At 67.7% G+C, this 53,642-nt stretch carries 61 protein-coding genes, 1 tRNA gene and 1 riboswitch (1 of these 63 running past the window's edge); of the genes, 41 read left to right on the top strand and 21 right to left on the bottom strand.

Annotation, left to right across the window (positions count from 1 at the left end; all coding sequences use genetic code 11):
- The 3 genes in view from rsmG to FE811_RS00880 are tightly spaced (at most 9 nt apart) and all read left to right on the top strand, a layout consistent with a single transcriptional unit that may run on beyond the window.
- Positions 1–21 carry the 3' end of a 16S rRNA (guanine(527)-N(7))-methyltransferase RsmG gene (gene rsmG, locus FE811_RS00890; protein WP_116223237.1) on the top strand. Its footprint begins 561 nt before the window's first position, so only the last 21 of its 582 coding nucleotides appear in the window; the start codon falls outside the window, past its left edge; it ends in the stop codon at positions 19–21.
- Complete coding sequence (locus FE811_RS00885) at positions 14–790, top strand: ParA family protein (RefSeq protein WP_116223238.1); 777 nt, start codon at positions 14–16, stop codon at positions 788–790. Before rsmG ends, FE811_RS00885 begins: the two co-directional genes overlap by 8 nt.
- A gap of 9 nt (positions 791–799) precedes the next feature.
- Positions 800–1,678 carry a ParB/RepB/Spo0J family partition protein gene (locus tag FE811_RS00880; RefSeq protein ID WP_116223239.1) on the top strand — a complete coding sequence of 293 codons (879 nt, stop codon included), beginning with the start codon at positions 800–802 and terminating at the stop codon, positions 1,676–1,678.
- 108 nt (positions 1,679–1,786) lie between these two features.
- Here FE811_RS00880 and FE811_RS00875 read toward each other — a convergent pair whose 3' ends face one another.
- Positions 1,787–2,329, bottom strand: a complete 543-nt coding sequence (locus FE811_RS00875) for a nucleotide exchange factor GrpE (RefSeq protein WP_114536069.1) — start codon at positions 2,327–2,329, stop codon at positions 1,787–1,789.
- Between the two features lie 7 nt (positions 2,330–2,336).
- On the bottom strand, positions 2,337–3,392 hold the full coding sequence (gene hrcA, locus FE811_RS00870; RefSeq protein ID WP_116223240.1) for a heat-inducible transcriptional repressor HrcA: 1,056 nt from the start codon (positions 3,390–3,392) through the stop codon (positions 2,337–2,339).
- Between the two features lie 85 nt (positions 3,393–3,477).
- Between hrcA and rph the strand changes: the two genes are divergently transcribed.
- From rph to FE811_RS00800, 13 genes are all read left to right on the top strand, one after another.
- Positions 3,478–4,200 (top strand): ribonuclease PH, encoded by a 723-nt coding sequence (rph, locus tag FE811_RS00865; protein ID WP_036753672.1) that lies wholly within the window; start codon positions 3,478–3,480, stop codon positions 4,198–4,200.
- A complete protein-coding gene (rdgB, locus tag FE811_RS00860; RefSeq protein ID WP_036753669.1) occupies positions 4,188–4,793 on the top strand; it encodes an RdgB/HAM1 family non-canonical purine NTP pyrophosphatase in 606 nt (201 codons plus the stop codon). Before rph ends, rdgB begins: the two co-directional genes overlap by 13 nt.
- Positions 4,786–5,160 (top strand): RidA family protein, encoded by a 375-nt coding sequence (locus FE811_RS00855; RefSeq protein WP_116223241.1) that lies wholly within the window; start codon positions 4,786–4,788, stop codon positions 5,158–5,160. The genes rdgB and FE811_RS00855 overlap by 8 nt, the downstream gene beginning before the upstream one ends.
- 8 nt (positions 5,161–5,168) lie before the next feature.
- Positions 5,169–6,362: a radical SAM family heme chaperone HemW gene (gene hemW / locus FE811_RS00850; RefSeq protein WP_116223242.1), complete on the top strand. Its 1,194-nt coding sequence runs from the start codon at positions 5,169–5,171 to the stop codon at positions 6,360–6,362.
- Position 6,363: 1 nt separating this feature from the next.
- A complete protein-coding gene (locus tag FE811_RS00845) occupies positions 6,364–6,717 on the top strand; it encodes a YbaN family protein (RefSeq protein ID WP_036753660.1) in 354 nt (117 codons plus the stop codon).
- 90 nt (positions 6,718–6,807) lie between these two features.
- Positions 6,808–7,392 (top strand): S-(hydroxymethyl)glutathione synthase, encoded by a 585-nt coding sequence (gene gfa, locus FE811_RS00840; RefSeq protein WP_116223243.1) that lies wholly within the window; start codon positions 6,808–6,810, stop codon positions 7,390–7,392.
- A 99-nt stretch (positions 7,393–7,491) separates the two neighbouring features.
- Positions 7,492–8,619 carry an S-(hydroxymethyl)glutathione dehydrogenase/class III alcohol dehydrogenase gene (locus FE811_RS00835; protein WP_116223244.1) on the top strand — a complete coding sequence of 376 codons (1,128 nt, stop codon included), beginning with the start codon at positions 7,492–7,494 and terminating at the stop codon, positions 8,617–8,619.
- Between the two features lie 75 nt (positions 8,620–8,694).
- Positions 8,695–9,330, top strand: a complete 636-nt coding sequence (locus FE811_RS00830) for an ATP-dependent Clp protease proteolytic subunit (RefSeq protein ID WP_116223245.1) — start codon at positions 8,695–8,697, stop codon at positions 9,328–9,330.
- Positions 9,331–9,737: 407 nt separating this feature from the next.
- Complete coding sequence (gene fghA, locus FE811_RS00820; protein WP_036753647.1) at positions 9,738–10,577, top strand: S-formylglutathione hydrolase; 840 nt, start codon at positions 9,738–9,740, stop codon at positions 10,575–10,577.
- A gap of 176 nt (positions 10,578–10,753) precedes the next feature.
- The gene (locus FE811_RS00815) at positions 10,754–12,556 is read left to right on the top strand and encodes a methanol/ethanol family PQQ-dependent dehydrogenase (protein WP_116223246.1); all 1,803 of its coding nucleotides are present in this window, start codon (positions 10,754–10,756) and stop codon (positions 12,554–12,556) included.
- 101 nt (positions 12,557–12,657) lie between these two features.
- Positions 12,658–13,320, top strand: coding sequence for a c-type cytochrome, methanol metabolism-related (locus FE811_RS28090; RefSeq protein WP_036753643.1), 663 nt, complete (start codon positions 12,658–12,660; stop codon positions 13,318–13,320).
- A complete protein-coding gene (locus FE811_RS00805) occupies positions 13,317–14,129 on the top strand; it encodes a substrate-binding domain-containing protein (protein WP_036753642.1) in 813 nt (270 codons plus the stop codon). The genes FE811_RS28090 and FE811_RS00805 overlap by 4 nt, the downstream gene beginning before the upstream one ends.
- Entirely contained in the window at positions 14,126–14,662 is a 537-nt protein-coding gene (locus tag FE811_RS00800) for a PQQ-dependent catabolism-associated CXXCW motif protein (RefSeq protein ID WP_116223247.1), read from the top strand. The genes FE811_RS00805 and FE811_RS00800 overlap by 4 nt, the downstream gene beginning before the upstream one ends.
- Before the next feature lie 9 nt (positions 14,663–14,671).
- Here the strand turns inward: FE811_RS00800 and FE811_RS00795 are convergent, their stop codons facing one another.
- Together FE811_RS00795 and FE811_RS00790 are read right to left on the bottom strand one after the other, a co-directional pair.
- Entirely contained in the window at positions 14,672–15,223 is a 552-nt protein-coding gene (locus FE811_RS00795) for an SRPBCC family protein (RefSeq protein ID WP_036753635.1), read from the bottom strand.
- Between the two features lie 3 nt (positions 15,224–15,226).
- A complete protein-coding gene (locus FE811_RS00790) occupies positions 15,227–15,748 on the bottom strand; it encodes a DUF3280 domain-containing protein (protein ID WP_114536092.1) in 522 nt (173 codons plus the stop codon).
- A 191-nt stretch (positions 15,749–15,939) separates the two neighbouring features.
- Here FE811_RS00790 and FE811_RS00785 point away from each other — a divergent pair, with 191 nt between their 5' ends.
- The 7 genes from FE811_RS00785 (at position 15,940) to mobA (ending at position 21,439) form a co-directional block, all read left to right on the top strand.
- Positions 15,940–17,088 carry an ABC transporter substrate-binding protein gene (locus FE811_RS00785; protein WP_244295382.1) on the top strand — a complete coding sequence of 383 codons (1,149 nt, stop codon included), beginning with the start codon at positions 15,940–15,942 and terminating at the stop codon, positions 17,086–17,088.
- Between the two features lie 8 nt (positions 17,089–17,096).
- Positions 17,097–18,068, top strand: a complete 972-nt coding sequence (locus FE811_RS00780) for a YVTN family beta-propeller repeat protein (RefSeq protein WP_116223249.1) — start codon at positions 17,097–17,099, stop codon at positions 18,066–18,068.
- Positions 18,069–18,277: 209 nt separating this feature from the next.
- On the top strand, positions 18,278–18,670 hold the full coding sequence (locus FE811_RS00775; RefSeq protein WP_052095847.1) for a hypothetical protein: 393 nt from the start codon (positions 18,278–18,280) through the stop codon (positions 18,668–18,670).
- Positions 18,671–18,712: 42 nt separating this feature from the next.
- The gene (locus FE811_RS00770; RefSeq protein ID WP_036753804.1) at positions 18,713–19,432 is read left to right on the top strand and encodes an ABC transporter ATP-binding protein; all 720 of its coding nucleotides are present in this window, start codon (positions 18,713–18,715) and stop codon (positions 19,430–19,432) included.
- Positions 19,429–20,247 carry an ABC transporter permease gene (locus FE811_RS00765; protein WP_116223250.1) on the top strand — a complete coding sequence of 273 codons (819 nt, stop codon included), beginning with the start codon at positions 19,429–19,431 and terminating at the stop codon, positions 20,245–20,247. The genes FE811_RS00770 and FE811_RS00765 overlap by 4 nt, the downstream gene beginning before the upstream one ends.
- The gene (locus tag FE811_RS00760) at positions 20,244–20,840 is read left to right on the top strand and encodes a hypothetical protein (RefSeq protein WP_116223251.1); all 597 of its coding nucleotides are present in this window, start codon (positions 20,244–20,246) and stop codon (positions 20,838–20,840) included. The genes FE811_RS00765 and FE811_RS00760 overlap by 4 nt, the downstream gene beginning before the upstream one ends.
- Complete coding sequence (mobA, locus tag FE811_RS00755; protein ID WP_116223252.1) at positions 20,837–21,439, top strand: molybdenum cofactor guanylyltransferase MobA; 603 nt, start codon at positions 20,837–20,839, stop codon at positions 21,437–21,439. The genes FE811_RS00760 and mobA overlap by 4 nt, the downstream gene beginning before the upstream one ends.
- Positions 21,440–21,598: 159 nt before the next feature.
- Here the strand turns inward: mobA and FE811_RS00750 are convergent, their stop codons facing one another.
- From FE811_RS00750 to thiD, 10 genes are read right to left on the bottom strand one after another with little or no spacing between them, the layout of a single operon-like run.
- Positions 21,599–22,330, bottom strand: coding sequence for an ABC transporter permease (locus FE811_RS00750; protein WP_116223253.1), 732 nt, complete (start codon positions 22,328–22,330; stop codon positions 21,599–21,601).
- Positions 22,327–23,118 carry an ABC transporter ATP-binding protein gene (locus FE811_RS00745; RefSeq protein ID WP_116223254.1) on the bottom strand — a complete coding sequence of 264 codons (792 nt, stop codon included), beginning with the start codon at positions 23,116–23,118 and terminating at the stop codon, positions 22,327–22,329. Before FE811_RS00745 ends, FE811_RS00750 begins: the two co-directional genes overlap by 4 nt.
- The gene (gene tenA / locus FE811_RS00740; protein ID WP_036753605.1) at positions 23,115–23,789 is read right to left on the bottom strand and encodes a thiaminase II; all 675 of its coding nucleotides are present in this window, start codon (positions 23,787–23,789) and stop codon (positions 23,115–23,117) included. Before tenA ends, FE811_RS00745 begins: the two co-directional genes overlap by 4 nt.
- Positions 23,786–24,727 (bottom strand): ABC transporter substrate-binding protein, encoded by a 942-nt coding sequence (locus FE811_RS00735; protein ID WP_116223255.1) that lies wholly within the window; start codon positions 24,725–24,727, stop codon positions 23,786–23,788. The genes tenA and FE811_RS00735 overlap by 4 nt, the downstream gene beginning before the upstream one ends.
- On the bottom strand, positions 24,724–25,686 hold the full coding sequence (locus FE811_RS00730; RefSeq protein WP_181180796.1) for a HesA/MoeB/ThiF family protein: 963 nt from the start codon (positions 25,684–25,686) through the stop codon (positions 24,724–24,726). Before FE811_RS00730 ends, FE811_RS00735 begins: the two co-directional genes overlap by 4 nt.
- On the bottom strand, positions 25,683–26,279 hold the full coding sequence (locus FE811_RS00725) for a thiamine phosphate synthase (protein WP_114536084.1): 597 nt from the start codon (positions 26,277–26,279) through the stop codon (positions 25,683–25,685). The genes FE811_RS00730 and FE811_RS00725 overlap by 4 nt, the downstream gene beginning before the upstream one ends.
- Positions 26,276–27,040 carry a thiazole synthase gene (locus FE811_RS00720; protein ID WP_116223257.1) on the bottom strand — a complete coding sequence of 255 codons (765 nt, stop codon included), beginning with the start codon at positions 27,038–27,040 and terminating at the stop codon, positions 26,276–26,278. The genes FE811_RS00725 and FE811_RS00720 overlap by 4 nt, the downstream gene beginning before the upstream one ends.
- A gap of 1 nt (position 27,041) precedes the next feature.
- Positions 27,042–27,239: a sulfur carrier protein ThiS gene (gene thiS / locus FE811_RS00715; protein ID WP_036753591.1), complete on the bottom strand. Its 198-nt coding sequence runs from the start codon at positions 27,237–27,239 to the stop codon at positions 27,042–27,044.
- A complete protein-coding gene (locus tag FE811_RS00710; RefSeq protein WP_116223258.1) occupies positions 27,223–28,200 on the bottom strand; it encodes an FAD-dependent oxidoreductase in 978 nt (325 codons plus the stop codon). Before FE811_RS00710 ends, thiS begins: the two co-directional genes overlap by 17 nt.
- Complete coding sequence (thiD, locus tag FE811_RS00705; protein WP_116223301.1) at positions 28,197–29,024, bottom strand: bifunctional hydroxymethylpyrimidine kinase/phosphomethylpyrimidine kinase; 828 nt, start codon at positions 29,022–29,024, stop codon at positions 28,197–28,199. The genes FE811_RS00710 and thiD overlap by 4 nt, the downstream gene beginning before the upstream one ends.
- Positions 29,025–29,091: 67 nt before the next feature.
- Positions 29,092–29,195, bottom strand: a riboswitch (TPP riboswitch).
- 181 nt (positions 29,196–29,376) lie between these two features.
- Here thiD and FE811_RS00700 point away from each other — a divergent pair.
- On the top strand, positions 29,377–29,979 hold the full coding sequence (locus tag FE811_RS00700; protein ID WP_116223302.1) for an HAD family phosphatase: 603 nt from the start codon (positions 29,377–29,379) through the stop codon (positions 29,977–29,979).
- 92 nt (positions 29,980–30,071) lie between these two features.
- Here FE811_RS00700 and FE811_RS00695 read toward each other — a convergent pair whose 3' ends face one another.
- The 4 genes from FE811_RS00695 to FE811_RS00680 form a co-directional block, all read right to left on the bottom strand.
- A complete protein-coding gene (locus tag FE811_RS00695; RefSeq protein ID WP_140846475.1) occupies positions 30,072–30,785 on the bottom strand; it encodes a hypothetical protein in 714 nt (237 codons plus the stop codon).
- Between the two features lie 214 nt (positions 30,786–30,999).
- The gene (aroQ, locus tag FE811_RS00690; protein ID WP_116223259.1) at positions 31,000–31,434 is read right to left on the bottom strand and encodes a type II 3-dehydroquinate dehydratase; all 435 of its coding nucleotides are present in this window, start codon (positions 31,432–31,434) and stop codon (positions 31,000–31,002) included.
- 28 nt (positions 31,435–31,462) lie between these two features.
- Complete coding sequence (locus tag FE811_RS00685; RefSeq protein ID WP_116223260.1) at positions 31,463–32,164, bottom strand: response regulator transcription factor; 702 nt, start codon at positions 32,162–32,164, stop codon at positions 31,463–31,465.
- Entirely contained in the window at positions 32,157–34,028 is a 1,872-nt protein-coding gene (locus FE811_RS00680) for a PAS-domain containing protein (protein WP_114536086.1), read from the bottom strand. The genes FE811_RS00685 and FE811_RS00680 overlap by 8 nt, the downstream gene beginning before the upstream one ends.
- A gap of 121 nt (positions 34,029–34,149) precedes the next feature.
- Between FE811_RS00680 and FE811_RS00675 the strand changes: the two genes are divergently transcribed.
- The 9 genes from FE811_RS00675 (at position 34,150) to FE811_RS00640 (ending at position 44,307) form a co-directional block, all read left to right on the top strand.
- On the top strand, positions 34,150–36,126 hold the full coding sequence (locus tag FE811_RS00675) for a long-chain fatty acid--CoA ligase (protein ID WP_072462196.1): 1,977 nt from the start codon (positions 34,150–34,152) through the stop codon (positions 36,124–36,126).
- Between the two features lie 2 nt (positions 36,127–36,128).
- Positions 36,129–36,938: an ABC transporter ATP-binding protein gene (locus FE811_RS00670; protein WP_175562346.1), complete on the top strand. Its 810-nt coding sequence runs from the start codon at positions 36,129–36,131 to the stop codon at positions 36,936–36,938.
- Between the two features lie 10 nt (positions 36,939–36,948).
- Positions 36,949–37,929 (top strand): branched-chain amino acid ABC transporter permease, encoded by a 981-nt coding sequence (locus tag FE811_RS00665; protein ID WP_140846473.1) that lies wholly within the window; start codon positions 36,949–36,951, stop codon positions 37,927–37,929.
- A gap of 143 nt (positions 37,930–38,072) precedes the next feature.
- Positions 38,073–39,149 (top strand): branched-chain amino acid ABC transporter permease, encoded by a 1,077-nt coding sequence (locus FE811_RS00660; protein ID WP_036753573.1) that lies wholly within the window; start codon positions 38,073–38,075, stop codon positions 39,147–39,149.
- A gap of 45 nt (positions 39,150–39,194) precedes the next feature.
- Positions 39,195–40,475, top strand: a complete 1,281-nt coding sequence (locus tag FE811_RS00655) for an ABC transporter substrate-binding protein (RefSeq protein WP_036753572.1) — start codon at positions 39,195–39,197, stop codon at positions 40,473–40,475.
- Positions 40,476–40,536: 61 nt separating this feature from the next.
- Positions 40,537–41,361, top strand: a complete 825-nt coding sequence (locus FE811_RS00650; RefSeq protein ID WP_036753571.1) for an ABC transporter ATP-binding protein — start codon at positions 40,537–40,539, stop codon at positions 41,359–41,361.
- Between the two features lie 18 nt (positions 41,362–41,379).
- Positions 41,380–42,597, top strand: a complete 1,218-nt coding sequence (locus FE811_RS00645) for a phenylacetate--CoA ligase family protein (RefSeq protein WP_116223262.1) — start codon at positions 41,380–41,382, stop codon at positions 42,595–42,597.
- Positions 42,598–42,625: 28 nt separating this feature from the next.
- On the top strand, positions 42,626–43,723 hold the full coding sequence (locus tag FE811_RS28085; RefSeq protein WP_255469548.1) for a caspase family protein: 1,098 nt from the start codon (positions 42,626–42,628) through the stop codon (positions 43,721–43,723).
- Entirely contained in the window at positions 43,615–44,307 is a 693-nt protein-coding gene (locus FE811_RS00640) for a peptidoglycan-binding domain-containing protein (RefSeq protein WP_255469567.1), read from the top strand. Before FE811_RS28085 ends, FE811_RS00640 begins: the two co-directional genes overlap by 109 nt.
- 508 nt (positions 44,308–44,815) lie before the next feature.
- Here the strand turns inward: FE811_RS00640 and ykgO are convergent.
- Together ykgO and FE811_RS00630 are read right to left on the bottom strand one after the other, a co-directional pair.
- Complete coding sequence (ykgO, locus tag FE811_RS00635) at positions 44,816–44,941, bottom strand: type B 50S ribosomal protein L36 (RefSeq protein ID WP_024842876.1); 126 nt, start codon at positions 44,939–44,941, stop codon at positions 44,816–44,818.
- Between the two features lie 84 nt (positions 44,942–45,025).
- A tRNA-Val gene (locus tag FE811_RS00630) sits at positions 45,026–45,100 on the bottom strand.
- 183 nt (positions 45,101–45,283) lie between these two features.
- Here FE811_RS00630 and FE811_RS00625 point away from each other — a divergent pair.
- Genes FE811_RS00625 through FE811_RS00605 form a run of 5 tightly spaced genes read left to right on the top strand, consistent with a single transcriptional unit; the run spans position 45,284 to position 48,418 of the window.
- Positions 45,284–46,147, top strand: coding sequence for an N-formylglutamate amidohydrolase (locus FE811_RS00625; RefSeq protein ID WP_116223264.1), 864 nt, complete (start codon positions 45,284–45,286; stop codon positions 46,145–46,147).
- Between the two features lie 18 nt (positions 46,148–46,165).
- Positions 46,166–47,053: an SPFH domain-containing protein gene (locus FE811_RS00620; protein ID WP_036753563.1), complete on the top strand. Its 888-nt coding sequence runs from the start codon at positions 46,166–46,168 to the stop codon at positions 47,051–47,053.
- On the top strand, positions 47,050–47,322 hold the full coding sequence (locus tag FE811_RS28080; protein ID WP_036753560.1) for an NfeD family protein: 273 nt from the start codon (positions 47,050–47,052) through the stop codon (positions 47,320–47,322). The genes FE811_RS00620 and FE811_RS28080 overlap by 4 nt, the downstream gene beginning before the upstream one ends.
- A gap of 20 nt (positions 47,323–47,342) precedes the next feature.
- Positions 47,343–47,738 carry an NUDIX hydrolase gene (locus FE811_RS00610; protein WP_116223265.1) on the top strand — a complete coding sequence of 132 codons (396 nt, stop codon included), beginning with the start codon at positions 47,343–47,345 and terminating at the stop codon, positions 47,736–47,738.
- A gap of 50 nt (positions 47,739–47,788) precedes the next feature.
- Positions 47,789–48,418 (top strand): glutathione S-transferase family protein, encoded by a 630-nt coding sequence (locus FE811_RS00605; RefSeq protein WP_036753557.1) that lies wholly within the window; start codon positions 47,789–47,791, stop codon positions 48,416–48,418.
- Here the strand turns inward: FE811_RS00605 and pyrF are convergent, their stop codons facing one another.
- The gene (gene pyrF / locus FE811_RS00600; RefSeq protein WP_116223266.1) at positions 48,419–49,111 is read right to left on the bottom strand and encodes an orotidine-5'-phosphate decarboxylase; all 693 of its coding nucleotides are present in this window, start codon (positions 49,109–49,111) and stop codon (positions 48,419–48,421) included.
- A 155-nt stretch (positions 49,112–49,266) separates the two neighbouring features.
- Here pyrF and clpB point away from each other — a divergent pair, with 155 nt between their 5' ends.
- The 3 genes from clpB to FE811_RS00585 all read left to right on the top strand — a co-directional run bounded on the left by clpB (position 49,267) and on the right by FE811_RS00585 (position 53,549).
- Positions 49,267–51,894 carry an ATP-dependent chaperone ClpB gene (clpB, locus tag FE811_RS00595; RefSeq protein WP_116223267.1) on the top strand — a complete coding sequence of 876 codons (2,628 nt, stop codon included), beginning with the start codon at positions 49,267–49,269 and terminating at the stop codon, positions 51,892–51,894.
- Positions 51,895–52,026: 132 nt separating this feature from the next.
- Positions 52,027–52,923, top strand: a complete 897-nt coding sequence (msrP, locus tag FE811_RS00590) for a protein-methionine-sulfoxide reductase catalytic subunit MsrP (protein WP_036753549.1) — start codon at positions 52,027–52,029, stop codon at positions 52,921–52,923.
- Positions 52,923–53,549 carry a sulfite oxidase heme-binding subunit YedZ gene (locus FE811_RS00585; protein WP_116223268.1) on the top strand — a complete coding sequence of 209 codons (627 nt, stop codon included), beginning with the start codon at positions 52,923–52,925 and terminating at the stop codon, positions 53,547–53,549. The genes msrP and FE811_RS00585 overlap by 1 nt, the downstream gene beginning before the upstream one ends.
- Positions 53,550–53,642 lie beyond the last annotated feature (93 nt).

Here is a 53,642-nt window from a genome sequence, read left to right as displayed (position 1 = left end):
ACGGAAATTCGCCATGCATGACACACGCATCATTGCCGTTGCAAACCAGAAGGGCGGGGTGGGAAAGACCACCACGGCGATCAATCTTGGCGCCGCCCTGGCCGAGCAGGGCCAGCGGGTCGCGATCATAGACCTTGATCCGCAGGGAAACGCTTCGACCGGGCTGGGCGTGGCGCTGGAAGATCGGGTTCTGACCTCTTACGACCTGCTGACCGGCGAGCAGGGGTTGGATGAGACGCTGCGCGACACAGCCATCGCCAATCTTCGCCTTGTGCCGTCCAATCGCGACCTGGCTTCGGCCGATTTTGAGCTGTCCAATCGTCCCGGACGAACCCAGCTGTTGCGGCGCAAGCTGACGGTTCCTTCGGAGCTGGACTATATCCTGATCGATTGCCCGCCCGCGCTTGGCCTTCTTACCGTCAATGCCATGGTGGCTTCGGACAGCGTGCTGGTGCCGCTGCAAGCCGAATTCTATGCGCTCGAGGGCTTGTCGCAGCTGCTGATGACCGTGCGCGAGGTGCGCCAGACCGCCAATCCCGACCTGCGGATCGAGGGCGTGTTGCTGACCATGGCGGACAATCGCAACAACCTGTCGCAGCAGGTCGAGGCGGATGCGCGCAATACGCTTTCCGGTCTGGTCTATCGCACGGTGATTCCGCGCAACGTCCGGCTGTCCGAGGCGCCATCCCATGCCATGCCGGTGCTGCAATACGATCCGAACTCCAAGGGAAGCCACGCTTATCGCGAATTGGCGACCGAGTTCCTGTCCCGTCAACTCGCGACCGCCTGAGGAGGAATCATGGCAGAGAACAAGCTTGAAAAGCGCGGTCTGGGCCGTGGTCTTTCGGCCCTGATGGCCGATGTCGACCTGATTCCGTCCGAACGTCCCGCGCCGCGGCAGATCCTTCCGGTCGAGCAGCTGACCCCGAACCCGGACCAGCCCCGCCGCAGCTTTGCCCCCGAGGCCTTGCAGGAACTGGCCGGTTCGCTGAGGACGCGCGGCATGTTGCAGCCGCTGATCGTCCGTCCGCATCCGTCGGATCGCGGCCTTTACCAGATCGTCGCCGGCGAGCGCCGCTGGCGCGCCGCGCAGATCGCCCAGCTTCACGAGGTTCCCGTCATCGTCCGCGAGCTGGACGATACCGAGGTGCTGGAAGTCGCCATCGTCGAGAATATCCAGCGCGCCGACCTGAATGCGATCGAAGAGGCGGCATCCTATCGTCAACTGATGGACCGGTTCGGCCATACCCAGGAAAAGCTGGCCGAGGCGCTGAACAAAAGCCGCAGCCATATCGCCAACCTGCTGCGCTTGCTGAACCTGCCAGAACAGGTGCAGGCCTGGCTCAAGGAAGGCAAGCTGACGGCCGGGCATGCCCGAGCCCTGATCACCGCCGCGAACCCGGTCGAACTGGCGCGGAAGGTGATCGAAAAGAACCTGTCGGTGCGCGAGACCGAGGATCTGGTCCGTCGCCAGGCCGAAGGCTCCAAGGCGCAGAAGCCCAAGGGCTCCAGGCAGGAAAAGGACGCTGACACCCGCGCGCTGGAAGGCGATCTGACCGCGCATCTGAGAATGAAGGTGGCGATCAACCATGCCGGAGTCGATGGCGGTCAGGTCGTTATCACCTATCGCGACCTGGATCAGCTTGACCGGATTTGCCAGATCCTTGCGGGCAACTGACCACAATATCTGGTATAGGGCGGCAATAAGCCCCCTAGACTTGCTATAAAGCCAAGAAAAAAACCCCGGAGGCGACTCCGGGGTTTCGCGTTTTTCAGCGCAATCGGCTCAGCTTGCGGGGGTGGAGCTGACGCCCACCTTGGCCGGGCGCAGCAGGCGGTCATGCAGCATGAAGCCGTTGTCCATGACCTGGATGATGTTCCCGGCCATGGTGCCCGGAACCGGGGCCTCGAACATGGCTTCGTGCTGCTGGGGATCGAATTTCTCGCCCAGGGCCGGGGTGATGACCTTGATGCCATGCTTGGCGAAGACGTTGTTCAGCTCGCGCAGGGTCAGCTCGACGCCTTCGATCAGGGCTGCCGCTGCGGCGCGCTGCTCGTCGCCGGCGGCATCCAGCGCGCGGGTCAGGGCGTCATGCACCGGCAGCAGGTCGCGCGCCAGGCGGGAGCCGCCGTATTGCTCGGCGTCGCGGCGATCCTTCTCGGCCCGCTTGCGGGCGTTTTCGGCATCGGCCAGCGCGCGCATGAAGCGGTCGCGGTATTCGTCCCGCTCGGCGATCAGCGCCTCGACCCCGGCCGAGGGTTCGTCATCCGCCGGGGGGTCGATGATCTCCTCATCCAGCGGGCTGCCGTTCGGGTTTTCCTTCGTCATGTCCTCATCATCCTTTCCGGCCCGAAATCAACCGGCCGACAAGCTGCGCAGTATAATCCACGATCGGCACGATGCGGCCATAGTTCAGCCGCGTCGGACCGATGACGCCGACCGCGCCAACAATCTTTCGGTCGGCATTCATATAGGGCGAAACGACGAGAGAGGAACCGGAAAGTGAAAAAAGCTTGTTCTCCGAGCCGATGAAAATGCGCACGCCCTCGCCCTGTTCGGCCAGTTCCAGGAATTCGGCGATGTCGCGCTTGCGTTCCAGGTCGTCGAACAGGCTGCGGATCCGGTCCAGGTCAGCCAGCTCATGCGCCAGAAGATTGGCACGGCCGCGCACGATCAGCCGCGGATCGCTGCTTTCGCCCTCCCACAGCGCCAGGCCCGAGGAAACCAGCGCCGCGGCGATGCTGTCCAGCTTTTGCCGGCTGGCCTGGATTTCCTGCGCGATGCTGCGGCGCAGCTCGGCCAGGGTGCGACCTTCCGCCACGGCATTCAGGAAATTCGCCGCCTCGCGCATGGAGCTGGCGGTATGGCCGGGCGGGGGGGCAAAGACCCGGTTCTCGACCCGGCCGTCGGCAAAGACCAGCACCACCAGCGCGCGGTCCGGGGCCAGGCTGACGAATTCGATGTGCCGGACCGGCGCTTCCTGCTTGGGCATCAGCACCAGCGAGGCGCCCTGGGTCAGGGCCGACAGCGCGGTGCTGATCCGGTCCAGCATGACGCCGGTATTGCCGCTGTCGTTGCCCAGCGTCTCATCGATCATCTCGCGGTCGCTGGCGGCGACCGGCCCGGCCTCCATCAGCCCGTCCACGAACAACCGCAGCCCCAGCTGCGTGGGCATGCGCCCGGCCGAGATATGCGGGTGGTCCAGCAGGCCCAGCAGTTCCAGGTCCTGCATCACGTTGCGAATCGTCGCGGCGCTGACCTTTTCGGACATCTCGCGGGTCAGCGTGCGCGAGCCGACGGGCTCGCCGGTGGCAAGATAGGCTTCGACGACCCGGCGAAAGACTTCGCGCGAGCGGTTGTTGAGATCGGAAAGCAGCGCGGTTTCAGGCATCGGCATCCTGTCAGGACGTTCTCGGGTTGCGGTCGGGGGCCTCGGACCTGTATCTGAACGGCAAAACCCCCGAAAGGAATGAAAGATGCGTCCCTCTGGCCGGAATTTAAGTGATATGCGCCCGATTTCAATCGAAACGGGCATCATGCGCCATGCCGAGGGTTCCTGCATGATTTCTTGCGGCGATACCCGCGTGCTCTGCTCGGCCACGATCGAGGAAAAGGCGCCGCCCTTCCTCAAGGGCTCGGGGCAGGGCTGGGTGACGGCGGAATACGGCATGCTGCCGCGGGCCACCAACAGCCGCAACCGGCGCGAGGCGGCGGCGGGCAAGCAGTCCGGCCGCACGCAGGAGATCCAGCGCCTGATCGGCCGCGCGCTGCGTGCCGGGGTGGACCGGCGCGCGCTGGGGGAACGGCAGATCGTCATCGACTGCGACGTGATCCAGGCCGATGGCGGCACCCGCTGCGCCGCGATCACCGGAGGCTGGGTGGCGCTGCGCCTGGCGATGAACCGGCTGTTGAAGGCCGGGATCGTCACCACCGACCCGATCATGGACCATGTCGCCGCGGTGTCCTGCGGCATCTATGCCGGGCAGGCGATCCTGGACCTGGACTATGCCGAGGACAGCGAGGCCGGCACCGACGGCAATTTCATCATGACCGGGGCAGGGCGGCTGATCGAAGTGCAGATGTCGGCCGAGGGCGCGACCTTCTCGCGCCCCGAGATGAACCAGCTGCTCGACCTGGCCGAAGCCGGCGTCGCCGCGCTGGTCCGCGCCCAGACCGAGGCCGTCCAATGCGCCGGCTGACCGAAAGGAAGCTGCTGGTCGCCACCCACAACCGGGGCAAGCTGGACGAGATCCGCGCCATGATGGCCCCGCACGGCATCGAGGTGACGTCGGCCGGCGAGATGGGCCTGCCCGAGCCGGCCGAGACCGAGGACAGTTTCATCGGCAACGCCCGCATCAAGGCCCGCGCCGCCATGCAGGCGACCGGCCTGCCGGTGCTGGCCGACGACAGCGGCATCACCGTGGACGGGCTGGACGGCGCGCCCGGCGTCTATACCGCCGACTGGGCCGAGACCCCGCAGGGCCGCGACTTCATGCAGGCCATGACCCGCACCTGGCGCGAGCTGGACGAGCGCGGCGTCCCCGAGCCGCGCACCGCCCAGTTCCGCGCCACGCTGGTCCTGCTTTGGCCCGATGGTCACGAGGAGATCTTCGAGGGCGTCGCGCCCGGTCGCCTGGTCTGGCCGCCGCGCGGGCAGCAGGGCCATGGCTACGACCCGATCTTCGTGCCCGACGGCCATGACGCGACCTATGCCGAGATGCCGCCCGAGCAGAAGAACGCCATCAGCCACCGCGCCCGCGCCTTTCGCAAGCTGGAGACGCTGTTTGCATAGGATCTCGACCGGCTCGCCCTTCGAAACGGCGCTGGGTTACAGCCGCGCGGTGGTGAAGGGGCCGTGGTGCTTCGTCTCGGGCACCACGGGTTACGATTACGCGGCCATGGCCATGCCCGACAGCGCTGCCGACCAGGCGCAGAACGCCTTTGCCACCATCTTCGCCACCCTGGCCGAGGCGGGTTTCGCGCCCGCAGACATCGTGCGCGTGCAATACACCATCACCGACCCGGCGATCCTGGACGAGATCGCGCCGGTCCTGGGCGAGGCGATGAAGGATGCGTTACCCGCCGCGACCATGGTTGTCGCCGGGCTCATCAGACCCGAAATGAAGATCGAGATCGAAGTGACAGCCTTTCGGGAGTGACCCAGCCCATGCCAGCCCCTGCCGCCAGCACCGCGCCCGCCCAGGCCCTTGCCGAAGATTGGCGGGCGGGCGGCTTCGGGCTTTACGTGCATTGGCCCTTTTGCGCCGCGAAATGCCCCTATTGCGATTTCAACAGCCATGTCGCGGCCGTGATCGACCAGGGACGCTGGCTGGCCGCCTATCGTCGCGAACTGGCCCGGCTGGGCCGGGAAACGCCGGGCCGGGTGCTGAACAGCATCTTCTTCGGCGGCGGCACCCCCAGCCTGATGGCGCCCGAGACCGTGGCCGGGGTGATCGAGGCCGCGCGCGCCGCATGGCCCTTTGCCAATGACATCGAGATCACGCTGGAAGCCAACCCGACCAGCGTCGAGACGGGCCGTTTTCGCGCCTATGCCGACGGCGGCGTCAACCGCGTCTCGATGGGGGTGCAGGCGCTCAATGACGACGACCTGCGCCGGCTGGGCCGGATGCATTCGGCGGCCGAGGCCCGCGCCGCCTTCGACATCGCGCGGGATTGTTTCACGCGGGTCAGCTTCGACCTGATCTATGCCCGCCAGGACCAGGACCGCGCGCATTGGCGGCGCGAACTGACCCAGGCGCTCGGCATGGCGGTCGATCACCTCTCGGCCTATCAGCTGACCATCGAGCCGGGCACCGCCTTCGGCGCCCGCCACGCGAAAGGCGGGCTCAGGGGCCTGCCGGACGAGGATCTTTCCGCCGACATGTATCTGGACACGCAGGAGATCTGCGCGGCGGCCGGGATGCCGGCCTATGAAATCTCGAACCACGCCCGGCCGGGCGCGGAAAGCCGGCACAACCTGATCTATTGGCGCCAAGGCGACTGGGCCGCCGTGGGGCCGGGCGCGCATGGCCGCCTGACGCTGCCCTCGGGCCGCTGGGCGACCGAGGCGCACAGGGCGCCGGGCGAATGGCTGGAGGCGGTCGAGGCGCGCGGCGACGGCGAAAGCCAGCGCGAATTGCTGGACTTGCCGGGCCGGGCGCTGGAATATCTGCTGATGGCCATGCGGCTGGTCGAGGGGCTGGAGATTCCGCGCTATCTTGCCCATGGCGCCGAATTGCCGCAGGGCCGGCTGATGAATCTGGCCGAGCTGGGCCTTATCTCGCTGCGGGGCGACCGGCTGGCGGCGACGGCGGCGGGGCGGCCCGTCCTGAATGCGATCCTGCGTGAACTGGCGGAGTAAGATGCGATACCTGTGGCTCTCGATGGGCTGGCTGACCCTGACGCTGGGAACGATCGGGATTTTCCTGCCGGTCCTGCCCACGGTGCCCTTCCTGCTGCTCGCGGTCTGGGCCTTTGCGCGTTCCTCGCCGCGGCTGGGCGCCCGCATCATGCGCCATCCCCGATTCGGCCCGCCGATCCGCGCCTGGCGCAAGCGCGGCGTCATCGGCCGCAACGCCAAGATCTGGGCGGTGGCCGGCATGACCGCCGGGGTCGCCTGGGCGGTCTGGCTGGGGCTGGACATGCGCTTCATCGCCGTCCAGGTGCTGGCCTGCACCGCCATCGCCGCCTGGCTGGTCACCCGCCCCGAGCTTTGAGCCGCGAGGCAATACAACCTTTTGCCCACTTGTTCCTGCGCGGCCACGGCGCAAACTTCGGCGCATGGCTCTGAGGGGAGGAACTGGAACATGGTGGACACATCGGGGGTGAAGATCCACCCCGCAGTCGACAATGGCATCAAGCCCGCGCAGCCCGGCTTCTCGGGCGGCACGCTGCATTGCAAATGCAGCACCAACCCGGTCCGGGTCGCGATCCGGGCGCAGACCGCGCATAACCATGTCTGCGGCTGCACCAAGTGCTGGAAGCCCGAGGGCGCGATCTTTTCCCAGGTGGCCGTGGTCGGCCGCGATGCGGTCGAGGTGCTGGAGGGCGCCGAGAAGCTGGAGATCGTCAATGCCGAGGCGCCGATCCAGCGCCATCGCTGCCGCGATTGCGGCGTGCATATGTATGGCCGGATCGAGAACCGCGACCATCCCTTCTACGGGCTGGATTTCGTCCATACCGAGCTTTCGGACGAGGATGGCTGGGCGGCGCCGGAATTTGCCGCCTTCGTCAGCTCGATCATCGAATCGGGCGTCGATCCCAGCCGGATGGAGGCGATCCGCGCCCGGCTGCGCGAATTGGGGCTGGAACCCTATGACGCGCTTTCGCCGCCGCTGATGGATGCGATCGCCACCCATATCGCCAAGCGGTCCGGCGCGCTTGCGGCCTGAGCGCCGGCTTGGCCGCGACAATTGCGGGGGTCGGTTTACCGGCCCCCGAAACCATGAGAAAACCGCAGGCCAAGGGCCGTCACCGAAGGAGAAGAAGACATGAGAACCCGTGCCGCCGTCGCGCTGGAAGCCGGCAAGCCGCTGGAGGTCATGGAGGTCAACCTGGAAGGCCCCAAGGCCGGCGAGGTGATGGTCGAGATCAAGGCCACCGGCATCTGCCACACCGACGAATTCACCCTGTCGGGCGCCGATCCCGAGGGGCTCTTCCCCTCGATCCTGGGCCATGAGGGCGCGGGCGTGGTGGTCGAGGTCGGCCCGGGCGTCACCTCGGTCAAGCCAGGCGATCATGTCATCCCGCTCTACACGCCCGAATGCCGGCAATGCGCGTCCTGCCTGTCGGGCAAGACCAACCTCTGCACCGCCATTCGCGCTACCCAGGGTCAGGGCCTGATGCCGGACGGAACCAGCCGGTTCAGCATGCTCGACGGTACGCCGATCTTTCACTACATGGGCTGCTCGACCTTTTCGAACTACACCGTGCTGCCGGAAATCGCGGTGGCCAAGGTGCGCGAGGACGCGCCCTTCGACAAGATCTGCTACATCGGCTGCGGCGTCACCACCGGCATCGGCGCGGTGATCAACACCGCCAAGGTGGAAATCGGCGCCAAGGCGGTGGTCTTTGGCCTGGGCGGCATCGGGCTGAACGTGCTGCAGGGCCTGCGGCTGGCCGGCGCGGACATGATCATCGGCGTCGACCTGAACGACGACAAGAAGCCGATGGCCGAGCATTTCGGCATGACGCATTTCATCAACCCGAAGAATTGCGACAACGTGGTGCAGGAGATCGTGAACCTGACCAAGACGCCCTTCGACCAGATCGGCGGCGCCGACTACAGCTTCGACTGCACCGGCAACGTCAAGGTGATGCGCGACGCGCTGGAATGCACGCATCGCGGCTGGGGCCAGTCGATCATCATCGGCGTGGCGCCGGCGGGGGCGGAAATCAGCACCCGCCCGTTCCAGCTGGTCACCGGCCGGGTCTGGAAGGGCACGGCCTTCGGCGGCGCCCGCGGCCGCACCGACGTGCCGCAGATCGTCGACTGGTACATGAACGGCAAGATCGAGATCGACCCCATGATCACCCACACCCTGACGCTGGACGAGATCAACAAGGGCTTCGACCTGATGCATGCGGGCGAATCCATCCGCTCGGTCGTGCTTTACTGATCGTCAAGGGCTGCTTAGGTAAAAGGACGGCGGGGGCGGGCGACCGGCCCCGCCGTCAACATGAAAGGACCGATCATGGCACAGCACATCCGCCTGGACGACGATGACGACGACGAAGACGAGCGCCGCCAGGAGGGCTCGAAGGACGAGGGCCTCGGCCTGCCCGAGGGCGACAAGATCGGCAAGCTCTACTTCAAGTCGCGCACGGTCATCGTCGCCGGGCCGATCACCGACAAGCTGGCGCAGCGCACCGTCGCGCATCTGCTGGCCCTGGCCGAGGACAGCGAAGACCCGATCAACATGCTGATCTCGTCCCCCGGCGGCCATGTCGAATCGGGCGACATGATCCATGACGTGATCAAGTTCATCCGCCCGACCGTGCGCACCATCGGCTCGGGCTGGGTCGCCTCGGCCGGGGCGCTGATCTTCGTCGGCGCGGAGAAGGCAAACCGCTATTGCCTGCCCAACACCCGCTTTCTGATCCACCAGCCCTCGGGCGGGATCGGCGGCACCTCGACCGACATGATGATCCAGGCCGAGCAGGTGCGGCTGATGCGCGACCGGCTGAACCAGATCTTTGCCGAGGCGACCGGCCAGACCGTCGAGCGGATCGAAAAGGACACCCAGCGCGACTTCTGGCTGAACACGCAAGAGGCGCTGGACTATGGCCTTCTGGGCAAGGTCATCCGCTCGGTGGACGAGCTGAAGTGACGGGACCGCGTTGATGGCGGGGGCGGGACAGCAGACATGCTGGTCCGTCCCGCCTGTCGCCCAGGCCAGCCTGGTCGCGCGGGGCTTTCGCCACGGCGCCGGGCTGGCGGCACGCCCTGCGCGACCGGGTGGATTTCGCCATCGCGGCCTATGGACCCGGCCATGCGCAAGCCCAGGCTGCCAGCCGGGTCGCCGCCGACATCCGGCAACGTGGCGACGGGCCGCTGTCGGAATTGCGCCCGCGCCCGCGGCGATTTCGCCGTCGCGGCCCTGCCGGCACCGTTCATTCGTGGCAGAAAGCCGGTTTCGATATTGCCGGCCGGCTGCCCGCCGCGTTTCTTCGGCCCCGGCATGGCCCGTGCCGATGCACCGGCCATGTTCCACGACCTGACAAGAGGGATTGAGCCATGAGTCTGGCCTATGAAACCGTATCGGAAAACCGCAGCTTCGGCGGCATCCAGGGCGTCTATCGCCACCAGTCGCAGGCGACCGGCACGCCGATGACCTTTGCCGTCTACCTGCCGCCGCAGGCCGAATACGGCAAGGTGCCGGTGCTGTGGTATCTGTCGGGCCTGACCTGCACGCATGAGAACGCCATGACCAAGGCCGGCGCGCAGGAATGGGCGGCGGAATACGGCATCGCGGTGATCTTTCCCGACACCTCGCCGCGCGGCGAGGGCGTGGCCAATGACGAGGCCTACGACCTGGGCCAGGGCGCCGGCTTCTATGTCGATGCGACCCAGGCCCCCTGGGCGCCGCATTTCCGCATGTGGCACTATATCACCCACGAACTGCCGGAACTGGTCTTCGGCAACTTTCCCCTGGACCGCGAGGCGCAGGGCATCACCGGGCATTCCATGGGCGGCCATGGCGCGCTGACCATCGCCATGACCCTGCCCGAGCGCTACAAGTCCGTCTCGGCCTTTTCGCCGATCGCCCATCCCAGCGAATCCGACTGGGGGCGCAAGCAGTTCGCCGCCTATCTGGGCGAGGACCGCAGCGCCTGGGAACGCCACGATTCGACCCTGCTGATGCGCCAGCGCGGCTATCCCGGCGAGGTGCTGATCGACCAGGGCGCCAGCGACCAGTTCCTGGACCTGCTGAAGCCCGAGGCGCTGGCCCATGCCATGGCCGAGCGCCGCCAGCCCGGCACCTTCCGCATGCAACAGGGCTACGACCACAGCTATTTCTTCGTGCAGACCTTCATGGCGGACCACATCCGCTGGCATGCCGAACGGCTGGGCTAGCTGTCGAAAGGGGCGGCGGGGGGATTGACCCCATACCTATTGCCGAATTTCCCTAATACTTTGGTCTTGTGACCCTGCCGGCCGCGTTGACGCAAATGCGGCCGGGTCCGAACCTTCCAGCAGAAGGTGCTTGCGCAGGAGGAGCAGCGCGATCACCGGCATGCGGAGGAAAATTCATGAAAACCCTGATGAACGGCGCCTGCCTTGCGCTGCTCATGTCCGGCACGGCGGTGCTGGCCAATGACAGTGTGCTGGCCGAGATCGCCAAGCCCCAGCAATGGGCGATCCAGATGGGCGATTACGCGAACACGCGATATTCGACCCTGGATCAGATCAACAAGGACAACGTCAAGGATTTGCGCGTCGCCTGGACCTTCTCGACCGGGGTGCTGCGCGGGCACGAGGGCTCGCCCCTGGTGATCGGCGACGTGATGTATGTCCACACCCCCTTTCCGAACAAGGTCTTTGCGCTGGACCTGAACGACAACGGCAAGATCCTGTGGCGCTATGAGCCGCAGCAGGATCCGAACGTCATCGCGGTGATGTGCTGCGACACGGTCTATCGCGGCCTTTCCTATGCCGACGGCATGATCCTGCTGGGCCAGGCTGATACGACGGTGGTGGCGCTGGACGCCAAGACCGGCGAGGCGAAATGGTCGACCAAGATCGGCGACCCCGCCATAGGCGAGACGCTGACGGCGACGGTGGTGCCGGTCAAGGACAAGGTCCTGGTCGGCGTCTCGGGCGGCGAATACGGCGTGCGCGGCCGCATGACCGCGCTGAACCTGGCCGACGGGTCCGAGGCGTGGAAAGCCTGGTCCACCGGCCCGGACGAGGAACTGCTGGTCGATCCCGAAACCACCACCCATCTGGGCAAGCCCATCGGCGCCGACAGCTCGCTCAGCAGCTGGGAGGGCGACCAGTGGAAGATCGGCGGCGGTACGATCTGGGGCTGGTTCTCGTATGACCCGGACCTGAACCTGGTCTATTACGGCACCGGCAACCCCTCGACCTGGAACCCCTCGCAGCGGCCGGGCGACAACAAGTGGTCGATGACCATCATGGCGCGGGATGCCGACACCGGCATGGCCAAGTGGTTCTACCAGATGACGCCGCATGACGAATGGGACTACGACGGCGTCAACGAGATGATCCTGACCAACCAGACCATCGACGGGCAGGAACGCAAGCTGCTGACGCATTTCGACCGCAACGGCCTGGCCTATACGCTCGACCGCGAGACGGGCGAGTTGCTGGTGGCCGAGAAATACGACCCGGTGGTGAACTGGACCACCGGCGTCGACATGGACCCCAATTCGGAGACCTATGGCCGCCCGGCCGTGGTGGCCGAATACTCGACCGCCCAGAACGGCGAGGACGAGAACACCACCGGCGTCTGCCCGGCGGCGCTGGGCACCAAGGACCAGCAGCCGGCGGCCTTCTCGCCCAAGACCAACCTGTTCTATGTCCCGACGAACCATGTCTGCATGGATTACGAGCCCTTCCGGGTGGCCTATACCGCCGGCCAGCCCTATGTCGGCGCCACGCTGTCCATGTATCCCGCGCCGAACAGCCATGGCGGCATGGGCAATTTCATCGCCTGGGACAACACCACCGGCGAGATCAAGTGGTCCGTCCCGGAACAGTTCTCGGTCTGGTCGGGCGCCCTGGCGACGGCGGGCGACGTGGTCTTCTACGGCACGCTGGAAGGCTATCTGAAGGCGGTGGACGCGCAGACGGGCGAAGAGCTTTACAAGTTCAAGACCCCCTCGGGCATCATCGGCAACGTGATGACCTACGAACATGGCGGCAAGCAGTATATCGGCATCCTGTCGGGTGTCGGCGGCTGGGCCGGCATCGGCCTTGCGGCGGGCCTGACCAATCCCAACGACGGGCTTGGCGCGGTGGGCGGCTATGCCTCGCTGTCGCAATACACCGAGCTGGGCGGCCAGCTGACCGTGTTCGAACTGCCGGGCTAATACTTTGGTGCCGGAAAGCAAACTGTGACTCGAAACTGGCCGCCCCAGGGATAACCTTGGGGCGAGCCATCATCTTCGGGTGACAGCCAGGGAGGAAATTCATGACCAGCAAGACGACCGCCAGCCTGATGGCGATCGGTGTCGCCTGCATGATCGGCGCACTTACCGGAACGGCCCTTGCGCAATCCGCCGACACGCCCCCGGCCCAGGCCGGGGCAGGCGCTGCCGCCGCCGTCTCGGGCGATGGAGGGCAACAACAGCAACCGGCCGCCGAGGCACCCGCCGGGCAGGAGGCCGGCGGCAAGCAGGCGCTGCCGAACGGCCAGGACATCACCCCCGACCACATGGAGAACGGCCGCTGGTATACGGCCGAGGACATCCCCACCTTCAAGATCGCCGAGGACGGCACGGTGGATTGGGCGACCTTCTCGGGCTATCGCCGCTATTCGGCGGAATGCCATGTCTGCCACGGCCCGGACGGCGAGGGCTCGACCTATGCGCCGGCGCTGAAGAACTCGGTGCTGAATCTTGGCTATTACGATTTCCTGGAAATCGCCGCCTCGGGCAAGCAAGAGGTCAACACGGCCGCCAACCTGGTCATGCCGGCCTTTGGCACCAACAAGAACGTCTGGTGCTATATCGACGACATCTATGCCTATCTGCTGGCGCGGGGGGTGGGCGAGCTGCCGCGCGGCCGCCCCGCCAAGAGAGAGGACAAGTCCGAGGAATTTGTCGCGCAGGAAGATTCCTGCATGAGCGGATGAGACGCGCGCTTGCCCTTGCCGCCCTGCTGGCCTGCGCCGCGCTGCCCGCGCCGGCGCAGGTCGCCGACCTGCGGTCCAAGACCGAATTCCGGGTCTGCGCCGATCCCGCCGCGGTGCCGATGTCGTCCCAGGACGAGCAGGGTTTCGAGAACCGCATCGCCCGGCTTTTCGCCGACAAGCTGGGCCTGCCGGTGGCCTATACCTGGTTCCCGCAGGGGCCGGGCTTCATCCGCAAGACCCTGCGCGCCGGGCTTTGCGATGTCGTCATCGGCTATGCCCAGGGCGACGAGATGGTGCAGAACACCAACCATTACTATACCTCGGCCTACGGCATCGTGACGCGCCGGGACAGCCCGCTGGCCTCGGTCGAGGTGTTGGAGGATCCGGCGCTTCAGGGCCATCCGATCGGCGTGGTGGCGGGCACGCCGCCGGCGACCAACCTGGCGCGGGCGGGGCTGGCCAAGGACATGCGCGGCTGGGATCTGTTCGTGGATCGCCGGGTCGAGGATCCGGCGGGCGAGATGCTGGCCCAGGTGAAATCGGGCGCGCTGGCGGCCGCGGTGATCTGGGGTCCGCTGGCCGGTCCGCTGGTCAAGCACGATCCCGAACTGCAATTCACGCCCCTGCTCAAGGAAGCCGGCGGCCCGCGCATGTTCTATCGCATCACCATGGGCGTGCGGCTGGACGAGCAGGAATGGAAGCGGCAGCTGAACAGCCTGATCCGCCGCCACCAGGACGAGATCGACGCCATCCTGCGCGATGCCGGCGTGCCGCTGCTGGACGATTACGGCAAGGGCTTGAAACCATGAGACAGGCCTGGGCGGCGCTGGCGGTCGTTGTGGCCGGCGCGGTCCAGGCCCAGGCTCAGGTGCCCGAGCCGCAGGGTTTCCATGGCGAGCCCTATCGGTCTGAAACCCCGGCCACCCTGGCCGGCGCGCAGGTGATCGGCGCGGCCGAGGCGATGGAACTGCATGCCCGCGGCGTGCCCTTCGTCGACGTGCTGCCGCGCACCGCCCGCCCCGAGGGCCTGCCCGAAGGCACGCTGTGGAACGCGCCGCCGCACCTGTCCATTCCGGGCGCGACCTGGCTGCACGGCACCGGCTACGAGCGGCTCTCCCCCGTGGAACAGGCGCGGCTGGCCGAGGGGCTGGCGCGCCTGTCGGGCGGCGACAAGGCGGCGCCCTTGGTGATCTTTTGCAAGCGCGACTGCTGGATGAGCTGGAACGCCGCCAAGCGCGCCGTGGCGCTGGGCTATCGCGGCGTGATCTGGTTTCCCGACGGGATCGAGGGCTGGCAGGAACAGGGCGGCGGGCTGGAGCCGGTCAGCCCCGCCACCCCGTAAGCGACCCCGCTACTCGGCCTTGCCGAACCGTTCCGCCAGCGCATCGAGCCCGGCGCGGTAGACGCCGGTCACGGCCTGGATCGCCGCCTCGTCGTTCAGTTCCGGCGGCGGCTCGTTGTTGGGATAGCCGCGATAGAAGCCGCCCTTCCAGTTGACCAGCGCCTTGCCGCCCTCGTCCCGGACGCAAAGCGTCGCGGCATAGTTCGTCACCGGCAGCACCGTCACCTCGACCTCGGTGATGCGATAGGCATAGCAGCGCTTTTCGGGCTGCCATTTCGAAAGAACCTCGGTGATGGTCGGATCCCCCGCGTCGGCTTTCAGGTGCAGAACGCGGGTGGACGTCTCGGGCTGGTCGGCCGAGCCGTCGCCGGTCAGCTCCAGGCTGGCGATGGCCGGGTGCCAGCTCATGTCGTCGAACCGGCCGATCGCGGCCCAGACCTCGTCCGGGGTGGCATCCAGCTTTTGCTGCATCTCCAGCTTCAGCCGCGGCGGGCCATGCGCCTCGGCCGCGGGGGCCAGGGCCAGGGCCGCACCGATCGACAGGGCCAGCAGTCGGATCATCCGTCATTCCTCCCGAAAGATGATGTTTTTCAACAGGTAGAGATAGCCGCGGCGGAAGCTTTCGTCGGTATTGCCGCGAATGTCGACCACGCCGGCGCGCACCGTGTCGCCGCTGGCGGCGTCGCGGACGTAAAGGTTCAGCGACAGGATCAGGTTCGAGACCTTCTGCACCTCGCCCGAGATCGCGTAATGCGCCCCCAGCTCGCGCGCGATGCGGCTGTCGCTGCCATTCGATTGCGTGAGGTTCTTGATCCCGGCCACCTGCTCGGCCGGCGGCTCCAGCAGGGTGAAGCCGCGGTTGCGCAGATCCTCGGCGATGACCGCCTCGGCCATCTCGATGCGGCGGGTCTCGTCCGCCCGCACGCCGTTTATCGCGCCTTCGGTCGAGGTGTCGATGAAATGCAGGCCGAACCAGGCGGCGCTGTCGGGCGGCGGCGGCGATCCGCGTGCCGGCTGGTCCGCCCCGGCGCCGGATCCGGCCAGGACGGCGGCGCAGGCAATCAGGATGAGCCGCGGGAATCCCATGCGCAAAACCATGCCCTCGGCCCCCGTGTGCGTCCATAGGACGAAAGTCCCTAAGACTTAGGTATCAGGGGATTTCACCCGGCTGGAACCGGGGCATCTGCCGGGTTGGCGCAGGCGGATTGACCCGGCATGATGCAGGGGGGAGGACGGCCATGAAAGGCAGAATCATCATACTTTTGGCTGGTTTGTCCATGGCAAATCCAGCCCTTGCGCAAGATGTCGCAGCCTCGCAGACCGTGCGCGCCGCCGTGCTGCGGGTGGACGTGCCCAGCCTGCCGCCCATCTCGCGGCTGGACGCGCCGCCCGAGGATCTGGGCTTTGCCGGCGCGCGGCTGGCGATCGAGGACAACGACACCACCGGCCGCTTCATGAACCAGGATTTCGAGGCGCTGGAGATCGCCGCCACGCCCGAATCCGCCCCGGCCGAGATGGACAAGCTGCTGGCCCAGGGCATCCCCTTCATCGTCACGCTGGCCGATGATGCGCAGACGCTGGCCCTGGCCGACCAGGCCGGCGACCGGGCGCTGGTGCTGAATGCGCGGGCGCGCGGCGACGGCCTGCGCGGCAAGGACTGCCGCTTCAACGTGATCCATGCCGCGCCCAGCCACGCCATGCTGGCCGATGCGCTGGCGCAATTCCTGATGTGGAAGCAATGGCCGAACTGGTTCCTGATCGCCGGCAGCCATCCCGAGGACGTGGCGCTTGCCGACGCCTATCGCCGCGCCGCGACCAAGTTCGGCGCCAAGATCGTCGAGGCCCGCACCTATGAGGATACCGGCGGCAGCCGGCGCAGCGACAGCGGCCATGTGCAGGTCCAGCAGCAGATGCCGGTCTTTACCCAGCGCGCGCCGGCCCATGACGTGCTGATCGCGGCGGACGAGAACGGCGTCTTTGCCGACTGGCTGCCCTATGCGACCTGGGATCCGCGCCCGGTCGCCGGCTCGGCCGGGCTGGTGCCGCGCAGCTGGGCGCCTTCGCTCGAGGCCTGGGGGGCGACGCAGTTCCAGAACCGTTTCGAAAAGCTCGCCGGCCGCCCGATCCGCGAGGAGGATTACCAGACCTGGATCGCGCTGCGCATGATCGGCGAGGCGGCGACGCGCACGCAAAGCACCGACCCCGTCGCGCTGAAAGAGTTCATGCTGTCCGAGAATTTCGAGGTCGCGGGCTTCAAGGGGCAAAAGCTGACCCTGCGCGACTGGGACCACCAGCTGCGCCAGCCGATCCTGCTGGCCACCGATTCCGTCACCGCCTCGGTCAGCCCGCAGGACCAGTATCTGCACCAAAGCTCGGCGCTGGACACGCTGGGCTTCGACCGTCCCGAAACCGAATGCAAGTTCTGAGGCCAAAGATGAAAGCTGCAACCGCCATCCTGACCTCGGCCCTGTGCCTGGGTTTCGCCCTGCCCGCCGCCGCCAACCGGGTCTTCGTCAGCAACGAAAAGGGCAATGACGTCACCGTGCTGGACAGCGAGACGCTGGAGGTGATCGGCACCTATCCGGTCGGCGCCCGCCCGCGCGGCATCACCATCAGCCCCGACGGCAAGGAGCTTTACGTCTGCGCCTCGGACGACGACCTGGTGCGGGTCTTCAACCCCGAGACGATGGAGGAAATGCATACGCTGCCTTCCGGGCCGGACCCTGAGCTGTTCGTGCTGCATCCCTCGGGCAACCCGCTTTACATCGCAAACGAGGACGACAACCTCGTGACCGTGGTCGATACCCAGACCCACAAGGTTCTGGCCGAGATCCCGGTCGGCGTCGAGCCCGAGGGCATGGGCGTCAGCCCCGACGGCAAGGTGGTCATCAACACCTCGGAAACCACCAACATGGCGCATTTCATCGACAGCGAAAGCTTCGAGATCTTCGCCAACGTGCTGGTGGATTCGCGCCCGCGCTTTGCCCAGTTCAACGATGCCGGGACCAAGCTTTACGTCAGCTCGGAAATCGGCGGCACGGTCAGCGTGATCGACCCGGCGACCCAGGCGATCACCAAGAAGATCAGCTTCCAGATCCCCGGCGTCCTGCCGGAGGCGATCCAGCCGGTCGGCGTGCGCGTGACCGGCGACGGCAGCAAGGTCTTTGTCGCGCTGGGCCCCGCCAACCGCGTCGCCGTGATCGACGGCGAGACGGACGAGGTCCAGGACTACCTGCTGGTCGGCCAGCGGGTCTGGCAGATGGCCTTTACCCCGGACGAGAAATACCTGTTCACCACCAACGGCAATTCCAACGATGTCTCGGTGATCGACGTGGCGACGCTGAAGGTCGTCAAATCCGTGCCCGTGGGCCAGCAGCCCTGGGGCGTGGTCGTCGCGCCCAACTGATGAGAGTTCAAGAGGGAGGAAGAACCATGACCCGTTTGCTGACCGTCCTGCTGATCATGGCCGGGCTGGCCTTGCCCGCCACGGCGCAGGAGGCCGCGCCCGAAGCCAGCCCCGAGGCCGGCGCCGCCACCGATGGCGCCCCCGCCGCCGAACAGGACGACGATGATGACGACGACGACGATGCCGCAGAGGCAGGCGGCGCCGAGGGCGTGCATGAGGCCGGCTCCAAGTTCGACTTCGGCTTCTCGGGGATCATGGCGCGCGACAACCGCACCGACCTGGCGCCGCTGACGCTGGCCTCGGGCAAGCCGGTGGCGACGGCGGAATACAAGCTGAAGTCGGGCGGCTTCTATCGCCTCGACATCAATGCGGACGGCAGCCAGGAACTGGCGCTGTCGGGCGGCGACTTCTTCCGCGCGATCTGGGTGAACGAGATCGTCATCAACGACATCGAGATCCGGCCGATGGGCGTGCATTCGCTGGAGTTCGACGATGCCGGCACCGCGACGATCAGCTTCATCGCCATCGTGCCGGGCCGCTATACGCTGTCGATCCCCGGCTCGCAGGGCGAAACCCAGCAGGCGGTGTTCAACATCCAGTAAGCCAGGCGGGCGGGGGCCGTGCGCGCCCCGCCCCTTTGCCAGATGCCGCAGGACGCGCTTTCCATCCAGCATGTCAGCCACAGCTTCGGCCGCTTTCAGGCGCTGAAGGACGTGTCGCTGACCGTGCCGCGCGGCGGCTTCACCGCGCTTCTGGGCGTGAACGGCGCCGGCAAGACCACGCTGTTCTCGCTGATTACCCGGCTTTACGACAACCGCTCGGGCCGGATCGAGGTGGCGGGGCACGACCTGCGCCGCCAGCCCGGCGCGGCGCTGGCGCGGCTGGGGGTGGTGTTCCAGTCCCGCGCGCTGGATGCCGACCTGACCGTGGCGCAGAACCTGGAATACCACGCCGCGCTGCACGGCATTCCCCGGCGCGAGGCGCGGGCGCGCAGCCTCGAGGTGCTGGCGCAGGTCGAGCTGTCGGACCGGCTGCATGCCAGGGTCTCGGCCCTGTCCGGCGGCCAGCAGCGCCGGGCCGAGATCGCCCGCGCCCTGATCCACCGCCCCGAGATCCTGTTGCTGGACGAACCGACCGTCGGCCTCGACGTGAAATCCCGCGCCGAGGTGGTGGCGCTGACCCGCGCGCTGGTGCGGGGCGGGGTTTCGGCGCTTTGGGCCACGCATATCCTGGACGAGATCCGCCCCGAGGACGGGCTGGTCATCCTGCACCGGGGCGAGGTGCTGGCCTGCGGCAATGCCGGCGCCATCGGCGGCGACGACCTGACCGCCACCTTCCTGCGCCTGACGGGGGAGGCGGCATGAGCCATCGCCTGACCCCGCGCATGTGGCTGACCGCATTCCTGGGCATCGCCCGGCGCGAGACCCTGCGCTTCGTCAACCAGCGCGGCCGCTTCCTGGCGGCGCTGGTGCGGCCGCTGGTCTGGCTGTTCATCTTTGCCGCCGGGTTCCGCGCCGTTCTGGGCCTGTCGATCACGCCGCCCTACCAGACCTATGTGCTTTACGAAGTCTATGTGACCCCCGGCCTTTGCGCGATGATCCAGCTGTTCAACGGCATGCAAAGTTCGCTCTCGATGGTGCATGACCGCGAGACGGGGGCGATGCGCACCCTGCTGGTCAGCCCGTTCCCGCGCTGGTTCCTGCTGGCGGCCAAGCTGGTCGCGGGGGTGATCGTGTCGATCATCCAGGTCTATGCCTTCCTGGCCATCGCCTGGTTCTGGGACGTGCAGCCGCCCGCCATCGGCTATCTGGCGGTGCTGCCGGCGCTGTTCCTGGCGGGGCTGATGCTGGGGGCGATGGGGCTGTTCCTGTCATCGGCTATCCGCCAGCTGGAAAACTTTGCCGGGGTGATGAATTTCGTCATCTTCCCGATGTTCTTCGCCTCCAGCGCGCTTTACCCGCTGTGGCGGATGAACGAAAGCTCGCCGCTGCTGCATGACATCTGCGCGGCCAATCCCTTCACCCATGCGGTTGAGTTGATCCGCTTTGCCCTTTACGCGCGCTTCGATCTTCTGTCCTTCTTGGTGGTGTCGGGTTGCCTGATCCTGTTCTTTGCAGGGGCCGTGATCATGTATGATCCGGCCAAGGGGCTCTGGGCCCGGCGAAAGGGGGGAGCATGAGATACCTGGTTCTGGCGCTTTGCCTTGTCGCGGGCGCAGGCGCGGCGCAGGCGGAAAGCGGCACCGATCCCGACTGGCCCTGCGTGCAGCGCAAGCAGCCGCACCTGTCGCTGGGCCAGATGTGGTCCGGGCCCGAGCCGGACGAGGCCGTGCGCGACCTGGCCCGCACGCCCGAGATCGCCGCCCTGGCCGACCGGCTGGAGCAGCGCCGCCTGCCGCTGCCCGAGGCCGAGGCCGAGATCGCCGCATTCGCCGAGGGCGCCGACGACCGGCAGCTGACCGCGCTGATGGTGGCGATCTTTGACCGGATCGAGCCGCATCGCACCGCGCTGATCGCCGGCATCGCGCGCTATGGCCACAAGCAGGTCGATCTGGCACAAAGGATCGACGCCCACCGCGCCAGGATGGAAGAGTTGCAAAAGGCCGAACAACCCGATTTCGACGCGATCGACGCCGAGGAGGAACGGCTCGACTGGGACATGCGCATCTTCCAGGACCGCCAGCACGCGCTGACCTATGTCTGCGAGACGCCGGTGATCCTCGAACAGCGGGTCTTTGCGCTGGCCCGCGCCATCGCCGCGGGGCTGGAATGAGCGCGCTGCCCGCCGCCATCCTGGCCGGGGGCCTGTCCACGCGCATGGGCGGGGGCAACAAGGCCTTGCGGATGCTGGCGGGCGAGACGCTGCTGTCGCGGGTGATCGCGCGGCTTTCGCCGCAATGCGGGCGGCTGGCGATCAATGCCAATGGCGAGCCCGAGCAGTTCGCGGAATACGGGCTGCCGGTGATCGCCGACGGCATCGGCGGCTTCGCCGGGCCGCTGGCCGGGGTTCTGGCCGGCATGGAATGGGCGGCGGCCGAGGGGGCCGACAGCGTCGTCAGCGTCAGCGTCGATACGCCCTTCCTGCCCGAGGATCTGGTGCATCGGCTGCGCGAGGCGGCCGGCCGCTCGGGCGTGGCCATCGCCGCCAGTCCGGACGACAGCGGGCAGCTGCGCGACCATCCGACCTGCGCGCTCTGGCCGGTGTCGCTGCGCGGCGAGTTGCACGAGGCGCTGGAATCCGGGCTGCACCGGATCGGCCAGTTCGCGGCTGCGCATGATCCGGGACGGGCGGTGTTCGACAGCCGCCCGCTGGACCCGTTCCTGAACCTGAACACGCCCGAGGATCTGGCCCGCGCCGCGCGCCTGGTCTAGCAGGCTGCTGAAAAAGGATTTTGAGAGGGCGACGCAGCGGAAATCGTTCTGGATCCAGCTAATATCGGCCCGAAAATGGGGTATTTTCGGCAAATTTGAAGCGGATTTCCCGGTTCCCCGCCCACGCTGTCCTGTCGCAAGGACTTTTTCAGCAACCTGCTAGACGCCGTAGCGGCGCAGCAGCCGGTGCAGCGCGATGGCGACGAGCCGGGCGAAGATCACCGTCATCACCGACAGCACCAGCAGGGCGGCAAAGACCAGGGCGGTCTTCATCCGGCCGTTGGCATGGATCATCAGCGCGCCAAGGCCGCGGGCCCCGCCCACCCATTCGCCGATCACCGCGCCGATGGGCGCATAGACCGCCGCCAGCCGCAGCCCGGTGGCGAGGCTCGGCAGCGCGGCGGGGATGCGCAGGTGGCGCATGATGCGGGTGCGGCCGGCGCCCATCACCTGCGCCAGGTCCAGCGCCGCCTGCGGCGTGCGCATCAGCCCGTCCAGGAAGGCGCTGGCGACCGGGAAGAACACGATCAGCACGGTCATGGCGATCTTGGGCGCCATGCCGAAGCCCAGCCACAAGGTCAGGATCGGCGCCAGGGCAAAGACCGGGATGGTCTGGCTGAAGGTCAGGATCGGCCGCAGCACGCCGGTCAGTTTCTGCGAAAACCCCATCGCCACCGCCAGCGCCGCGCCCAGGGCCGAGCCGAGGGTGAAGCCCAGCACCACCTCGGCCAGGGTGAAGCCGGCATGGCGGGCGATCTCGGCCTGGTTGATCCACAGCGCGTCGGCCACGGCCAAGGGCGAGGGCAGCAGGAAGGGCGGCATGCCGGCGAGCCAGATGACCCCCTGCCAGAGGGCCAGGATGGTGACGACCAGGGCCGCGACGGTTCTCATGCCATCATCCCCCGCATCAGCTCGGCCTGCAGGGCCAGCACCTCGGGCGCGTCATAGGGGCGGGCGGCGCCTTTCGGGCGCGTGTCGGGCCGGGGCCATTCGGTCAGCCCCGTTTCCCGCAACAGCAGGATGCGGTCGCCCAGCCGTGCCGCCTCGGCCGGGTCATGCGTGACCAGAAGCACCGTGCGGTCGTCGAGCAGGCGCGCTGCCAGATCCTGCATCTGCGCCCGCGTGCGCGCGTCGAGCGCCGAGAAGGGCTCGTCGAGCAGCACCAGCGGCCGGTCCTCGAAAAGCGTGCGGGCCAGGGCGGTGCGCTGGCGCTGGCCGCCGGACAGGTTGGCGGGCAGGTGATGGGCGCGGTCTGCCAGGCCCACGGCCTCGATCAGATGGGCCGCGCGGGCTGCGGGGGCGGCCGGGGGCTTTGCCCCCCGCCGGAGCGGCCCCTCGATGGGGCCGCTCCGGCGTCCCCCAGGATATTTGGACACGAAAGAAGCCCCCAGGCTGCCGCGCAACCGGGCGCCCAGGGTGACATTGCCGGTCACGTCGAGCCAGGGGATCAGGCCGGGATCCTGCGCCATCAGGGCGACCGGGCAGTTGCGCACCACCTCGCCCTCGAAGCGCGCGCCGGTTTCCAGCCCGGCGATCAGGCGCAGGATGGTCGATTTGCCGACGCCCGAGGGGCCGAGCAGGCAGGTCCAGCCACCGAGTTCCAGCACCAGCTCCACCGGCGCGAACAGCGGCGCCTCGCCGACCCAGGCGCGGCCGCGGACCGAGGCCGCGGCGGTCATGCGCGGCCAAGCTCCCAGAAGGCGACCTCGAGCCGGGTGGCGGTGGCAAAGCGCTGCGACAGCGCCGTCCAGCGCGGGCTTTCCTGGGGCGCCGCGCCCAGTCGCTTGCGGATGGCGCTGTCCAGCAATTCGCCGGCCGAGATGCAGGCGGCCTGATATTCGGCGCCGGCATAGGTGTCGATCCATTCGCGATAGGGGGTGTCGGGCGCCGCCTCGGCCTGGAGCCGCAGCCCGATTTCGCCATAGCCCAGCACGCAGGGCATCAGCGCCGCCAGCAGGTCGAGGAAATCGCCCGAATAGCCCGCCTCGAGCACATAGCGGGTATAGGCGATGTTGGTCACCGCCTCTTGCGCATTGGCCAGCACCTCGGGGCCCATGCCGGCGCGGGCGCAGGTCTGGACATGCAGGCCCATTTCGTGATCGAGCAGGGTGTGAACCGTGGCCGAACAGGCCCGCATCTCGTCGAGGTCGCCGGCCTTGACCACCGCCAGCGCCCAGGCGCGCGAGAAGTTCTTCAGGAACAGGTAGTCCTGCACCAGGTAGGTCAGGAAGCAGGATTGCGGCAGCGTGCCGTCGCGCAGCCCCTCGACGAAGGCGTGGCGGGTATAGGCGTCCCATTCCGGCTGCGCGTCGGCGCGCCAGGCGGCGAAGGCGTCTCCGTAGCGGTTCATTCTGCCGCCCCCACGTCCAGCGCCAAGTCCGAGACCGGCAGCACGCCGTCCACCAGCCCGGCCTCGTAGAGGAAGGCCTCGAACCGCGCATAGCGGCCCTGGTCCAGCGCCGCCGGCGATTGCGAGAAGCGCGGCAGCGTGTCCTTCCACGCCTCGGCGTTCAGCTCGTCGCGAAGGTCGGGGGCGGTGGCCGAGAACAGCTCCCAGGCCTCGTCGGGGTGGTTGATCATGTATTGCGCGCCGCGCTCGACCGCGTGCAGCAGACGGCGGGTGCGGTCCAGGTCCAGGTTGGCCGGGTTGGCGACGAAGATCAGCTCGTCATAGGTCGGCACGCCCTGTTCCTCGACGAAGAAGCATTTGCCCTCGGCGCCTTCCAGCCGCATCTGCGTCAGCTCGAAATTGCGATAGGCGCCGATGGTGGCATCGACCTGGCCGGCGATCAGCGCCGGCGAAAGCGACCAGTTCACGTTCACCATCTCGATGTCGTCCATGGTCAGCCCGGCGGTCCCGAGGATCTGGCCGACCAGCGCCTCCTCGACGCCCGAGACGGAATAGCCGATCTTCTTGCCCTTGAGGTCGGCGATCTCTTGCACCGGGCCGTCGGCCTTGACCATCAGGCAGTTCAAGGGCGTGGCGACCAGGGTGCCCACGCGCTTCAGCGGCAGGCCCTCATGCACTTGCAGGTGCAGTTGCGGCTGGTAGCTGATGGCGTAATCGGCCTTGCCGGCGGCGACCAGCTTGGGCGGGTCCGAGGGATCGGCGGGGGCGACGACCTCGACCTCCAGCCCTTCCTCGGCGAAGAAGCCCTTTTCCTGGGCGACGATGATCGGGCCGTGGTCGGGGTTCACGAACCAGTCCAGGATCAGCGTGACCTTGTCCTGGGCCAGCGCCGGCTGGGCCAGGATCGCGAGGGCGGCGGCAAGGGTGAAATGTTTCATCGGTCGTCGTCTCCAAGGGCCAGAAGGGTGATCTCGCCGCTCCAGCGGCGGGCAAGGGCGTCGGCGGCGCGCCAGGAGCGCAGGCCGGAACGGCAGGCCAGCACCACGCGGCCGCCGGGGTCGGGCAGGGGGCCGGTCGCGCCGTAATCGGGCAGGCGCAGCGCGTCCGGGGTGGCCTTGCGCGGGGCCTCGTCCTCGGGGCGCAGGTCGATGACCAGGTCGGCCGGGCGGATTTCCTCGCGGGCGATGAAGCGCGGGCCAGTCGCCTCGGGCGCGGCGTCGAAGCGGAACTGGGTGAAGCGGCCATTGTCGAAGCGGATAAACTCGCCCAGGGGCGAGGGGGCCAGGCCCAGAAGCAGCCGCAGCGCCATCTGCGCCTGGATGCAGCCGAGCATGCCCACCACCGGGCCCAGCACGCCGGCGGTGGCGCAGGTCTGGCCGCTGTCGGGCGGGTCGGGGAACAGCGCGCGCAGGCTGGGCGCGCCCCGGCAGAAGCCGCCGACATAGCCCGCAAGCCCCAGCGCCGAGGCCGAGATCAGCGGCTTGCCCGCCGCCAGGCAGGCGTCGGACAGCGTGTAGCTAGCGGCATAGCTGTCGGCGCAGTCCAGCACCACATCCGCCGCCGCGACCAGCGCGGGGGCGTTCAGCGGGGTCAGGCGCTCCTCCAGCGTCTCGACCCGGACCGAGGGGTTCAGCCCGGCCAGGGCCTGCGCCGCGGCGCGGACCTTGGGCTGGCCCAGATCCGCCATGCGGTAAAGCGGCTGGCGGTGCAGGTTCGATTCCTCGACCGTGTCGGGGTCGATCAGGGTGATGCGGCCGATGCCGCTGCCTGCCAGGTATTGCAGCACCGGCACGCCAAGCGCGCCCGCGCCGACCACCAGCGCATGGGCGGCACCGATGCGGTCCTGCCCCTGGGCGCCGACCTCGGGCAGGACCATCTGGCGGGCATAGCGGTTCATGCCGTCACCCGCAGCCATTCGCGGATGCGGCCCTCGGGGTCGGGGTTCAGCGTAATGTCGGTCACGGCCGAGGCCACGTCGGCGCCAGCGGCGAAAGCCTCGAGCGCGCGGTCCGGGGTCACGCCGCCGATGGCGACCAGGGGCGTCGCGCCGACCAGCCGGCGCCATTCGCGGACCCGGTCCAGCCCCTGCTGTTCCCATTTCATCTTCTTCAGGATCGTCGGCCAGACCGGACCCAGCGCGACGTAATCGGGCCTGAGCGCCAGCGCCCGGTCCAGCTCGGCATGGTCGTGGGTCGAAAGGCCCAGCCGCAGCCCCGCCTTGCGGATCGCGGGAATGTCGGCCGTGTCCAGATCCTCTTGCCCCAGGTGGATGAAGTCGCAGCCCAGGTCGATGGCGGCCTGCCAGTGGTCGTTGACGACCAGCGTGGCGCCATGTTCGCGGCAAAGCTCCTGGCACAGCGCCAGTTCGCCCAGCAGCCGGGCGGGCGGCTGGTCCTTGATGCGGATCTGCACCAGCTTCACGCCCAAGGGCAGGGCGCGGCGCAGCCAGTCGCTGTTGTCGAAGATCGGATAGAAGCGCGGCAGTTTCATCCCAGCACCGCCATTCCGAAGAGCGGGGTCGAGGGCGCGGCCATGTCCCGCGCCTCGATCGCGCCGGCGGCATGGGCCAGCTGGCCCGCCTCGATCGCCAGCGCCATGGCGCTGGCCATGGCCACCGGATCGCCGGCCTTGGCGACGGCGGTGTTCAGCAGCACGGCGTCATAGCCCAGCTCCATCGCCTGGGCGGCGTGGCTGGGCAGGCCGATGCCGGCATCGACCACCAGCGGCACGTCCGGGAAATGCGCCCGCAGGCTGCGCAAGCCGTAAGGGTTGTTCAGCCCCCGGCCCGAGCCGATGGGCGCGCCCCAGGGCATCAGCACCTGGCAGCCCGCGTCCAGCAGCCGGCCGCAGACCGACAGATCCTCTGTGCAATAGGGAAAGACCTGGAAGCCGTCGTCGGACAGGATGCGCGCCGCCTCGACCAGGGCGATCACGTCGGGGCAGAGCGTGTCGTCGTCGCGGATCACCTCCAGCTTGATCCAGGGCGTCTCGAACAGTTCGCGCGCCATCTGCGCGGTCGTCACCGCCTCGCGCACCGAATGGCAGCCGGCGGTATTGGGCAGGACCGGGATGCCCAGATCCTTGATGAGGTTGTGGAAATCCTGGCCGGCGCCGCCTTCGCGCCGCAGGCTGACGGTGGCGATGCCGGCGCGGGATGCGCGGAACGCCTGCGCCATGATCGCGGGCGAGGGGTATTGCGCCGTCCCCAGCATCAGCGGGCTTTCGACCGCGGTTCCGTAAAAGTCCGGCATCTCAGCCCCCCTGCATCGGCGCCACGACTTCCAGCGCGTCGCCATCCTTCAGCGTGGTTTCCGCCCGCGCGGCGGCGGGCAGGAAGGCGCCGTTCAGCGCCGTCGCCACCTTGGCCGCGCCCAGTCCGATCTCGGCCAGCGCGTCCTGCACGGACGGGCCGTTCAGGTCGCGCGCCTCTCCGTTAAGGGTGATCTTCATCCATGAACTCCGGTTTCCGGCCCTCGAGAAGGTAATCGGCGGCCATGCGGGCCACGGCGGGGGCCAGAAGATAGCCGTGGCGGTAAAGGCCGTTTGCGTAAAGCGTGCCGCCGCGCCGGCGCAGGCGGGGCAGGTTGTCCGGGAAGGCCGGGCGCGCATCCGAGCCAAGCTCCAGGATCTCGGCCTCGGCAAAGCCGGGATGCAGGGCATAGGCGGCCGACAGCATCTCGACCGCCGAACGGGCGGTGACGCGATACTTGCCGCCGGTCTCCAGCATGGTGGCGCCGATCATGTAGACGCCATCGCCGCGCGGCACGAGGTACAGCGGGATGCGCGGATGCAGCAGGCGGATGGTGCGGGTCAGGGTCACTTCCGGGCAGCGGATCACCAGCATCTCGCCGCGCACGCCGCGCAGGTCGGCCAGTTCGTCCTTGGCCGCCAAGCCGCGCGCGTCCACCACAAGGCCGGTGGGCGTCCCCTCGGTCTCGATCTGGATGCCGCGTTCCTCCAGCCGGTCGCGCAGCGCCAGCAGGGCGGCGCGCGGGTTCAGGTGCGCCTCGGTCGCGAAATGCAGCCCGCGCGGGAAGCGGCCGGACAGTTCCGGCTCCAGCGCCGCGATTTCGTCGCCGTTCACCGGCTGATGCGCCTCGGTCAGCCGGGCGAAACGGTCGAGTTCCGCCCGGTCGCGCGAGGGCGCCAGCACCAGCGTGCCGCGGCGGATGACCTCGGCCCCGTTCGCCTGCCACCAGTCGGCGGCCTCGACGCCCAGGCGCAGCACCACCGGCTCGGCGCTTTCGGCCTCGCAATAAGGGGCGAGCATCCCGCCCGCGCGCCAGCTGCAGGCTTGCGATCCGGGCTTGCCGGCCGGGTCGATGATGCGCGGCAGGGTGCCGCGCTGGGCCAGTTCGGTGGCGATGCAAAGCCCCATCACCCCGGCGCCAAGGATGGTGATCTGGTTCATGCCTGCCCCCAGAGCGCGTGGAAATGATGCACCGGGCCATGGCCCAGCCCGACCGACAATTCGTCGGCGCGGGCGATGGCGGCCTGCAGCCAGCCATGGGCGCGGGTCACGGCCTGCGCCACCGTCATGCCCTGCGCCAGCCCGGCCGCGATGGCCGAGGAAAGCGAACAGCCGGTGCCATGGGTGTTGGGCGTCTGCTGCCGCGGCGCGGTCAGGACCAGCGGCTCGGGACCGATCAGCAGGTCGGTGCAGCTGTCCTCGGTTGCGTGGCCGCCCTTCATCAGCACGTTGGCGGCGCCCAGAGCGCGCAGCGCCTCGCCCTGCTGGCGCATTTCCTCGGGGGTCGCGGCGGCGGCAAGGTCCAGCAGGCGCGCGGCCTCGGGCAGGTTGGGGGTCAGCACGGTCGCCAGCGGGATCAGCTGCTCGCGCAGCGCCGAGACGGCCTCGTCCGGCAAAAGCGCGTCGCCGGATTTCGCCACCATCACCGGGTCCAGCACCACCGGGACCGGGTTGTCCGCCAGCAGCGCCGTCAGCCGGCCGGCGACGACCGTGATCGCATCCACGCCGCCGACCATGCCGATCTTGACCGCGCGCACGTCCAGGTCGCCGAAGACCGCGTCGATCTGGGCGGCGATCATGGCGGGGCTGACGGGTTCGACCGCGGCGACGGTGCGGGTGTTCTGCGCGGTGATCGCGGTGATGACCGAGGCGCCATAGACGCCCAGCGCCGAAAAGCTTTTCAGATCGGCCTGGATTCCGGCGCCGCCGCCGCTGTCCGAGCCGGCGATGGTCAGCGCGATGGGATGGGGCTGCAATCCCGACATGGCCCGCCTTTCGTTTCGGCCGGGCACGCGGACGCTGGGCGGATGGGTGGCGGCCTGGGATTGCGGGCCGCGTCACTCTACCCTTCCCTACGCCGGCATGACCCGGATCAGGTTCGATGGGTCGGTGCCCGGCACCTCTCAGCCCCGTGCGGGGCTCCCCAAGTGTATGAGTCTTCCGCGCGACACTAGGCTCCGGCGCCCCGTATTGCAAGGGCCGCGCGCGGCCGGCCCCTCGCTGTCGCGGATCCGTCGGCCTTGCCGGCAGCATGGCGGGGCGCGCGGCGCGGTTTTCGGGCTTTACAGCGCCGGGATTTCCGGCCGATCTGGGCGCGGCGAAATGCGGAAGGATGCGATGAAAAGCGTGATCTTCGACCTGGGCGGGGTGCTGATCGACTGGGATCCGGCGCTGGCCTTTGCGGATGTGTTCACCAGCCGGGCCGAGGCCGAGGCCTGGATGGCCCGCATCGACTTTCCCGGCTGGAACCGGATGCAGGACGGCGGGCGCAGCTTTGCCGAGGGGCTTGCCGCCGCCCGCGCCGCCCATGGCGACGAGGCGCGCCACCTGGCCGGCTATCTGGCGGCTTTCCCCGTCACCATCGAAAAGACCGTGCCGGGCAGCTGGGCGATTGCCGAGGCGCTGCTGGCCCGCGGGGTGCCGCTTTATGCGCTGACCAACTGGTCGGCCGAGACCTGGCCCCATGCGCTGGAACTGCATTCCCGGCTGGGCGGGCTGTTCGCCGACATCCTGGTCTCAGGCCAGGTCGGCGCGCTGAAGCCCGAGCCCGCGATCTTTCGGCTGCTGATGGACCGTAACGGGCTGCGCCCCGAGGACTGCATCTTCATCGACGACAGCCCGGCCAATGTCGAGGGCGCCCGCGCGCTGGGCATCGACGCGATCCGCTTTACCAGCGCCGAGGCGCTGGGCGAGGATCTGGCGCGGCGCGGGGTGTTTTGAGGGGGCGGCTAGTCCGCTTTGCGGGACCGGAGCGGTCATTCGCAGCCTGCATGAGCAGGAGAAATCTATCAGCAAAGACCTCACGTTGGCATTTAAGAAAGCAACTCAATTAAAACACTGCTTTTAATAAGATACGATAGTCCAGCATGTGCGCCCGACCCATCCGCAACCTTTATGTGGCCAGCATTCACGCCAATCATTTTACTTCCTCGAAATCCGCCGCCGTAAGTAATGCCGGCGCCAGACTGAAGTCCTCTATCTAAAGTAAAAACAGGTGAGCCAGAATAGCCGCCCCATGAGAATCCCTCAATTGCAATGCGCCTTGCGTCGCCGCTGAGACCATGCCCGATAAAATTCTGCGATGGATCACTTGCCACCCACCCGGTTCGCATTACCGGCTGATTAGACGCTCCATGATACACTGGGAAAGCCACAATGTCGGAGATATCTACCTCGGAAAAGTCGGCGTCTGCCGCTAAGTAGCTTTCCTCAATCGGTACCACGCTGCCTGGCAACGCTCCGTCAATTCTGACATTGCTCAGATCAACCACGGCAACATCTTCCTTCTCATTTTTTGGAAACAGAATCTGTGGTGGGCTAAAGGAAAAATCAAACGGCAGCAGATTTCCGTCACAATATCCCGCAGCGACTACCTTTCTCAAAGCCCAATTTTTCTTGCGGGGGTCACTGTAGCTTGCATCGAAGACATGCCTGTTTGATACAAGATACAACTTTCCGGCGCTTGTCCTTAGGAAAAATGCCGTACCGGAAGCAGACTTCTCGTTACCGTATTCGTCAAAATACACAGAAACCCTCGTTGCGCTGTACAAGTGCTTCCGGGTCAGCGGGTGATACATATTCACGCCTCAAATGTTCTGAATGGGTTCACGATACAGATTGCTGCGTTTTCCTCGTGAGTCGCAAACAACGCTTTGAATTCCAGGAGGTTGAACGTGCGTCTAGGTAGTGCGGCTACGGTTCGGCCGTCCGCTTCGGGCTCAAACCACCGCCCCAGCCCACCTATCCCACCAGCTTCGCCACGTGGCGCAGCGCCAGCAGGTAGCCGTGGATGCCCAGGCCGGCGATCACGCCCTCGGCGCGCAGGCTGACATAGGAATGGTGCCGGAAGCTCTCGCGCTTGTGGACGTTCGAGATATGCACCTCGATCACCGGACCGTCGAAGGTGTTCAGCGCATCCAGGATCGCGACCGAGGTGTGGGTGAAGGCCGCCGGGTTGATGACGATGGCCTGGGCCGATCGCCGCGCCTCGTGGATCAGGTCGATGATCGCGCCCTCGTGGTTCGACTGGTGGAAGGCGATCTCCAGACCAAGCTCGGCCCCCAGCGCCCGGCAGTCGCGTTCCACGTCGGACAGCGTGGTGCTGCCATAGATCTCGGGCTGGCGCTGGCCCAGAAGGTTCAGGTTCGGGCCGTTCAGGACATAGACGGTGGGCATGGGCGTTCTCCGGCAGATCGGGGGCAATCTAGCCCAGTTCGGCCAGAAAGATATAGCCCGCGCCGTAGATCGTCTTGATCAGGCGCGGGTTCTTGGGATCCTCGCCCAGCTTGGTGCGCAGGCGCGAGATGCGCACGTCCATCGCCCGGTCGAAGCTTTCCCCCGCCGTGCCGCCCAGCGTTTCCAGCATCTGCGCGCGCGAGATCAGCCGGCGCGGATTGTCCAGGAACAGGCGCAAGACCTCGGCCTCGGCATGGCTGATCGGGGTCTCGGCGCCTTCGGGCGAGGTGAGCGTGTAGCGGTCGAAATCGGCCGACCAGCCGGCAAAGCGGACCTGCTGGCGGCCGGGGCCGGTCTCGCGCTGGGGCTTGCGCAGCCGGGCGCGGATGCGGGCCACGACCTCGGCCGGCTCGAAGGGCTTGATGATGTAGTCGTCGGCGCCAAGCTCCAGCCCGGTCACGCGGTCCTGCACCTGCGCCCGGCCCGAGATGATGATGATCGCCGCGCCGGATTCGCTGGCCAGCCGGTGGACCAGCGCCAGCCCGTCGCGGTCGGGCAGGCCCAGGTCGATCAGGCAGGCATCGGGCTGGATGCGGCGCAGCGCCGCCTCGAACTCGGTGGCGCGGGCGAAGCCCTGGGTGCGAAAGCCCGCGTCTTCCAGCGCCGCGGATAGCAGGCGGCGGATTTCGGGCTCGTCGTCGAGAATGGCGATCAGGGGGGCGTCAGTCATCTGTCTCTGCCATGGCCACGGCCAGTTCGGTGTCGCCAAAGGGCTTGGTCAGGACCGGGCAGTCAAGCCCCGATCTGCGCGGATCGCCCGGCGGCAGCGCCGTCATCAGCACCAGCGGCAGGCCGCGGCCCCGCAGATCCGCCCCCGAACCGTCGCCCAGTTGCAGGTCGGAGAGGATCATGGTCAGCCCGGCCAGGTCGGTCAACCCGCGCGCCTCGGCCAGCGAGCCGGCCTCGATCACCGAATGGCCCTGGGCGGTCAGCATCTCGCGGATATGGGCGCGGATGGCGTCGTCATCCTCGACCAGCAGCACCAGTTGCGGGCGGGCGGCGCGCAGCGGCAGGCGGATGGTCACCTGCGCGCCGCCGCCCTCGGCATTGCCCAGCCGCAGGGTGCCGCCCGCCAGCTTGATCTGGTCATAGACCATCGACAGGCCAAGGCCGGTGCCCTGGCTGCCCTTGGTGGTGAAGAAGGGCTCGGTCGCGCGCGCCAGCGCCTCGTCGGAAAAGCCGGGGCCGGTATCGGCGACCGCGATCTCCAGCCAGCGGCCGGCGGGCCGGACGGTGACGCCGATGCGCCCGCGGCCCCGCATGGCGTCGCGCGCGTTCAGGATCAGGTTGAGCAGCACGTCCTGAAGCACGCCGGGGTCCAGCATCACCCGCGCCGGCAGATCGCCGATGCGGGTGTCCAGCGTGACGCCCGCGCCCAGCGTCGGCCGGGTCATCGCCGCCAGGTCGTCCAGCATGGCGCGCAGCCCGACCGGCTGCGGCTGGTGCTCGCGCCGGCCGGTCAGCGCCGAGATGCCGTCGAGCAGCCGCACCCCGCGCCGGGCGGCGGCCAGCGTGGCCTGCACGTCCTCGGCCTGTTCGGGCGGCAGTCCGGCGCGGGCCAGCCGGCCCTGCAGGCCCAGGATGATGGTCAGCAGGTTGCCGAAGTCATGCGCCAGCCCCGAGGTCATCTGCGCCGCCACCGCGCGCTTGGCGGCATGGGTCAGCGCCTCGCGCGCCTGCACCTCGGCGGTGACGTCGGTGGACAGGATATAGACGCCGCGCCCGTTCTGGTCGGGGGTCAGCGCGATGCGGATGCGCCGACCCGAGGGCGGGTGCGTGATCTCGAACACCTGCGGCTGGCCGGCGATGGCGCGGTCCAGGTGCGGGCGGATGCGGGCGAAGGTCTCGGCGCCCAGCACGGTTTCGCATTGGCAGCCGATGATCGAGCGATTCGCGCCTGGAAACACCATCGAGATCTGGTTGTTCGAGAAGGTATAGCGATAGTCGCGGTCCATATGCGCGATATGGGCCGGGACCATGGCGGTGACATGGCGGGTGCGGGCCTCGGATTCGGTCAGGATGCGCTTGGCCTCCTCCAGCGCGGCATTGGTCGCGGCCAGGGCGCGGTTCGCGGCCGACAGCCGCTCGGCATTCTCCAGCACCAGCTCCGAGAGTTCCTCGGACCGGGCGCGCAGCAGCGCTTCCTGCCGCTTGATATGGGTGATGTCGGTATAGACCGCGATCCAGCCGCCCTGGCTGAGCGGCGCCCCCTCGACCGAGATCCAGCGGCCGTCGGCGCGCTTTCGTTCCATGTAATGCGGCTGGAAGGTGCGGGCCTGGTCGACGCGCTCGCGAATCGCGGCCTCGGGGTCGTCCTGGGGGCCGTATTCGCCGCGATGGACCAGGTAGCGGATCGTATCCTGGAAGGTGGCGCCGGTGCGGGTCAGCTCGTCCGGCAGGCCGAACATCGCCTGATAGGGGCGGTTGCAGACCGCCAGCCGCAGGTCGGCGTCGAAGATCGAGATCGCCTGCTGGATCAGGTTCAGCCCCGAGCGGGTCAGTTCGGCGTGCCGGTCGTTCGTGGGCGTGACCATTCCTGGCATTGCGCGGTCCCTGTAACAATTCGTAGGATTCAGGAAAAACTGACGCAAGGATTGCCGCAGTAAGCTGAGATTGCCAGAGGGAAGAGGAGCCCTGACGGCAAGGGGAGGAACCATGCAGAACGCTGAGGCGGCCCAGGCCGGTTTGCAGTCGATTCCAGCGTTGCTGGCGCGCAATGCCGAACGCTTCGGCAACCGGCCCGCCTATCGGGAAAAGGAATTCGGGATCTGGCAAAGCTGGACCTGGGCCGAGGCCGCGGACGAGATTCGCGCCCTGGCGCTGGGCTTCCTGGTGCTGGGCCTGAACCGCGGCGATCACGTCGCCATCATCGGCCGCAACCGCCCGGCGCATTACTGGGCCATGGTCGCGGCGCAGATGTGCGGCGCGGTGCCGGTGCCGCTGTATCAGGACGCGGTGGCCGAGGAGATGGCCTATGTGCTGGACCATTGCGGCGCCCGCTTCGTCGTCTGCGGCGACCAGGAACAGGTGGACAAGGTGCTGGAGGTCGGCGCCCGTGCCCCTTCGGTCGAGCATGTGGTCTATACCGACAAGCGCGGGATGCGGAAATACGACCATTCCCGCATGAACGCGCTGGCCGATGTCCAGGCCGAGGGCCGCGCCGCCCAGCAGCGGCTGGGGCACGAACTGGACGCGCGCATCGCCGAACTGGGCTATGACGATACCTGCGTGATGCTGTATACCTCGGGCACCACCGGCAAGCCCAAGGGCGTGGTGCTGTCCAATCGCAACATCATCGAGACCGGCAAGAACACCGCCTCCTTCGACCACCTGACCGCGCGCGAGGAAGTGCTGGCCTATCTGCCCATGGCCTGGGTCGGCGACTTCATCTTTTCGGTCGGGCAGGCCTATTGGGCCGGCTTCACCGTGAACTGCCCCGAGGGCGCGCATACGATGATGACCGACCTGCGCGAGATCGGGCCGACCTATTTCTTCGCCCCGCCCCGCGTCTTCGAAGGCCAGCTGACCTCGGTGATGATCCGCATGGAGGATGCCGGCCGCTTCAAGCGCTGGCTGTTCCGGCATTACATGGAGATCGCCCGCCGCGTCGGCCCGGCGCTTCTGGACGGCAAGCCGGTCGGCGCGCTGGACCGGCTGCGCTACGGCCTGGGCAACCTGCTGGTCTATGGGCCGCTGAAGAACACGCTGGGCTATTCCCGCATCCGCGTCGGCTATACCGCGGGCGAGGCGATCGGGCCCGAGATCTTCGATTTCTACCGTTCGCTGGGCATCAACCTGAAACAGCTCTACGGCCAGACCGAGGCCAGCGTCTTCATCACCCAGCAGCCGGACGGGCAGGTGCGCTCGGACACGGTCGGCGTGCCCTCGCCCGGCGTCGAGCTGAAGATCGCCGAAAGCGGCGAGGTCTTCTATCGCTCGCCCGGCACCTTCGTCGAATATTACAACAATCCCGACAGCACCGCCTCGACCAAGGATGCCGAGGGCTGGGTGGCGACCGGCGACGCCGGCTTCTTCGAGGAGGCGAGCGGGCACCTGCGCATCATCGACCGCGCCAAGGATGTGGGCCGCATGGCCGATGGCCGGATGTTCGCGCCGAAATATGTCGAGAACAAGCTGAAGTTCTATCCGAACATCCTGGAGGCGGTGGTCTTCGGCGCCGGCCGCGACATGTGCACGGCCTTCATCAACATCGACCTGACGGCGGTCGGCAACTGGGCCGAGCGCAACAACATCGCCTATGCCAGCTACCAGGAACTGGCCGGCCATCCGCAGGTCTATGCGACGATCAAGCAGCATGTCGAGGCGGTGAACGAATCCGTCGCCGCCGACCCGATGCTCTCGGGCTGCCAGATCAGCCGCTTCCTGGTGCTGCACAAGGAACTCGACCCCGACGACGGCGAGATGACGCGCACCCGCAAGGTGCGCCGCAACATCATCGCCGAGAAATATGCCGACCTGATCGAGGCGCTCTATGACGGCCGCGACACGGTCAGCACCCGCACCGAGGTGACCTACGAGGACGGTCGCAAGGGCGAGATCCGCGCCACGCTGAAGATCGAGGACGCCCGGACCTTCCCGACCCAGACCATGCAGAAGGTGGCCGCGGAATGACCATGCAAGAAGGCTATACCACCGCCGACGGCCGCCAGATCGGCGGGGTGCTGATGGATCTTCGCAACATCACCCTGCGCTTCGGCGGCGTGACGGCGATCAAGGACATCAGCTTCGACATCCGCGAGGGCGAGATCCGCGCCATCATCGGCCCGAACGGCGCCGGGAAATCCTCGATGCTGAACGTGATCTCGGGCTTCTATGTCCCGCAAGAGGGCGAGATCTGGTTCGAGGGCAAGCGTCGCCCGCCGATGAAACCCTATGAGGTGGCGCGGCTGGGGCTGGCCCGCACCTTCCAGAACATCGCGCTGTTCGACGGCATGTCGGTGCTGGACAACATCATGACCGGGCGGCTGAACATGATGAAGGCGCCGATCTGGAGCCAGGCGCTGTGGTGGGGCCGCGCCGAGCGCGAAGAGGTCGAGAACCGCGAGCAGGTCGAGAAGATCATCGACTTCCTGGAAATCCAGAACATCCGCAAGACGCCGGTCGGCCGGCTGCCTTACGGCTTGAAGAAACGCGTCGAACTGGCCCGCGCGCTGGCGGCCGAGCCGCGGATCCTGCTGCTGGACGAGCCGATGGCCGGCATGAACGTCGAGGAGAAGGAGGACATGTGCCGCTTCATCCTGGACGTGAACGACGAATTCGGCACCACCATCGCGCTGATCGAACATGACATGGGCGTGGTCATGGACCTGTCGGACCGGGTGGTGGTGATGGATTACGGCCGCAAGATCGGCGACGGCACCCCCGACGAGGTGCGCAGCAATCCCGAGGTCATCAGCGCCTATCTTGGCGTGGCGCACGAGTAAGGGGGCGGCGATGGAATTTCTCTACGCAAGCGAAGTCCTGGCGAACGGCCTGATGGCCGGGGTGATGTATTCGCTGGTCGCGCTGGGCTTCGTGCTGATCTACAAGGCCTCGGGCGTCTTCAACTATGCCCAGGGGGTGATGGCGCTCTTCGCCGCCATGACGCTGGTCGGCATCATGGAGGGCCGCGTGCCCTTCGCCCATCTGATCAACGCGGCCTTCGGCGTGCATGTGTCGAGCTTCGGCTGGACGGTGCCGGGACTGTTCGCCATCCTGCTTACCGCGCTGATCATGGTGGGCCTGGCCATCGCCATCGAAAAGCTGGTGCTCAAGCACCTGGTCGGGCAGGAACCGATCATCCTGTTCATGGCCACCATCGGCCTTGCCTGGTTCCTGGAAGGGCTTGGCGACGTGATGTGGGGCGCCGACGTGAAGGTGCTGGACGTGGGCCTGCCGCAAGGCATTTCCGAGACGGTCGAGACGATGACGAACGACTGGCTTGGCTACGGCTTCTTCATCGACCGGCTGGACATCTGGGCGGCGGTGATCGCGGCGGCGCTGGTCGCGGCCCTGGTCGGGTTCTCGCAATATACCAAGCAGGGCAGGGCGATGCGCGCCGTGGCCGACGACCATCAGGCGGCGCTGTCGGTGGGCATCAGCCTGCAGTTCATCTGGATCATGGTCTGGTCGATCGCCGGGTTCGTGGCGCTGGTCGCGGGCATCATGTGGGGCACGAAATCGGGGGTGCAGTTCTCGCTCTCGCTGATCGCGCTCAAGGAGCTGCCGGTACTGATGCTTGGGGGCTTCACCTCGATCCCCGGCGCCATCGTCGGCGGGCTGATCATCGGCATGGGCGAGAAGCTGTTCGAATATTTCGTCGGCTCCATGGTTGGCGGGGCGACCGAGAACTGGTTCGCCTATGTGCTGGCGCTGATCTTCCTCGTCTTCCGGCCGCAGGGGCTGTTCGGCGAGCGCATTATCGAGCGGGTCTGAGGATGAAAAGATTCTATGCCTCCGGCGGGGATATTTGGACACGAAAGAAGCGCGGAATCTTGCGTTCTTCCGTGGAGAAATATCCCGCGGGGGTGTGGGGGCGCGAAGCCCCCACGGGCAAGGCGTGACGCTGGGAGGAACGGATGTTTTACCGCGAGGCGGGTGATTTCAAGACGAGCTATCGCGACGATGGCCAGACCTTTCCGATCCGGCTGGATCGCTGGGGCTATTACGCGATCCTGGCGGTGGCCTTCCTGGTCGTGCCCTTCGTCATCGACAGCTACTGGGCCAATGCGGTTCTGGTGCCCTTCCTGATCTATGCCATCGCCGCCATCGGGCTGAACATCCTGACCGGCTATGCCGGCCAGGTCAGCCTGGGCACCGGCGGTTTCATGGCGGTGGGCGCCTATGCGGTCTACAAGCTGATGACGAGCTTTCCGGGCGTGCCGATCGTCGTCCATATCGTCCTGGCGGGGGCGATCACCGCCGTCGTCGGCGTGCTTTTCGGCCTGCCCAGCCTGCGCATCAAGGGCTTCTACCTGGCCGTGGCGACGCTGGCCGCGCAGTTCTTCCTGGTCTGGCTCTTCAACAAGGTGCCGTGGTTCTACAACTATTCCGCCTCGGGCCAGATCAACGCGCCCGAGCGCACCATCCTGGGTTGGGCGGTGACCGGGCCCGCCACCACGGCCTCGGCGAAATACCTGATCTGCCTCGTCTTTGCCGTCGTGCTGGCCTGGGTCGCGCGCAACCTGACCCGCGGCAGCGTGGGGCGCAAGTGGATGGCGATCCGCGACATGGACATCGCGGCCGAGATCATCGGGGTGAACCCGCTGACCGCCAAGCTGTCGGCCTTCGCCGTCTCCAGCTTCTTCGTCGGCATCGCGGGGGCGCTGCTGTTCTCGGTCTACCTGGGTGCGGCCGAGGCCAGCGAGGCCTTCGGCATCAACAAGAGCTTCCTGGTGCTGTTCATGATCATCATCGGCGGGCTTGGCAGCATCTTCGGCAGCTTTGCCGGCGCCGCCTTCCTGGTGCTGCTGCCGGTGCTGCTGAAGAATGTGCTGGTGGCGCAGTTCGGGTGGCCCACCGACCTGGCCGCCCACATCGAGCTGATGATCGTCGGCGCGCTGATCGTGTTCTTCCTGATCGTCGAGCCGCATGGGCTGGCGCGGCTCTGGGCGCTGACGAAGGAAAAACTGCGGCTCTGGCCGTTCCCGCATTAACGACCGGACAACCGGCACAATCAAAACCTTGGGGAGGAGACCAAGATGAAACTGAAGCTTGCAACTGTCGCACTGGGCGCCGTCATGGCGGCGGCGCCGGCCATGGCCGACCTGGTGGTGCCCAACCTCAGCTATCGCACCGGGCCTTATGGTGCGAACGGCACGCAATATGCCGATGGGTTCAACGATTACTTCACGCTGCTCAACGAGCGCGACGGCGGCATCGGCGGCGAGAAGATCCAGACCCCGGAATGCGAGACCGCCTATAACACCGAGAAGGGCGTCGAGTGCTACGAGGCGACCAAGGGCTCGGGCGCGCTGGTCTACAACCCGCTGTCCACCGGCATCACCTATCAGCTGATCCCCAAGGTCTCGGCCGACAAGATCCCGCTTTATACCCCCGGCTACGGCCGGACCTCGGCCAAGAACGGCAAGGTCTTCGAATGGGTGTTCAACGCGCCGGCGAACTATTGGGACGGTGCCAGCGTCGCCATCAAGTATCTGCTGGACCAGAACGGCGGCGACCTGAACGGCAAGAAGATCGCGCTGGTCTATCACAACTCGGCCTATGGCAAGGAGCCGATCCGCACCTTGCAGGAACTGTCCAAGAAGCACGGCTTCACCCTGACCGAACTGCCGGTCGACCCGCCCGGCCAGGAACAGAAAAGCCAGTGGCTGCAGATCCGCCGCGACAAGCCCGACTACGTGCTGATGTGGGGCTGGGGCGTGATGAACCAGACCGCCATCCAGGAAGCCGCCAACATCCGCTTCCCGATGGAGAATTTCATCGGCACCTACTGGTCGGGCTCGGAAGTGGACGTGAAGCCGGTGGGCGCCGGCGCCAACGGCTACAAGGCGCTGACCTTCCACGGCGTGGGCATGGACTATCCGATCTACGAGGACATGAAGAAACATGTCATCGATCCGGGCAAGGCCTCGCAGGGCGGGCAATATGTCGGCTCGGTGCTGTATTCGCGCGGCATGTATGCGGCGGTGGTGATCGCCGAGGCGATCGCGAAGGCGCAGGAGCTGGCCGGCACGGCGCAGATCAACGCTACGCAGCTGCGCGACGGGTTCGAGGCGCTGGACATCACGCCTGAACGGCTGGCCGAGTTGGGCCTGCCGGACTTCGGCCCCGAGATCAAGATGACCTGCGACAACCATGGCGGCAGCGGCATGGCGCGCCTGCAGCAATGGGATGCCTCGGCCGGCAAGTGGAGCCTGATCACCGATTTCACCGAGCCGGACCAGGAAGTGCTGGACCCGCTGATCCTCGAGGACAGCGAGGCCTATGCCAAGGAAGCCGGCATCTCGCCGCGCTGCTGAGCCGCTTTTCCCCGGCGGTCCGCCGCCGGGGGCCTTTCACCCGCGCCTGGAGGGAAAGTCCATGTTCGACGCCGCGCCGCAACGCGAGACCCTGCTCGAGGTCAACAATATCGAGGTGATCTACAATCACGTCATCCTGGTGCTGAAGGGCGTCAGCCTGTCGGTGCCCAAGGGCGGCATCACCGCGCTTCTGGGCGGCAATGGCGCGGGCAAGACCACGACGCTGAAGGCGATCTCGAACCTGCTGCATTCCGAGCGCGGCGAAGTCACCAAGGGCGCGATCAGCTATCGCGGCGAGCGGGTGCAGGAGCTGGACCCGGCCAGCCTGGTCAAGAAGGGCGTGATCCAGGTGATGGAGGGGCGCCATTGCTTCGAGCACCTGACCATCGAGGAGAACCTGCTGACCGGCGCCTATACCCGCGGCGACGGGCGCGCCGCCATCGCCCGCGACCTCGAGATGGTCTATTCCTATTTCCCCCGCCTCAAGGAGCGCCGGAAAAGCCAGGCCGGCTATACCTCGGGCGGCGAGCAGCAGATGTGCGCCATGGGCCGCGCGCTGATGTCGCGCCCCGAGATGATCCTGCTGGACGAGCCCTCGATGGGCCTGGCGCCGCAGCTGGTCGAGCAGATCTTCGAGATCGTCAAGGCGGTGAACGAGGGCGAGGGCGTGACCTTCCTGCTGGCCGAGCAGAACACCAATGTCGCGCTGCGCTATGCCCATTACGGCTATATCCTAGAAAGCGGCCGCGTGGTGATGGACGGGCCGGCGGATGCGCTGCGCGAGAACCCGGACGTCAAGGAATTCTATCTCGGCATGTCCGACCAGGGCCGCAAGAGCTTTCGCGACGTGCGGTCCTATCGCCGGCGCAAGCGCTGGCTGGCCTGAGGGCAGAAAGGCACCCCCATGACATTCTATGACAAGCTTGAAACCCGCAGCGCCGACGAGCGGGCCTCGTGGCTGGCGGCCGAATTGCCCGCCGCCGTCGCCCGCGCCCGCACGGCGCCGGGGCTGGCGCGCCTTCTGGGCGATGTCGAGCCCGAGCGGATCGCCACGCGCGAGGCGCTGGCCCGGCTGCCGGTGATCCGCAAGTCCGAACTCTCGGCCGCACAGAAGGCGTCTCCGCCCTTCGGCGGCTTCACCACCCGGCCGGCGCCGGATTTCGAGAACGTCTTCCAGAGCCCCGGCCCGATCTATGAGCCGGGCCGGCGCGGCGACGACTGGTGGCGGCTGGGCCGCTTCCTGCATGCGGCGGGCGTGGGGCGGGGCGACATCGTCCACAATTGCTTCGGCTATCACCTGACCCCGGCGGGAATGATGTTCGAAAGTGCCGCCCGCGCGGTCGGGGCCGCGACCCTGCCGGCCGGCACCGGCCAGACCGAATTGCAGGTCCGCGCTGCCGTCGATATCGGCACCACCGTCTATGCCGGGACGCCGGATTACCTGAAGATCATGCTCGACAAGGCCGGGGAACTGGGCGAGCGGTTGCGCTTCACCCGCGCCGCCGTCTCGGGCGGGGCGCTGTTTCCCAGCCTGCGCCAGGCCTATGCGGATCGCGGCATCGCCACGACGCAATGCTATGCCACCGCCGACTTGGGCCTGATCGCCTATGAATCCCCCGCCATGGAGGGGATGATCGTGGACGAGCGGGTGATCGTCGAGATCGTCCGTCCCGGCACCGGCACCCCGGTCCCGGATGGCGAGGTGGGCGAGGTCGTCGTCACCACGCTGAACCCGGACTATCCGCTGCTGCGCTTTGCCACCGGGGATCTTTCCGCGGTGTTGCCGGGAACCAGCCCCTGCGGGCGCACCAACATGCGCATCAAGGGCTGGATGGGCCGCGCCGACCAGACCACCAAGATCAAGGGCATGTTCGTACGCCCCGAGCAGGTGGCGGCGCTGGTCGCCCGCCACCCGGAAATCTCACGCGCTCGTGTTGTCGCGGACCGGTCCGGGGACATGGATGTGATGACGGTGCTGCTGGAAACCGGGGCCGAGGATGCGGCAAGATACGAAGGAACGGTGTTGGATACACTGAAACTTCGCGGCCGGGTGGAACTGGTTGCGCCGGGCTCGCTGCCGAACGACGGCAAGGTGATCGAGGACCGACGCAGCTACGACTGATTCCGGCCCCCCGGAATGAGGTCGCCCGATGCGCATCGCCGCCGTCCTGCTTGCCGCCCTGGTCGGGGCCGTGCCCGCCTGGGCCGAGAATCGCGCCGTCATCATCGGCAATGCCGATTATCGCAGCGCCCCCGACCTGGCAGGCTCGGACACCATGGCCCTGGCGAAGGCGCTGCGCGAGGCGGGCTTCACCACCCAGCAGGGCGTCGACCTGGAGGCGCGGCCGCTGCGCCGGCTGCTCGAGGCGCTGGCCCGTGCCGATGCCGATCCCGGCGCGCACATCGTGGCGCTGAACGGCCGCTTTCTGCATGACGCGGACGAGACCTGGTTCATGGGCACCGATGCCGATGCGCCCGGCCCGGCGGCGGCCGGGGTGCAGGGCGTGCCGCTGTCGCTGGTGATGCGGCTGATGGCGGGGGGCGAGCCGGGCTCGGTGCTGATCCTGGGCACCGATGCGCAGCAGATGCCGCACCGGCCGGGGCTGGAAAACGGCATCGGCGCGCTTCGGCCGCCGGCCGGGGTCTCGGTCGTCACCGGCCCGCCCGAAGCCGGCGCCCGCGCCCTGGCCGGGCTGCTCGGCGGGGCGACGCTGGCCCAGGCCACCGCTGGCCGGGCACTTGCCCTGCTGCCCGAGGATGCGGGCAACCTGCGCCCGGTGCCATCCCGCAATACTGCCGATGCGCTGGCCGACGACCGCGACGCCTGGGCCGAAGCCGCGGTGGCGGACGGCGCCCCGGCCTACCGCGACTATCTGGCGCGCTATCCGCAAGGGATCTATGCCGCGGATGCGCGCGAACGGCTGGCGCAGATCGGCCGCGCGCCGGGCGTGCGCTATGCCGACCGTGCCGCCTGGAGCCAGGCCGTCGCGGCCGATACGGCAGCAGCCTATGCGACCTATCTGAAAGAGTTTCCCGTCGGACGCCATGCCGNCCCCCGCCGGCAAGGCCCGCATCGCAACCCTCGCCGGCGGTGGCGGCCGAACAGGCCCTTTCGCTCGGCCCGGTCGGGCGCGCCGCCATCCAGCGCCAGCTGTCGCGGCTCGGCCGGCAGCCGGGCCCGGCCGACGGCGTCTTCGGCCCGCGCACGCGCCTGGCGATCGCGGCTTGGCAGCGCGCCAACGGGCTGACGGCGACCGGGCACCTGACCGGGCCGCAGGTGCGGATGATCGCCGCCCAGGCGGAAGGCAGCGCGACCGATACCGCCGCCCAGGACCGTGCCTTCTGGCAGCAAAGCGGCGCAGCCGGCGAGGCCGAGGGGCTGCGCGCCTATCTCGATCGCTATCCCCAGGGCATCCATGCCGAAGCGGCCCGGCGCCAGCTGGCTAATGCCGGCCGCGACACCCCCCAGGGCGACGAGGCGACCTGGCGCTGGGCCCGCCGACAGGGCTCGGCCGCGGCCTACGAAACCTATCTGGAACGCTTCCCGGCCGGCACCCATGCGCCTTCTGCGCGCGACCGCCTGGCCACCCTGCGCGCCGGCATCGAGGCGGCGCGGCGCGAAGAGGCGGGGCTTGGCCTGGCCCCCTCGACCCGCCGCCTGATCGAAGAGCGGCTGCGCATCGCCGGCATGCAGCCGGGCCCGGCCGACGGCGAATTCACCGAGGAAACCCGCGCGGCGCTGCGCCGCTACCAGGCGGCGCGCAACCTGCGCGTCACCGGCTATGTCACCCGGCAGACGGTCTCGGGCCTGCTGGCGGATGTCCTGCGCTAGCCCCGGCGGGACGACGTCTCGGCGTCCTCTTCGTCATGCCGGCGGGGTCTGCATCGCGATGCAGACGCCTCTCAACGCGTGCCAAGCGCGCTGGCAGCGATGATCCCTTTCGGGTTCTTTCGTGTTGCTTGTGCCCTCGGCCGCCGCCATGGGCCAGGGCCGCGCCCTTGCGTGCGCCGCCTCGCTCGGCTGGGCGCGCGACACACATGCCGCCTTCCCTGGACCATGGCTTGAAGCCTGCCGCGCCCCGGCACCCCGGCCGCGATTTGCGGGCTCGCCCTGGGCCAGGCCGCTGCGGCGATCCTGCTGGGCCGCTTCGGCCGCCCAAGGATCTCGCCCGAATCCTCGCCGCGCGGCCCTGACGCGCTTCCGATTTTCTTTCGTGTGGAAATATCCACGGGGGTGTGGGGGCAGTCGGCCCCCACCTGCTGCGCACCAACCGCGCAATGCGAAAACGCCCGCGGCACGGGGCCTGCGGGCGTCCCTCAATTCGGCTGACCGCCGGTTCTCAGCCCTGGCGGGCCTTGAAGCGCGGGTTGGTCTTGTTGATGATGTAGATGCGGCCCTTGCGGCGCACGACTTGGCAGTCACGGTGGCGGCTCTTGAGCGAGCGGAGCGAATTGCGAACCTTCATCGGTCTTCTCCTATCGCGGCGCATCGCTAGGTCGCGCCTTGAAAACGAAATACCCCCGAAAAAGCCTCGGGGGCGCGAAATGAATGGTGGGCGGTACTGGGATCGAACCAGTGGCCACTACGATGTCAACGTAGTGCTCTACCGCTGAGCTAACCGCCCCCCGTCAGGTGATTCTGCCGGCCTGCGCCGCCAGATCGCCTGGATCGGCGTGTCTATAGCCACCTCGCCCAGGGGTTTCAAGCCCTCAATCGACGGCTATTGGCCTTCCTCGAACATGGTTTATAAATCTTCCTGTCTCGACCGTCCAGAATGGCGCCCTCTGCGCCGCCGGGGAAAGCCAGGATGACCAGGGAAGAGCCGACTTTCGATCTGATGCGGCCGCAATCGTGGCTGGGCGGGGTGATCTTTGCCTCGCCGCATTCGGGCCGCGCCTATCCCGACTGGTTCCTGGCCGAATCGCGCCTGGACCCGCAGCAGCTGCGCTCGTCCGAGGATGCCTTCGTGGACCGGCTGATCCAGCCGGCGCTGGACCATGGCGCCGTGGTGCTGACCGCGCGGGTGCCGCGCTGCGTGGTGGACCTGAACCGCGGCCCCGAGGAAATCGACCCGCTGGTGGTCTCTGGTGCCACGCCGGCGGTCAGCAATCCGCGCATCATGGCAGGGCTGGGGGTGATTCCCCGCGTCGTCTCGCAGGGGCGCGCCATCCACGACCGGCCGATCCCGCGAGCCGAGGCCGAAAGCCGCATTACCCGGCTGTGGCATCCCTATCACCGCGCGCTTTCGGCGCTGATCGGCGAGGCGGTGGCGCAGTTCGGCGGCGCCATCCTGATCGACATGCATTCCATGCCGCGCGATGCGCTGACCCATCTGCCGCGCCCGCGCCCCGACATGGTGCTGGGCGACCGCAACGGGGTCTCGGCCGCGCCGCGGATCAGCGCCGGCGTGGCCGAGGCGGTGGCGGCCGAGGGTTTCCGGCTGCGGCGCAACTCGCCCTTTTCCGGCGCCTATATCACCCAGACCTATGGCCGGCCGCGCAACAATGTCCATGTCGTGCAGCTGGAACTGGACCGCTCGCTCTACATGGACGAGGGCCGGATCGAGCCGCGCCCGGACTTCGAGCTGTTCCGCGCCCGTTTCGCCCGCGTCGTCGCCCGGCTGGCGCGGCTGCGCCCGGATGCCAGCGACGCGGCCTTCGCCGCCGAGTGACCAAGGAAAGGAAATGCGATGCCGCCCGAAATCGCCGAGATGATCGGCCAGAACATCGCCCTGATCGTGCTGGCGCTGGTGATCCTGTTCGCCGTCAGCCGCGCCGTCCGCATCGTTCCCCAATCCGAGAAATACGTCGTCGAGCGCTTCGGCCGGCTGCATGCGGTGCTGGGGCCGGGGATCAATTTCATCGTCCCCTTCCTTGACCGGGTGGCGCATCGGATCTCCATCCTGGAACGCCAGCTGCCGACCTCGCGCCAGGATGCGATCACGGCGGACAACGTGCTGGTGCAGGTGGAAACCAGTGTCTTCTATCGCATCATCGAGCCGGAAAAGACGGTCTATCGCATCCGCGACGTGGATGCGGCGATCACCACCACGGTGGCGGGGATCGTGCGCTCGGAAATCGGCACGATGGAACTGGACCAGGTGCAGTCGAACCGCGCGCCCCTGATCGAGCGCATCCGCGAATCGCTGGCCAATATCGTCGACGACTGGGGCATCGAGGTGACGCGGGCCGAGATCCTGGACGTCAACCTGGACGAGGCGACGCGGGCCGCCATGCTGCAACAGCTGAACGCCGAACGCGCCCGCCGCGCCCAGGTGACCGAGGCCGAGGGCCGCCGCCGTGCCGTGGAACTGGCCGCCGACGGCGACCTTTACGCCGCCGAGCAGCAGGCCAAGGCCAAGCGCATGCTGGCCGATGCCGAGGCCTATGCCACCGCGGCCATCGCCACCGCGATCCGCGAGGGCGGGATCGAGGCGGCGCAATACCAGGTCGCCATGCGCCAGGTCGAGGTGCTGGCCGAGGTCGGCAAGGGCCAGGGCAAGCAGACGGTGATCGTCCCGGCCTCGGCCGTCGAGGCGCTTGGCGATGCCTTCCGCATGCTGCGGGGTGGCAAATGAGCTGGGCGAACGGCTGGATCTGGATCATCGCGGCGCTGATCCTGGCGGCGGTGGAGCTGGCGCTGCCGGGCTGGTTCTTCCTGGGCCTGGCCGGCGCGGTGCTGCTGATGGGGCTGGCGCTGCTTCTGGGCCTGTGGCCGGGCGGGCTGCCGATGGCGCTGGTGGTCGCGGCGGTGCTGACCGGCGTGATCTGGCTGGCGTTGCGGCGCATCTTCGGCGCCAAGCGGGGCGAGGTGCGGCGCTGGACCCGCGACATCAACGACAACTAGGCTTTGCCGGTGCCAAGCTGGTGCTGACCCATGGCGCGGGCCTTTTGACCTGCCTGCGCGACGATTACGACTGGATCCCCTTTCCGGCGCATTGGGACCTGCCCGGCGGCGGGGCCGAGCCGGGCGAGACGCCGGTCGAATGCGCCCTGCGCGAACTGGACGAGGAATTCGGGCTGCGTCTGCCGGCAGGGCGGCTGGCGGGGCAGGCCTTTCCCTCGGTCCTGGACCCTGGCCGCCTGTCCTGGCTGTTTCGCGGCACCATCACCGCGGCCGAGATCGCGGCGATCCGCTTTGGCGACGAGGGGCAGGAATGGCGCATGATGCCGGTTGCCGAATTCGTCGCCCATCCGCGCGCCGTGCCGCATTTTCGCGACCGCGTGCGGCTGGTCCTTGCCGGCGCGGGCTGCGGGATTTGAGAATCGCCCCGCGGCGTGCATGATCGGCCCATCGCAGCAAGGAGGCATCCATGTCCCGCATGCAGCTTTATCGTCGCAACGGCTGGGGCTCGGCCATCGTCGAGGCCCAGCTGGCGCATTACGGGCTGAAGGCCGAGGGGATCGAGGTCGCGGACCTGTTCCTGGACCCGGCCGCCAGGCGCGAACTGATGCGGATCAGCCCGGCAGGGCAGATCCCGGTGCTGATCCTGCCCGACGGCCGGGTCATGTCGGAAAGCGCGGCGATCACGCTGCACCTGGCCGACATGACCGAACGGGACGACCTGGTGCCCGAGGCCGGGGCCGCCGAGCGGCCGCGCTTCCTGCGCTGGCTGATCTTCCTGGTGGCGCAGGTCTATCCCTGCTTCACCTTTGGCGACGATCCGGCGCGGTTCCTGACCGACCCGGCGGCGCAGAAGGAGCTGGGCGAGGCCACCACGGCGCGGTTGCAGGAGCTTTGGACCGCGGTGGAGGGCGTGGTGGGTGCGCCCTGGTTTCTGGGCGAGCGGTTCTCGGCGCTGGACATCTACCTGGCGGCGATGACCAACTGGAAGCCCGGCCCGGAATGGTTCGAGCGCCATGCGCCCAAGGTCTGGTCCATCGCCCGCGCCACGGCGGCGCGGGAGGATCTGGCGCCGGTCATGCAGCGCAATTTCGGCTGATTACGCCCCGGCCAGTTCCGCCTGGATCGCCTGCGCCGCGGCGCGCGGGTCGGCCGCCTGCCAGATCGGCCGGCCGACGACGATATGGTCCGCGCCTTGGGCGATGGCGGTGGCCGGCGTCTCGATCCGCTTCTGGTCGCCGGCATCGCTGCCGGCCGGGCGCACGCCGGGGGTGACGATCAGCCGGCCCGCCGCCTCGGGCAGGGCGCGGATCAGCGCTGCCTCGCGCGGGCTGGCGATGACGCCGTCCGCCCCGGCCTCGAAGGCGCGGGCGGCGCGGGTCGCCACGATCTCGGCCACGTCGCCCGGCACGATCAGCCCGGCATCCAGGTCGGCGCGGTCCAGCGAGGTCAGGATGGTCACGGCCAGGATCTTCAGCCCCGAGCCGCTTGCCCCCTGTTTCGCCGCCCTGACCACATGTGGGTCGCCATGCACGGTCAGGAAATCCAGGTCGTATTGCGCGATGCCCTTCACCGCCGCCTCGACCGTCGCGCCGATGTCGAAGAACTTCATGTCCAGGAAGATGCGCTTGCCGTGTTCCTGCTTCAGCTCGTTGGCGAGCGCGAGGCCGCCGCCGGTCAGCATCCCCAGGCCGATCTTGTAGAAGCTGGCGGCATCGCCGATCCTTTCGGCCAGTTCCAGCCCGGCCAGCGCGTTCGGCACGTCCAGCGCCACGATCAGACGGTCGTCCATGTTTTCCCTCGGCCCCTGCGACAAACGGGCCGCTTATAGGCGGGAACCCTCTGTCTTGAAACCCCGTTTGTTCCTGCCCATGTGACTGGCAAGACCCGAGCCGGATCGTGCCAATGCGGGCGATCCAAAGCGGGGGCTGAGGAAAGGATTTTCATATGGATATGGAAAAGTTCACGGAACGGTCGCGGGGCTTCCTGCAAGCGGCGCAGACCATCGCCATCCGCGAGGAAAACCAGCGCGTGATGCCCGAGCATCTGCTCAAGGCGCTGATGGACGACGAACAGGGCTTTGCCAGCAACCTGATCGCGCGGGCCGGGGGCGATGCCCAGGCCGTGCGCCAGGCCGTCGACCAGGCGGTGGCGAAACAGCCCAAGGTCAGCGGCGGGCAGGGGCAGGTCTATGTCGATCCCTCGCTGGTGCGCGTGCTGGACGAGGCCGAGAAGCTGGCCAAGAAGGCCGGCGACAGTTTCGTCCCGGCCGAGCGGGTGCTGACCGCGCTGGCCGTCGTCAACACCAATGCGCGCGATGCGCTGGCGGCCGGCAAGTTGACGGCCCAGGGGCTGAATTCGGCGATCAACGACATCCGCAAGGGGCGCACGGCCGACACCGCCAGCGCCGAGGACAGCTACGAGGCGCTGTCGAAATACGCCCGCAACCTGACCGAGGCCGCGGCCGAGGGCAAGATCGACCCGATCATCGGCCGGGACGAGGAAATCCGCCGCGCCATGCAGGTGCTGTCGCGGCGCACCAAGAACAACCCGGTGCTGATCGGCGAGCCCGGCGTCGGCAAGACCGCCATCGCCGAGGGGCTGGCGCTGCGCATCGTCGATGGCGACGTGCCCGAATCGCTGCGCAACAAGCAGCTTTGGGCGCTGGACATGGGCGCGCTGATCGCCGGCGCGAAATACCGCGGCGAGTTCGAGGAGCGGCTGAAATCCGTCCTGAAGGAGATCGAGAACGCCGCCGGCGAGGTCGTGCTGTTCATCGACGAGCTGCACGTGCTGGTCGGCGCCGGCAAGACCGACGGCGCCATGGATGCCGCGAACCTGATCAAGCCGGCTCTGGCGCGGGGCGAGCTGCATTGCGTCGGCGCGACCACGCTGGACGAATACCGCAAGTATATCGAAAAGGATGCGGCCCTGGCCCGGCGCTTCCAGCCGGTCATGGTCGAGGAGCCGACGGTCGAGGACACCATCAGCATCCTGCGCGGCATCAAGGAGAAGTACGAGCTGCACCATGGCGTCCGCATCAGCGATGCCGCGCTGGTGGCTGCCGCGACGCTGTCGCATCGCTACATCACCGACCGCTTCCTGCCCGACAAGGCCATCGACCTGGTGGACGAGGCCGCGAGCCGGCTGCGCATGGAGGTGGACAGCAAGCCCGAAGAGCTGGACCAGCTGGACCGGCAGATCCTGCAGATGCAGATCGAGGCCGAGGCGCTGAAGAAGGAAGACGACGCCGCCTCCAAGGACCGGCTGGAGAAGCTGGAAAAGCAGCTGTCGGAATTGCAGGAGAAATCCGCCTCGCTGACCGCCCGCTGGCAGGCCGAGCGCGACAAGCTGGAAGGCTCGCGCACGCTGAAGGAGCAGCTTGACCGCGCCCGCGCCGAACTGGACCAGGCTAAGCGCGAGGGCAACCTGGCCCGCGCCGGCGAGCTGAGCTATGGCATCATCCCCGGACTCGAGCGGCAGCTGGCCGAGGCCGAGGGCCATAACGATGGCCTGCTGGTCGAGGAGACCGTCCGCCCCGAGCAGATCGCCGAGGTGGTGGAACGCTGGACCGGCATCCCCACCAGCAAGATGCTGGAGGGCGAGCGCGAGAAGCTGTTGAAGATGGAGGACGTGCTGGGCCGCCGCGTCATCGGCCAGTCCGAGGCGGTGACGGCCGTGTCGAACGCCGTGCGGCGGGCGCGGGCGGGGCTGAACGACCCCAAGCGGCCCCTGGGCAGCTTCCTTTTCCTCGGCCCCACCGGCGTCGGCAAGACCGAGCTGACCAAGGCCATCGCCGAATACCTGTTCGACGACGACTCGGCCATGGTCCGCATCGACATGTCCGAGTTCATGGAGAAGCATTCGGTCGCGCGGCTGATCGGCGCGCCCCCCGGCTATGTCGGCTATGACGAGGGCGGCGTGCTGACCGAGGCGGTGCGGCGCCGCCCCTATCAGGTGATCCTGTTCGACGAGGTCGAAAAGGCGCACCCGGACGTGTTCAACGTGCTGCTGCAGGTTCTGGACGACGGCCAGCTGACCGATGGCCAGGGCCGGACGGTGGACTTCAAGCAGACGCTGATCGTGCTGACCTCGAACCTCGGGGCGCAGGCGCTGTCGGCCCTGCCGGAAGGCGCCGATTCGGGCCAGGCGCGGACGCAGGTGATGGACGCGGTCCGGGCGCATTTCCGGCCCGAGTTCCTGAACCGGCTGGACGAGATCGTCATCTTCCACCGGCTGACGCGCGAGAACATGGACGCCATCGTCCGCATCCAGCTTGCGCAGCTGGAAGGCCGGCTGGCCCAGCACAAGATCGGGCTGGACCTGGACGAGGCGGCGCTGAAATGGCTGGCCGACGAAGGCTATGACCCGGTCTTCGGCGCCCGGCCGCTGAAGCGGGTGATGCAGCGCAGCCTGCAAAACCCCCTGGCCGAGATGATCCTGGCCGGCGAGGTTCTGGACGGCCATACCGTCCATGTCACCGCCGGGCCCGAGGGGCTGGTCGTCGGCAACCGCGTCTCCTCGGCCCACCTGGGCTCGGCGGATGAAAGCGGGCCGCGGGTGCCGCTGCACTGAGACGCGAAAGGGGCGGATGCCACGCATCCGCCCCTTTTTCCTGCCCGGCGCTCGCGCGGAAATCACGCCGAGTTTCATCGGCATCCTGCGCGCCGGGTGGCATGATATGCGGGCGACAGGGAGAGAAGCGCCATGAAGCTGAAATGGTCCGATGTGACGCCCGAGGCGGACTATCTGAACCGCCGCGCCTTTCTGGCCGCGGGCATCGCGGCGCTGGCGACGCCCGCCCTGGGGCTGCAGGGGCGGCCTTCGGCCTTCTCGACCGACGAGACGCCGAACAGCCTGGAGGACATCGCGCATTACAACAACTTCTACGAATTCGGCACCGGCAAGAGCGATCCGGCGCAATATTCCGGCAGCCTGAAGACCTCGCCCTGGTCGGTGGCGGTCGACGGCATGGTGGACCGGCCCGGCAGCTACGGCGTCGAGGATCTGGCCCCCGAATCGGCGCTGGAAGAGCGTATCTATCGCCTGCGCTGCGTCGAGGCCTGGTCGATGGTCATCCCTTGGCTGGGCGTGCCGTTGGCGGCGGTGCTGGACAAGGTGGGCGTGCAGCCCGGTGCGAAATTCGTCGCCTTCCGCACCCTCCACGACCCCGAGCAGATGCCCGGCCAGCGCGCCCGCATCCTCGACTGGCCCTATCGCGAGGGGCTGCGGCTGGACGAGGCCATGCACCCGCTGACCATCCTGGCGACCGGGCTTTACGGGCGCGTGCTGCCCAACCAGAACGGTGCGCCGATCCGGCTGGTGGTGCCGTGGAAATACGGCTTCAAGTCGATCAAGTCGGTGGTGGCGATCACCGTGACCGACACGCAGCCGCCCTGCAGCTGGCAGATGATGCAGCCTGGCGAATACGGGTTCTATGCCAATGTGAACCCGCAGGTGGACCACCCGCGCTGGTCGCAGGCCACCGAAAGGCGGATCGGCCGCGGTCTTTTCGGCGGCCGGCAGGATACGCTGATGTTCAACGGCTATGGCGAACAGGTGGCCGGGCTCTACGCGGGCATGGACCTGGCAAAGCATTACTGATGGTGCAGCACCTCAATCGCTGGCTGCGGCATGTCCCGGTCTGGGCAGTCTGGCTGGCGGGGCTGATCCCGCTGGGCCTGCTGGTCTGGGACACGCTCCAGGGCAATCTGGGCGTCGATCCGGTGCGCGACATCGAGCACCGCCTGGGCCGCACCGCGATCTATTTCCTGCTGACGACCCTGGCGGTGACGCCGCTGCTGCGGCTGACCCGGCTGAACCTGATGCGCTTTCGCCAGGCGCTTGGGCTGATCTGCTTTGCCTATGTCGCCTGCCACCTGGCGGCCTGGGTGGTCTTCGACATGGCCTTCCTCTGGGCGCAGATGCTCAGGGACGTGGTGAAGCGGCCCTATCTGGTCTTCGGCATGCTGGCCTTCGTCATGCTGCTGGCGCTGGCGGTGACGTCGAACCGATTCTCGATCCGCCGCATGGGCGCGCGCTGGCGGCAATTGCACCGGCTGATCTATCCGGCGGCGATTCTGGCGGCGGTGCATTGGCTCTGGGCGCTGAAGGTATGGGAATCGTGGCCTTTGTTGTTATTTGGTTTGATTCTCGTGTTTTTGTTCCTGCGTTTGCTGGGGAAAGGGGGGCTGGTTTGGGGGTGGGGGATTGCGGGTCGCGGGGGGTGATTGCGTGGGGCCGGGGTGTGGGCGGTTGGGGCCGCGTTAATTTTACGTTGTTTTTCATGCGGTTGGCGATCTTTGTCATTTTTCTTGATTTTG

Source organism: Paracoccus sp. FO-3, assembly GCF_006386455.1.
Taxonomy (GTDB): Bacteria; Pseudomonadota; Alphaproteobacteria; order Rhodobacterales; family Rhodobacteraceae; genus Paracoccus; species Paracoccus versutus.
This window is presented reverse-complemented; position numbering and strand designations above follow the sequence as displayed.

What these genes read in the sequence shown, in the direction of transcription:
- tenA (WP_036753605.1), bottom strand. Translation starts at nt 23,789, where the DNA reads ATGAACCGCTACGGAGACGCCTTCGCCGCCTGGCGCGCCGACGCGCAG.
- FE811_RS00800 (WP_116223247.1), top strand. Translation starts at nt 14,126, where the DNA reads ATGAGACAGGCCTGGGCGGCGCTGGCGGTCGTTGTGGCCGGCGCGGTC.
- ykgO (WP_024842876.1), bottom strand. Translation starts at nt 44,941, where the DNA reads ATGAAGGTTCGCAATTCGCTCCGCTCGCTCAAGAGCCGCCACCGTGAC.
- hemW (WP_116223242.1), top strand. Translation starts at nt 5,169, where the DNA reads ATGCCAGCCCCTGCCGCCAGCACCGCGCCCGCCCAGGCCCTTGCCGAA.
- msrP (WP_036753549.1), top strand. Translation starts at nt 52,027, where the DNA reads ATGAAGCTGAAATGGTCCGATGTGACGCCCGAGGCGGACTATCTGAAC.
- FE811_RS00750 (WP_116223253.1), bottom strand. Translation starts at nt 22,330, where the DNA reads ATGAGAACCGTCGCGGCCCTGGTCGTCACCATCCTGGCCCTCTGGCAG.
- fghA (WP_036753647.1), top strand. Translation starts at nt 9,738, where the DNA reads ATGAGTCTGGCCTATGAAACCGTATCGGAAAACCGCAGCTTCGGCGGC.
- FE811_RS00665 (WP_140846473.1), top strand. Translation starts at nt 36,949, where the DNA reads ATGGAATTTCTCTACGCAAGCGAAGTCCTGGCGAACGGCCTGATGGCC.
- FE811_RS00655 (WP_036753572.1), top strand. Translation starts at nt 39,195, where the DNA reads ATGAAACTGAAGCTTGCAACTGTCGCACTGGGCGCCGTCATGGCGGCG.
- FE811_RS00620 (WP_036753563.1), top strand. Translation starts at nt 46,166, where the DNA reads ATGCCGCCCGAAATCGCCGAGATGATCGGCCAGAACATCGCCCTGATC.
- pyrF (WP_116223266.1), bottom strand. Translation starts at nt 49,111, where the DNA reads ATGGACGACCGTCTGATCGTGGCGCTGGACGTGCCGAACGCGCTGGCC.
- FE811_RS00680 (WP_114536086.1), bottom strand. Translation starts at nt 34,028, where the DNA reads ATGGTCACGCCCACGAACGACCGGCACGCCGAACTGACCCGCTCGGGG.
- FE811_RS00730 (WP_181180796.1), bottom strand. Translation starts at nt 25,686, where the DNA reads ATGAACCGCTATGCCCGCCAGATGGTCCTGCCCGAGGTCGGCGCCCAG.
- FE811_RS28090 (WP_036753643.1), top strand. Translation starts at nt 12,658, where the DNA reads ATGACCAGCAAGACGACCGCCAGCCTGATGGCGATCGGTGTCGCCTGC.
- FE811_RS00795 (WP_036753635.1), bottom strand. Translation starts at nt 15,223, where the DNA reads ATGATCCGACTGCTGGCCCTGTCGATCGGTGCGGCCCTGGCCCTGGCC.
- FE811_RS28080 (WP_036753560.1), top strand. Translation starts at nt 47,050, where the DNA reads ATGAGCTGGGCGAACGGCTGGATCTGGATCATCGCGGCGCTGATCCTG.
- FE811_RS00835 (WP_116223244.1), top strand. Translation starts at nt 7,492, where the DNA reads ATGAGAACCCGTGCCGCCGTCGCGCTGGAAGCCGGCAAGCCGCTGGAG.
- FE811_RS00660 (WP_036753573.1), top strand. Translation starts at nt 38,073, where the DNA reads ATGTTTTACCGCGAGGCGGGTGATTTCAAGACGAGCTATCGCGACGAT.
- FE811_RS00720 (WP_116223257.1), bottom strand. Translation starts at nt 27,040, where the DNA reads ATGCCGGACTTTTACGGAACCGCGGTCGAAAGCCCGCTGATGCTGGGG.
- hrcA (WP_116223240.1), bottom strand. Translation starts at nt 3,392, where the DNA reads ATGCCTGAAACCGCGCTGCTTTCCGATCTCAACAACCGCTCGCGCGAA.
- FE811_RS00830 (WP_116223245.1), top strand. Translation starts at nt 8,695, where the DNA reads ATGGCACAGCACATCCGCCTGGACGACGATGACGACGACGAAGACGAG.
- gfa (WP_116223243.1), top strand. Translation starts at nt 6,808, where the DNA reads ATGGTGGACACATCGGGGGTGAAGATCCACCCCGCAGTCGACAATGGC.
- FE811_RS00685 (WP_116223260.1), bottom strand. Translation starts at nt 32,164, where the DNA reads ATGACTGACGCCCCCCTGATCGCCATTCTCGACGACGAGCCCGAAATC.
- FE811_RS00675 (WP_072462196.1), top strand. Translation starts at nt 34,150, where the DNA reads ATGCAGAACGCTGAGGCGGCCCAGGCCGGTTTGCAGTCGATTCCAGCG.
- thiS (WP_036753591.1), bottom strand. Translation starts at nt 27,239, where the DNA reads ATGAAGATCACCCTTAACGGAGAGGCGCGCGACCTGAACGGCCCGTCC.
- mobA (WP_116223252.1), top strand. Translation starts at nt 20,837, where the DNA reads ATGAGCGCGCTGCCCGCCGCCATCCTGGCCGGGGGCCTGTCCACGCGC.
- aroQ (WP_116223259.1), bottom strand. Translation starts at nt 31,434, where the DNA reads ATGCCCACCGTCTATGTCCTGAACGGCCCGAACCTGAACCTTCTGGGC.
- FE811_RS00805 (WP_036753642.1), top strand. Translation starts at nt 13,317, where the DNA reads ATGAGACGCGCGCTTGCCCTTGCCGCCCTGCTGGCCTGCGCCGCGCTG.
- FE811_RS00780 (WP_116223249.1), top strand. Translation starts at nt 17,097, where the DNA reads ATGAAAGCTGCAACCGCCATCCTGACCTCGGCCCTGTGCCTGGGTTTC.
- FE811_RS00770 (WP_036753804.1), top strand. Translation starts at nt 18,713, where the DNA reads ATGCCGCAGGACGCGCTTTCCATCCAGCATGTCAGCCACAGCTTCGGC.
- thiD (WP_116223301.1), bottom strand. Translation starts at nt 29,024, where the DNA reads ATGTCGGGATTGCAGCCCCATCCCATCGCGCTGACCATCGCCGGCTCG.
- FE811_RS00885 (WP_116223238.1), top strand. Translation starts at nt 14, where the DNA reads ATGCATGACACACGCATCATTGCCGTTGCAAACCAGAAGGGCGGGGTG.
- FE811_RS00790 (WP_114536092.1), bottom strand. Translation starts at nt 15,748, where the DNA reads ATGGGATTCCCGCGGCTCATCCTGATTGCCTGCGCCGCCGTCCTGGCC.
- FE811_RS00815 (WP_116223246.1), top strand. Translation starts at nt 10,754, where the DNA reads ATGAAAACCCTGATGAACGGCGCCTGCCTTGCGCTGCTCATGTCCGGC.
- FE811_RS00760 (WP_116223251.1), top strand. Translation starts at nt 20,244, where the DNA reads ATGAGATACCTGGTTCTGGCGCTTTGCCTTGTCGCGGGCGCAGGCGCG.
- FE811_RS00765 (WP_116223250.1), top strand. Translation starts at nt 19,429, where the DNA reads ATGAGCCATCGCCTGACCCCGCGCATGTGGCTGACCGCATTCCTGGGC.
- FE811_RS00875 (WP_114536069.1), bottom strand. Translation starts at nt 2,329, where the DNA reads ATGACGAAGGAAAACCCGAACGGCAGCCCGCTGGATGAGGAGATCATC.
- FE811_RS00710 (WP_116223258.1), bottom strand. Translation starts at nt 28,200, where the DNA reads ATGAACCAGATCACCATCCTTGGCGCCGGGGTGATGGGGCTTTGCATC.
- FE811_RS00645 (WP_116223262.1), top strand. Translation starts at nt 41,380, where the DNA reads ATGACATTCTATGACAAGCTTGAAACCCGCAGCGCCGACGAGCGGGCC.
- FE811_RS00700 (WP_116223302.1), top strand. Translation starts at nt 29,377, where the DNA reads ATGAAAAGCGTGATCTTCGACCTGGGCGGGGTGCTGATCGACTGGGAT.
- FE811_RS00785 (WP_244295382.1), top strand. Translation starts at nt 15,940, where the DNA reads ATGGCAAATCCAGCCCTTGCGCAAGATGTCGCAGCCTCGCAGACCGTG.
- rph (WP_036753672.1), top strand. Translation starts at nt 3,478, where the DNA reads ATGCGTCCCTCTGGCCGGAATTTAAGTGATATGCGCCCGATTTCAATC.
- FE811_RS00735 (WP_116223255.1), bottom strand. Translation starts at nt 24,727, where the DNA reads ATGAAACATTTCACCCTTGCCGCCGCCCTCGCGATCCTGGCCCAGCCG.
- FE811_RS00650 (WP_036753571.1), top strand. Translation starts at nt 40,537, where the DNA reads ATGTTCGACGCCGCGCCGCAACGCGAGACCCTGCTCGAGGTCAACAAT.
- FE811_RS00845 (WP_036753660.1), top strand. Translation starts at nt 6,364, where the DNA reads ATGCGATACCTGTGGCTCTCGATGGGCTGGCTGACCCTGACGCTGGGA.
- FE811_RS00880 (WP_116223239.1), top strand. Translation starts at nt 800, where the DNA reads ATGGCAGAGAACAAGCTTGAAAAGCGCGGTCTGGGCCGTGGTCTTTCG.
- FE811_RS00745 (WP_116223254.1), bottom strand. Translation starts at nt 23,118, where the DNA reads ATGACCGCCGCGGCCTCGGTCCGCGGCCGCGCCTGGGTCGGCGAGGCG.
- FE811_RS00625 (WP_116223264.1), top strand. Translation starts at nt 45,284, where the DNA reads ATGACCAGGGAAGAGCCGACTTTCGATCTGATGCGGCCGCAATCGTGG.
- FE811_RS00605 (WP_036753557.1), top strand. Translation starts at nt 47,789, where the DNA reads ATGTCCCGCATGCAGCTTTATCGTCGCAACGGCTGGGGCTCGGCCATC.
- FE811_RS00725 (WP_114536084.1), bottom strand. Translation starts at nt 26,279, where the DNA reads ATGAAACTGCCGCGCTTCTATCCGATCTTCGACAACAGCGACTGGCTG.
- clpB (WP_116223267.1), top strand. Translation starts at nt 49,267, where the DNA reads ATGGATATGGAAAAGTTCACGGAACGGTCGCGGGGCTTCCTGCAAGCG.
- rdgB (WP_036753669.1), top strand. Translation starts at nt 4,188, where the DNA reads ATGCGCCGGCTGACCGAAAGGAAGCTGCTGGTCGCCACCCACAACCGG.
- FE811_RS00585 (WP_116223268.1), top strand. Translation starts at nt 52,923, where the DNA reads ATGGTGCAGCACCTCAATCGCTGGCTGCGGCATGTCCCGGTCTGGGCA.
- FE811_RS00670 (WP_175562346.1), top strand. Translation starts at nt 36,129, where the DNA reads ATGCAAGAAGGCTATACCACCGCCGACGGCCGCCAGATCGGCGGGGTG.